The organism is Mucilaginibacter puniceus (genome assembly GCF_054783175.1).
Genome location: NZ_BAAGRB010000002.1, coordinates 1035743 through 1093413, shown reverse-complemented (window position 1 = coordinate 1093413; position 57671 = coordinate 1035743). Strand labels below are relative to the sequence as shown.

45 protein-coding genes (2 of these 45 running past the window's edge) are annotated in these 57671 nt (G+C 41.4%); 28 read left to right on the top strand and 17 right to left on the bottom strand.

The window, feature by feature from the left end:
* The 4 genes from hemN to ACYVJ6_RS11910 all read right to left on the bottom strand — a co-directional run.
* On the bottom strand, positions 1 to 892 hold the 5' portion of the coding sequence (hemN, locus tag ACYVJ6_RS11925; RefSeq protein WP_460694290.1) for an oxygen-independent coproporphyrinogen III oxidase. Its footprint begins 476 nt before the window's first position; the window shows 892 of its 1368 coding nt (coding positions 1-892); its start codon is at positions 890 to 892; the stop codon falls past the left edge of the window.
* Between the two features lie 5 nt (positions 893 to 897).
* Positions 898 to 1926, bottom strand: a complete 1029-nt coding sequence (locus ACYVJ6_RS11920) for a 2-hydroxyacid dehydrogenase (RefSeq protein WP_460694289.1) — start codon at positions 1924 to 1926, stop codon at positions 898 to 900.
* 80 nt (positions 1927 to 2006) lie between these two features.
* The gene (locus ACYVJ6_RS11915) at positions 2007 to 3059 is read right to left on the bottom strand and encodes a response regulator (protein WP_460694288.1); all 1053 of its coding nucleotides are present in this window, start codon (positions 3057 to 3059) and stop codon (positions 2007 to 2009) included.
* Entirely contained in the window at positions 3056 to 4243 is a 1188-nt protein-coding gene (locus tag ACYVJ6_RS11910) for a PAS domain-containing sensor histidine kinase (RefSeq protein WP_460694629.1), read from the bottom strand. Before ACYVJ6_RS11910 ends, ACYVJ6_RS11915 begins: the two co-directional genes overlap by 4 nt.
* Before the next feature lie 167 nt (positions 4244 to 4410).
* Between ACYVJ6_RS11910 and ACYVJ6_RS11905 the strand changes: the two genes are divergently transcribed.
* Together ACYVJ6_RS11905 and ACYVJ6_RS11900 are read left to right on the top strand one after the other, a co-directional pair.
* Positions 4411 to 5133 carry an LOG family protein gene (locus ACYVJ6_RS11905; RefSeq protein ID WP_460694287.1) on the top strand — a complete coding sequence of 241 codons (723 nt, stop codon included), beginning with the start codon at positions 4411 to 4413 and terminating at the stop codon, positions 5131 to 5133.
* 133 nt (positions 5134 to 5266) lie between these two features.
* Entirely contained in the window at positions 5267 to 5713 is a 447-nt protein-coding gene (locus ACYVJ6_RS11900; protein ID WP_460694286.1) for a response regulator, read from the top strand.
* A 74-nt stretch (positions 5714 to 5787) separates the two neighbouring features.
* Here ACYVJ6_RS11900 and ACYVJ6_RS11895 read toward each other — a convergent pair whose 3' ends face one another.
* Complete coding sequence (locus ACYVJ6_RS11895) at positions 5788 to 6921, bottom strand: alpha/beta hydrolase (RefSeq protein WP_460694285.1); 1134 nt, start codon at positions 6919 to 6921, stop codon at positions 5788 to 5790.
* A gap of 152 nt (positions 6922 to 7073) precedes the next feature.
* Between ACYVJ6_RS11895 and ACYVJ6_RS11890 the strand changes: the two genes are divergently transcribed.
* Positions 7074 to 8951, top strand: coding sequence for a glycoside hydrolase family 97 protein (locus ACYVJ6_RS11890; RefSeq protein WP_460694284.1), 1878 nt, complete (start codon positions 7074 to 7076; stop codon positions 8949 to 8951).
* 111 nt (positions 8952 to 9062) lie between these two features.
* On the top strand, positions 9063 to 9920 hold the full coding sequence (locus tag ACYVJ6_RS11885; RefSeq protein WP_460694283.1) for a sigma-70 family RNA polymerase sigma factor: 858 nt from the start codon (positions 9063 to 9065) through the stop codon (positions 9918 to 9920).
* 73 nt (positions 9921 to 9993) lie between these two features.
* On the opposite strand, the gene katG is transcribed toward ACYVJ6_RS11885, so the two are convergent.
* Positions 9994 to 12267: a catalase/peroxidase HPI gene (gene katG, locus ACYVJ6_RS11880; protein ID WP_460694282.1), complete on the bottom strand. Its 2274-nt coding sequence runs from the start codon at positions 12265 to 12267 to the stop codon at positions 9994 to 9996.
* Between the two features lie 219 nt (positions 12268 to 12486).
* Between katG and ACYVJ6_RS11875 the strand changes: the two genes are divergently transcribed.
* The 3 genes from ACYVJ6_RS11875 (at position 12487) to ACYVJ6_RS11865 (ending at position 16167) form a co-directional block, all read left to right on the top strand.
* Positions 12487 to 14871, top strand: a complete 2385-nt coding sequence (locus ACYVJ6_RS11875; protein ID WP_460694281.1) for an alpha-L-fucosidase — start codon at positions 12487 to 12489, stop codon at positions 14869 to 14871.
* 170 nt (positions 14872 to 15041) lie between these two features.
* Positions 15042 to 15524 (top strand): RNA polymerase sigma factor, encoded by a 483-nt coding sequence (locus ACYVJ6_RS11870; protein WP_460694280.1) that lies wholly within the window; start codon positions 15042 to 15044, stop codon positions 15522 to 15524.
* Between the two features lie 73 nt (positions 15525 to 15597).
* A complete protein-coding gene (locus ACYVJ6_RS11865; RefSeq protein WP_460694279.1) occupies positions 15598 to 16167 on the top strand; it encodes a hypothetical protein in 570 nt (189 codons plus the stop codon).
* A 54-nt stretch (positions 16168 to 16221) separates the two neighbouring features.
* Here the strand turns inward: ACYVJ6_RS11865 and ACYVJ6_RS11860 are convergent, their stop codons facing one another.
* Together ACYVJ6_RS11860 and ACYVJ6_RS11855 are read right to left on the bottom strand one after the other, a co-directional pair.
* Positions 16222 to 16704: a PA2169 family four-helix-bundle protein gene (locus ACYVJ6_RS11860; RefSeq protein ID WP_460694278.1), complete on the bottom strand. Its 483-nt coding sequence runs from the start codon at positions 16702 to 16704 to the stop codon at positions 16222 to 16224.
* Between the two features lie 83 nt (positions 16705 to 16787).
* Positions 16788 to 16952, bottom strand: a complete 165-nt coding sequence (locus ACYVJ6_RS11855) for a hypothetical protein (RefSeq protein ID WP_460694277.1) — start codon at positions 16950 to 16952, stop codon at positions 16788 to 16790.
* A gap of 127 nt (positions 16953 to 17079) precedes the next feature.
* On the opposite strand from ACYVJ6_RS11855, the gene ACYVJ6_RS11850 reads away from it, so the two are divergent.
* The 17 genes from ACYVJ6_RS11850 to ACYVJ6_RS11770 all read left to right on the top strand — a co-directional run bounded on the left by ACYVJ6_RS11850 (position 17080) and on the right by ACYVJ6_RS11770 (position 38140).
* Positions 17080 to 18549, top strand: coding sequence for an ATP-binding cassette domain-containing protein (locus tag ACYVJ6_RS11850; RefSeq protein WP_460694276.1), 1470 nt, complete (start codon positions 17080 to 17082; stop codon positions 18547 to 18549).
* Positions 18550 to 18841: 292 nt separating this feature from the next.
* Complete coding sequence (mqnC, locus tag ACYVJ6_RS11845; RefSeq protein ID WP_460694275.1) at positions 18842 to 19966, top strand: cyclic dehypoxanthinyl futalosine synthase; 1125 nt, start codon at positions 18842 to 18844, stop codon at positions 19964 to 19966.
* Between the two features lie 625 nt (positions 19967 to 20591).
* Positions 20592 to 21056 carry a division/cell wall cluster transcriptional repressor MraZ gene (gene mraZ / locus ACYVJ6_RS11840; RefSeq protein ID WP_460694274.1) on the top strand — a complete coding sequence of 155 codons (465 nt, stop codon included), beginning with the start codon at positions 20592 to 20594 and terminating at the stop codon, positions 21054 to 21056.
* Complete coding sequence (rsmH, locus tag ACYVJ6_RS11835; RefSeq protein ID WP_460694628.1) at positions 21046 to 21951, top strand: 16S rRNA (cytosine(1402)-N(4))-methyltransferase RsmH; 906 nt, start codon at positions 21046 to 21048, stop codon at positions 21949 to 21951. Before mraZ ends, rsmH begins: the two co-directional genes overlap by 11 nt.
* Positions 21948 to 22361: an FtsL-like putative cell division protein gene (locus tag ACYVJ6_RS11830; RefSeq protein ID WP_460694273.1), complete on the top strand. Its 414-nt coding sequence runs from the start codon at positions 21948 to 21950 to the stop codon at positions 22359 to 22361. Before rsmH ends, ACYVJ6_RS11830 begins: the two co-directional genes overlap by 4 nt.
* The gene (locus ACYVJ6_RS11825; protein WP_460694272.1) at positions 22351 to 24480 is read left to right on the top strand and encodes a penicillin-binding protein; all 2130 of its coding nucleotides are present in this window, start codon (positions 22351 to 22353) and stop codon (positions 24478 to 24480) included. Before ACYVJ6_RS11830 ends, ACYVJ6_RS11825 begins: the two co-directional genes overlap by 11 nt.
* Positions 24477 to 25937 (top strand): UDP-N-acetylmuramoyl-L-alanyl-D-glutamate--2,6-diaminopimelate ligase, encoded by a 1461-nt coding sequence (locus ACYVJ6_RS11820; RefSeq protein WP_460694271.1) that lies wholly within the window; start codon positions 24477 to 24479, stop codon positions 25935 to 25937. The genes ACYVJ6_RS11825 and ACYVJ6_RS11820 overlap by 4 nt, the downstream gene beginning before the upstream one ends.
* The gene (gene mraY / locus ACYVJ6_RS11815; protein ID WP_460694270.1) at positions 25938 to 27179 is read left to right on the top strand and encodes a phospho-N-acetylmuramoyl-pentapeptide-transferase; all 1242 of its coding nucleotides are present in this window, start codon (positions 25938 to 25940) and stop codon (positions 27177 to 27179) included. It abuts the gene before it with no gap.
* A 5-nt stretch (positions 27180 to 27184) separates the two neighbouring features.
* Complete coding sequence (murD, locus tag ACYVJ6_RS11810) at positions 27185 to 28528, top strand: UDP-N-acetylmuramoyl-L-alanine--D-glutamate ligase (protein ID WP_460694269.1); 1344 nt, start codon at positions 27185 to 27187, stop codon at positions 28526 to 28528.
* A 1-nt stretch (position 28529) separates the two neighbouring features.
* Entirely contained in the window at positions 28530 to 29687 is a 1158-nt protein-coding gene (locus ACYVJ6_RS11805) for an FtsW/RodA/SpoVE family cell cycle protein (protein ID WP_460694268.1), read from the top strand.
* A 71-nt stretch (positions 29688 to 29758) separates the two neighbouring features.
* Complete coding sequence (murG, locus tag ACYVJ6_RS11800; protein ID WP_460694267.1) at positions 29759 to 30865, top strand: undecaprenyldiphospho-muramoylpentapeptide beta-N-acetylglucosaminyltransferase; 1107 nt, start codon at positions 29759 to 29761, stop codon at positions 30863 to 30865.
* Between the two features lie 48 nt (positions 30866 to 30913).
* Entirely contained in the window at positions 30914 to 32269 is a 1356-nt protein-coding gene (gene murC, locus ACYVJ6_RS11795; RefSeq protein WP_460694266.1) for a UDP-N-acetylmuramate--L-alanine ligase, read from the top strand.
* A complete protein-coding gene (locus ACYVJ6_RS11790) occupies positions 32262 to 33116 on the top strand; it encodes a cell division protein FtsQ/DivIB (protein WP_460694265.1) in 855 nt (284 codons plus the stop codon). Before murC ends, ACYVJ6_RS11790 begins: the two co-directional genes overlap by 8 nt.
* Position 33117: 1 nt before the next feature.
* Entirely contained in the window at positions 33118 to 34467 is a 1350-nt protein-coding gene (gene ftsA, locus ACYVJ6_RS11785) for a cell division protein FtsA (protein WP_460694264.1), read from the top strand.
* A gap of 213 nt (positions 34468 to 34680) precedes the next feature.
* A complete protein-coding gene (gene ftsZ, locus ACYVJ6_RS11780) occupies positions 34681 to 36312 on the top strand; it encodes a cell division protein FtsZ (RefSeq protein ID WP_460694263.1) in 1632 nt (543 codons plus the stop codon).
* A 165-nt stretch (positions 36313 to 36477) separates the two neighbouring features.
* A complete protein-coding gene (locus ACYVJ6_RS11775; protein ID WP_460694262.1) occupies positions 36478 to 37725 on the top strand; it encodes an aminotransferase class I/II-fold pyridoxal phosphate-dependent enzyme in 1248 nt (415 codons plus the stop codon).
* A gap of 232 nt (positions 37726 to 37957) precedes the next feature.
* Entirely contained in the window at positions 37958 to 38140 is a 183-nt protein-coding gene (locus ACYVJ6_RS11770; protein ID WP_460694261.1) for a histone H1, read from the top strand.
* A 53-nt stretch (positions 38141 to 38193) separates the two neighbouring features.
* Here ACYVJ6_RS11770 and dapA read toward each other — a convergent pair whose 3' ends face one another.
* The 3 genes from dapA to ligA form a co-directional block, all read right to left on the bottom strand.
* Entirely contained in the window at positions 38194 to 39075 is an 882-nt protein-coding gene (gene dapA, locus ACYVJ6_RS11765; protein WP_460694260.1) for a 4-hydroxy-tetrahydrodipicolinate synthase, read from the bottom strand.
* Positions 39076 to 39185: 110 nt separating this feature from the next.
* Entirely contained in the window at positions 39186 to 41633 is a 2448-nt protein-coding gene (locus tag ACYVJ6_RS11760) for a DUF5686 and carboxypeptidase regulatory-like domain-containing protein (RefSeq protein WP_460694259.1), read from the bottom strand.
* Positions 41634 to 41841: 208 nt separating this feature from the next.
* The gene (gene ligA, locus ACYVJ6_RS11755; RefSeq protein WP_460694258.1) at positions 41842 to 43854 is read right to left on the bottom strand and encodes an NAD-dependent DNA ligase LigA; all 2013 of its coding nucleotides are present in this window, start codon (positions 43852 to 43854) and stop codon (positions 41842 to 41844) included.
* Positions 43855 to 43986: 132 nt separating this feature from the next.
* Between ligA and ACYVJ6_RS11750 the strand changes: the two genes are divergently transcribed.
* On the top strand, positions 43987 to 44298 hold the full coding sequence (locus tag ACYVJ6_RS11750) for a hypothetical protein (RefSeq protein ID WP_460694257.1): 312 nt from the start codon (positions 43987 to 43989) through the stop codon (positions 44296 to 44298).
* 20 nt (positions 44299 to 44318) lie between these two features.
* Here the strand turns inward: ACYVJ6_RS11750 and ACYVJ6_RS11745 are convergent, their stop codons facing one another.
* Entirely contained in the window at positions 44319 to 45353 is a 1035-nt protein-coding gene (locus ACYVJ6_RS11745) for a PorP/SprF family type IX secretion system membrane protein (protein ID WP_460694256.1), read from the bottom strand.
* A gap of 3 nt (positions 45354 to 45356) precedes the next feature.
* Positions 45357 to 50615, bottom strand: coding sequence for a PKD domain-containing protein (locus ACYVJ6_RS11740; RefSeq protein WP_460694255.1), 5259 nt, complete (start codon positions 50613 to 50615; stop codon positions 45357 to 45359).
* Positions 50616 to 50893: 278 nt separating this feature from the next.
* Here ACYVJ6_RS11740 and ACYVJ6_RS11735 point away from each other — a divergent pair, with 278 nt between their 5' ends.
* On the top strand, positions 50894 to 52705 hold the full coding sequence (locus tag ACYVJ6_RS11735) for a DNA polymerase III subunit gamma/tau (RefSeq protein WP_460694254.1): 1812 nt from the start codon (positions 50894 to 50896) through the stop codon (positions 52703 to 52705).
* Positions 52706 to 52794: 89 nt separating this feature from the next.
* On the opposite strand, the gene ACYVJ6_RS11730 is transcribed toward ACYVJ6_RS11735, so the two are convergent.
* The 3 genes from ACYVJ6_RS11730 to ACYVJ6_RS11720 all read right to left on the bottom strand — a co-directional run bounded on the left by ACYVJ6_RS11730 (position 52795) and on the right by ACYVJ6_RS11720 (position 54441).
* Positions 52795 to 53214, bottom strand: a complete 420-nt coding sequence (locus ACYVJ6_RS11730; RefSeq protein ID WP_460694253.1) for a hypothetical protein — start codon at positions 53212 to 53214, stop codon at positions 52795 to 52797.
* Positions 53215 to 53288: 74 nt separating this feature from the next.
* Positions 53289 to 53996 carry a hypothetical protein gene (locus ACYVJ6_RS11725; protein WP_460694252.1) on the bottom strand — a complete coding sequence of 236 codons (708 nt, stop codon included), beginning with the start codon at positions 53994 to 53996 and terminating at the stop codon, positions 53289 to 53291.
* 1 nt (position 53997) lies between these two features.
* Complete coding sequence (locus tag ACYVJ6_RS11720; protein ID WP_460694251.1) at positions 53998 to 54441, bottom strand: lipocalin-like domain-containing protein; 444 nt, start codon at positions 54439 to 54441, stop codon at positions 53998 to 54000.
* A 145-nt stretch (positions 54442 to 54586) separates the two neighbouring features.
* Here ACYVJ6_RS11720 and ACYVJ6_RS11715 point away from each other — a divergent pair, with 145 nt between their 5' ends.
* Together ACYVJ6_RS11715 and ACYVJ6_RS11710 are read left to right on the top strand one after the other, a co-directional pair.
* Positions 54587 to 55816: an NADP-dependent isocitrate dehydrogenase gene (locus tag ACYVJ6_RS11715; RefSeq protein WP_460694250.1), complete on the top strand. Its 1230-nt coding sequence runs from the start codon at positions 54587 to 54589 to the stop codon at positions 55814 to 55816.
* Between the two features lie 116 nt (positions 55817 to 55932).
* The gene (locus tag ACYVJ6_RS11710) at positions 55933 to 56916 is read left to right on the top strand and encodes a type I phosphomannose isomerase catalytic subunit (RefSeq protein WP_460694249.1); all 984 of its coding nucleotides are present in this window, start codon (positions 55933 to 55935) and stop codon (positions 56914 to 56916) included.
* A 128-nt stretch (positions 56917 to 57044) separates the two neighbouring features.
* Here the strand turns inward: ACYVJ6_RS11710 and ACYVJ6_RS11705 are convergent, their stop codons facing one another.
* Positions 57045 to 57671 carry the final stretch of a vWA domain-containing protein gene (locus ACYVJ6_RS11705; RefSeq protein WP_460694248.1) on the bottom strand. 1455 nt of this gene lie beyond the right edge of the window, so the window shows 627 of its 2082 coding nt (coding positions 1456-2082); its start codon lies beyond the right edge, outside the window — the gene reads right to left on this strand; its stop codon occupies positions 57045 to 57047.

Genomic DNA, 57671 nt, shown 5'->3' with positions numbered 1-57671 from the left:
CATCATCCGGCAGGGCAAAATGATCCATACCAACTTCCTTATAGCCGTAGCTTTTTAACAGATCGCGGCCAATATCATATAACTTGGTTTTAGCTTTTTCGTCCGGTAGGTCAAGTTCGGTAAAACGCCTTTGCCCGGGCTTTACCCAGGGTACGTGCGCATAACTGTAAAAAGCAATACGATCGGGCTTTAATAAACTTACCTTATTTAAAGTATCGGCAAGCCCCTCAAAAGTTTGCAACGGGAGGCCGTATATCAGGTCGTAGTTTATAGATGTATAACCAATTTGACGTGCTTGTTCGGTAACAGATCTCACCTGTTCAAAGCTTTGTTTACGGTTGATGATCAGTTGCACTTTAGGGTCAAAGTCCTGTATACCTAAACTTATCCGTCTAAAACCAAGGTCATATAAAGTTTGTAAATGTTCGGGTGTTGTATTTGCCGGGTGTCCTTCAAACCCAAACTCGGCTTTGGGATGAACTTTAACTCCATCCAATAAGCCGGTTATTAATGTTCGCAGATTTTGGGCACTAAAAAAAGTGGGTGTACCTCCGCCCAAATGAATTTCCCTGATAACAGGCTGGCCTACTATTAACTGCTTATACATTTGCCATTCTTTTAGCACAGCATTTATGTAGGGCACCTCAACACTATGGTTTTTGGTGATACGGGTATTGCACCCGCAATAGGTACAAAGGTCCTCGCAAAATGGTAAATGGACGTAAAGGCTAATGCCATCCTTTTCACTTTCGGTATAGGCCCATTTAACCAGGTGCTGCCATGATGTTGCATTAAACTTATCCGTATCCCAATAGGGCATCGTCGGATAGCTGGTATAGCGGGGCACAGGCACGTTGTATTTAGCGTGCAGTTGGTTATCTTGACTGTTCATGCAAACTATTTTGAACTTTCTACAGGAATGGCTTCCGCTTTGCAGTTTTTTGCGCAAACACAGGCATCACCTACACATTTATTCTGCTGCCATAAGTCGATATTTTTTATGGTTTGATTGGCAATTTCCTGCAAAGCCTCTTTAGTTAAATACGCCTGGTGCGGGGTTATTAATACATTGGGTTGCTGCATTAAAACCTGCAGTAAACGGTCTTTGTCGGCATCGTTTTCATGGTCCTCAAAAAACAGCCCTTTTTCAAACTCATATACATCTAAACCCAGGTAGCCTATTTTTCCTTTATTTAAAGCCTCTAATACTGCTTTTGTATCTATTATAGCTCCTCTTGAAGTATTGATCAGCATAACACCGGTTTTCATCTGAGTAAGTGTGTTTTTATTGATCAAATGCCTGGTAGATTCGTTTAATGGCAGATGTAATGATATCACATCCGCTGATGAAAGTAACTCGTCAAGCGATACAGATCGTATATGCTTTGCATCTTTAGGGAAGCAAATGTCATATCCTATCACATTACAACCTAAACCGTTATATATTTTAGCGGCAGCAAGGCCGGTATTACCTAAGCCTATAATGCCAACGGTTTTACCAAAAAAGTTAAAACCTATCAGCTCATCGTTTCTAAAATCAAAAACATGGCTATGCCTATCTGCTTTTACAATTTGCCGGTTTAGGGCAAGTGCCATAGCAACACTATGCTCGGCAATGGCTTGGGGCGAATAGGAAGGCACGTTGGCTATTTTTATACCGTATTTGGCTGCTGCTTCTTTGTCAATATGGTCAACCCCGGTTGAGCGGGTAGCGATGTATTTAATACCTAACGCGGCTAATTTTTCAATAACCTTTGCTGATACATCATCATTGGTAAAAACAATAACCGCGTCTTTGCCTTCAGCATAAATAACCGTGTGCTGGTTCAAAGCATTTGATATAAGCGTTATATCATGCTTTTTTTGATTAGCCTTCGCCAAAAACTCCTTTTCAAAAGGCTTTATACTATAAGCAACTACTTTCATTAGTCATAATTTATTTAACAAAACTATAGCTAATGATATACTCAGCAGATGAGCAGCGTCAGCAAGAATAATGACTTTCGTCAGTTTTTCATTTTAGATAGGCGTGGCAGGTCTAAAATAGTAATGATACTGCCTTTTTTTTCAATCAGGTTTTCGTCTTTAAAATCTGATAGCGTACGGCTAACCGTTTCGGTAGCCATTCCTGCCATAGCAGCCAGATCCTCGCGACTTATTTTAAAACTATCGTTATCATCGGTTTGCTGGCGTTGTAAGCGCAACAGCGCTTCGGCCATACGCTTCCTTACCGAGTTATAGGCCAGCTGTAATAATTGCTCTTCCTTTTCGCGTATATCATTGGCCAGTATTTTAATAAACTCGCGCGAAATTTCGGGATGCTGATTTAATAAAGTTTCTATTTGTTCTTTAGGGATAAGGCATAGCGAAGTGTCTTCTAAAGCGGTAGCCGTATCAGTATATACCTCGTTTGAAAGTATGGCATGCACGCCCAGGTAATTATCCGCGGTATACATCCCTGTCATTAACTCCCGCCCATCGTCCGCCAGTTTTATAGTTTTAACCGATCCGTTTACCAGCAGGTATAAGTTATTGCCTTTATCGCCCTCATAATATATTACCTGGTTCTTTTTAAACTGGCGGCTTTTACGTTCCTGTATAATTTTTTGCAGCTCGGCCAGGCCATCATTTTTTGATATTAAACCGGTTAACCTTTCTAATGATTTGCTGTAAAAGTTTTCCTGAAGCTCTTTTTTCTTTAACCTGCTTTCAATGGCATTTAAAAGTTCCATATCATCAAACGGTTTGGTCAGGTAATCGTCGGCACCCATTTCCATACCCTTACGTAAGTCAATACGCTCGGCCTTGGCTGTTAAAAATATAAAAGGTGTAGCAGCAGTTTTAGGGTTTTTATTTAACAGGTACAATACGCCATAACCATCCAACTCGGGCATCATAATATCACATAAAATAATATCGGGATTGTGTGTAGTGGCCAAATCAACACCAACCTTGCCATTGTTGGCTTCAAAAACCTGGTAGCCCGCCAATCCCAGTATTTCAACAACATTGTCCCTAATGTCATCGTTGTCTTCAATAATTAGTACTTTCTTGTTCATTTTATCGGAAATGTAATAGTAAATAATGTACCCTGGTTAACATTGCTTTTAAAATCTATTTTGCCGTTCATCAAATCGGTATAACGGGCAACTATATTTAAACCCAGGCCCGTTCCCGGAATTGTACCGGTATTATTTGCACGGAAAAACGCTTCAAATAAATGCTTTTGTTCTAATTCAGGAATGCCTATACCGTTATCTTTTACCATAACGGTGCAGGTATGCTCATTTATCTCGGTATTAAACTCAATAAAGGTATTTTCGCCCGAGTATTTGATGGCGTTGGCAATTAGGTTGATAACACAGTTTTTTAACAGGTTTTGGTCAAGCGTTATAATGTTATTAGTGCCGGTGTGCTGGTAAATGATATTTTGATTTTGTTTGGCTATCATCTGCATTTCTTCAGTGATCTCCTCTGATAGTTTTACAAGGTCAAATTGGTGAAAAACAGGCTCCACCTTACCCGCCTCCAATTTTTCAAGCGATAAGAAGTCGTTTAGTATAGTGGTTAAATTGCCTACCGCATTCTTAATTTTGGCTACATGTTTCCTGATGTTATCATTATCATAAGGTAAAGCATATTTATCAACCAATGATGCAGATAGTTGTATGGCGCTTAACGGCGTCCTAAACTCATGCGAGGCCATGGATACAAACCTGCTTTTTAACTGGCCCAGTTCTTTTTCTTTTTCAAGTGATTGGCTTACTTCCTCTTTAGCTAACTGTAAAGCGTCAACGGTGCTTTTTAATGATTGTGTACGTTCATCTACCAATTCTTCCAGGTGGGCTGCGTACTCTTTAAGTGCTTCTTCGGCCTCTTTTTCGCGGCTCAGGTCATGTATAAAACCGGTGTATATTTTACGGCCCGAATACTGTACTTCACTTACTCCTAATCGAAAAGGGAATCGGGAGCCGTCTTTTCGTAAACCGGTTACTTCACGGCCAATACCAATAATATGCGGTACCCCTGTGCGCTGGTACCTATGAATGTATTCATCGTGCTGTTCCCTGTCAGGCGGCGGCATTAACATGGATACGTTATTGCCTATAACCTCTTCGGGGGTATATTGAAATAGTTTACAAGCTGCAGGATTAATTGATTCTATTTTGCCCCTGTCGTCAATGGTAATGATACCATCAATGGCATTATCTATAATAGCTTTTAACAGGGCGGCAGTTTCCATCATTGGCGTAGGTGTTGTTGTCACAAATATCAACAATGTAGTTGATACAAAGCATAGTTTTTTTAAAAACTACTCCTGCTTTTGGTAATCAAATCATGTATGTTAATGACTATCGTCACTTTTGTATAAATTGGTTGCTATACCTTTACCTCATATATATGGCTAATATGACTACACCATCCGAGATACAATTTTTACACGGACCTCAATCACGACTAAAAGAATTTAAATTTGCCTGGCAAACTATAATGGATCTGTTTAACGGGTTAAGAGGCTTGCATTTTATTGGCCCCTGTATTACGGTATTTGGGTCCGCACGGTATAAAGAAGATCATCCATACTATTTGTTGACACGCAAAGCAGGAGCGGCCTTTGCCAAACTGGGTTTTACCATACTAACAGGCGGTGGCCCCGGCTTAATGGAAGCTGCCAACAGGGGCGCTAAAGATGTTGGAGGCCGGTCAGTAGGTTGTAATATTAAGTTGCCTGTAGAGCAGCAACCCAACCCATACCTGGATAAATGGGTGTATATGAAGTATTTTTTTATTCGGAAGGTGTTACTGGTAAAGTACTCATTTGCATTTGTGGTAATGCCCGGGGGCTTTGGCACCTTGGATGAATATTTTGAGGCGTTAACGCTGATACAAACCCGTAAGATCAACGATTTTCCCATCATCATATTTGGTAAAGAATATCACCGGGAACTAATTGAGCATATAGAGGTAATGCGAAAAAACAACACCATTGGAGAAACTGACGATAAACTTTTTTTAGTGACCGATGATATTGATGAAGCGGTACAACTTATTCTTGAAAAGAGCATTAAAAAGTATGGCTTAAGGCCGCAAAATAAATTTAAACCATTTAAATGGCTGTTTGAAAGGTGGTGAGTTTAGTGAATTTTTCAGTGCATGCGTAGGTAACACCTGTCGTGATTTTTCTATCTGCAAAGTGCATCGCAATTTGTGAAACTTATTAAATTAAAGTGTCGTATAACTCTTCAATACGATAAACAACTTTAATTTGAAAGCGCCTTTCCATACCTGCCTGTTAATTGATGATAATCCGCTGGATAATTATATTAACACCATTTTGATAAGGCATTATCACTTTGCAGATCAGGTTATAACATTGGAATCTTCTCTGGATGCTTTAAAATACATCGGAAATGGCGCCATTAAGCCCGATATCATTTTTATCGATATAAGAATGCCAAAGATGGATGGATTTGAGTTTATCAAGGAGTATATCAAATTGGATAATGTTAACCCGGCCACTGAGTTATTTATACTATCTGCTACCTGTAACCCAAGCGATATAGCACGGGCAGAAAACAATAAATATGTAACCAGGTTTATCGAAAAAACTTTGACCGGCGAGAAATTGGCTGACATAGTAAATAACCACCAGGTTGCGCCAATGTATCACACTATGAATAACCCTGACGGTGCAAATTCGCTATCTGCTTAGCGTTTTTACATATCATATAACAAAAAAACCTCTTAGTATTTACTAAGAGGTTTTTTTGTTTATTTACACTCAGCCTACTTAAACAACTTTTGTCCAATAGTGCTCAAATACAATTTACAGTTCATCCAGGTATGGGCACCTTCTGATTCCATGAACTCATATTTTATTTTTTTCTCGTCTAAAACTTTCATGTAGTCTTTTATAACTCCGTTTAGGCTATCCTCTTTACCTACGGCCATCCAAAACAGTTTTAAGTTTTTATTGGCTGCTGCGGGGTCTTTAAATATTACTTCGTTATTGGTTTCAAACTCATTTTTAAGCATTCCCGGTGCAAAGCCGCATACCCAGCTAAACAGGTTTGGATTGTTTAAGCCAAAATATAACGATGTACCCCCACCGCCCGAAAAGCCCGCAATAGCGCGGCCGGCAGGTTGATTTATGGTACGGTAGTTTTTCTCAACAAACGGCATCAGGTTACCCATAAAGTCTTTTTTAAACTCTGCCAGGTTTTCCTTATTGCGCAAGCTGCCTGATGATTTGCTGATAACCGGGTAAGCACGGCCATAAGGCATTACAATGATCATCGGGGTAGCTTTGCCATCGGCAATCAGGTTATCTAAAATAAAGTTGGCGCGGCCCACTTTGGTCCAGGTTTCCTCGGTATCGGTAGTGCCATGCAATAAATATAATACCGGGTACTTTTTGTTAGGATTTTGCTCATAACCCGGCGGCGTGTAAACTACAACCGGGCGTGTGCCCAATTCTTTAGAAGTATAGTATCGGTAAGAAACCGTGCCGTGCGGTACATTTTTTATAGCATGTACCAGCGGGGTAGGGCCCGGTACTTCCATAATGCTGTTTTGAAAACCCTCGTTAGGAAATATCATAGAGTTGGCAGGATCGGCCACTTGTACGCCATCTACAATAAAAGCATACGGATACATATCAGGCTTAACCGGCCCAAAAGTAACTGACCAAACACCATTGGCTCCTTTGGTAAGTGCCTGGTTGCCTTTTACCATTTGCGTAGTTACTTTAACATCCTTGGCGTTTGGCGCGCTTATGCGCAGGGTAACCATGTTGTTTTTATCTGCTTCGTGCGTTTCAAAGGGTGGTGGAGAACCGGGCTGGGCAACTGCTTTGATGCCCATGCTTAGCATAAACGCTAATGAAAATAGGGTTAAAATGCCCCTGTTAAATTGCTTCATAATGATTGATTCTGTTATTTGGTTTAATTGATTGGTTGTTACCAATATCGAAATATTTAGGAAATAAAGCGAACATTTTTTGTATCGATCAGCTATCGGCTAAGGTTTTTTACTACATTTAAAAAATATACCAAAAACAACCAATACATATAATGAAAGTATTTAACCAGCTTCTATTAGCAGCAGTTCTGCTTTTTAGTGTTAAAAATGTTTCCGCACAAAGCCAAACCATAGCCTTAAAAAGCCCGGATAGTCGTTTAATAATAACCATATCATCAACAGATAATAAATTGATGTACCTGGTTAAAGCTGGTGGTGCAGATATCATCAAGCAATCCGCATTAGGTTTAACTATTGATGGGGTAGATTTGGGTGCCAACGCTAAAATTACCGGTAAACCGGTATCGGGCAAAGTAAACGAAAGCTATACCGTTTTAGGTAACCATACCAAAGTAAGTAACCGTGCCAATGAGTTGGAAATTCCGGTTACGGCCTCAGGTAAACAATATAGCTTGTTTGTGAGGGCGTATAATGATGGCGTGGCTATTCGTTATTCACTTCCGGCTGATCCTAAACATATTGATAAAGAAAGTACCTCGTGGGTGCTGCCTGATAATATTACCAAAATTGCCTGGGCCGATTATAGCCAAAGTTATGAGGCGTATAATCATTTAACGGCTATAGACAAAATGCCGGAGGGTAAAACTATTATGGCCCCGGTTACTTATGAAACCAATGGCAACTACGTTTCAATTACCGAGGCCGATTGCGAAAGTTTTTCGGATATGGCATTGATGCGTACCGGCAATACTTTTAATGTGTATTACCCCTTTGCAAAAACAGGGTGGGATGTAAAACCATACACCGGCACGGATAAGCGCGTGCTTATTGGTAAGTATAAAGGAAAAGATGTTTCGCCCTGGCGTACTATGATCATAGCCAAAAACTTAAATGACCTGGTAAATTCAGATCTGGTGATGAATTTATGCCCGGCGCCTGCCGCGGGGTCTGACTTTTCATGGGTAAAACCGGGCAAAAGCTTATGGCAATGGTGGAGCGTAGGCTCGCCAAAATATGAGGACCAAAAAAACTGGTATGATGCAGCCGTTAAGTTAAAGTGGGAGTATTATTTGGTTGATGACGGATGGCGCAACTGGAAACAACCGGGTAAGGACCAATGGCAATTGTTAAAAGAGGTGGTAGATTATGGCAAAAGTGTAGGCGTAAAATCTATTATATGGGTCGATTCAAAAGAGTTCCGTAAAGCGCCTGAAAGAAAAGCATACCTTGATAAGGTGAAAGCATTAGGTGCAGATGGTATTAAAATTGATTTTATACCCGATGCCACTGCCGAGATCATGCAATGGTATATGGAAACCATGCAGGAATGTGCCGACCTTAAATTATTGGTAAATTTTCATGGCAGTGTTAAACCTACGGGTTTGCGTCGCACCTACCCAAATGACATTACCCGGGAAGCAGTACGTGGCAATGAATACCAAATGACCCGCTATCGCCGTGTAATGACGGCAGAGCATGAGGTGACCATACCATTTACCCGCTATTTGGCAGGAGCTGCTGATTATACACCGGTTATATTAAACCCTAAAGAATTGGCGACAGTTAAATTTACCTGGCCGCATGAATTTGCGCAGGCTATTGTGTACTTATCACCTGTTACTCACTTTACAGACCAATATAGCTTTTATGTAGAGAGCCCTATGCTTGACCTGTTTCAGCAGATACCTACCACATGGGACGAAACCAAGGTGCTATCATGTACCGAGATGGGCCAGGTTGTTGCATTTGCACGCCGTAAAGGCGATACCTGGTGGATAGGGGTAATGAATGGTGATACCGAAAGAGAAGTTAAGATACCGCTTGATTTCCTGAAGAAAAAGAAACAGGCTACCCTGATATATGATGCTGCCACTAATACCGCTATTGACCGAAAAGAGCAAACGGTATCAGGTAAAGATGTGTTGACCATAAAATTAAGATCGGGTGGTGGTTTTGTAGCTAAAATGTAGCTAAGCAACATTTTAGTGTAATAAATAATGATTATTACAGAGTTGTTACTCATTTAGGCGAATACTTTACCTTATAACTACATATAATTGAGTACCTTTGCAGCCACATAGATGAGACAACTTAAAATAACCCAGTCGATCACCAATCGCGAATCGCAATCGCTTGATAAGTATTTAAGTGAGATAGCCAAGGTAGATCTGATCACTGCACAGGAGGAAGTAATACTTGCTCAAAAGATCCGCGAAGGAGACCAGGCCGCCCTGGAGCGTTTAACCAAAACAAATTTACGTTTCGTAGTTTCGGTAGCTAAACAATATCAAAATCAAGGACTTACATTAGGAGACTTAATAAACGAAGGTAACTTAGGTTTAATTAAAGCCGCAAGGCGATTTGACGAAACTAAGGGATTTAAATTTATTTCGTATGCCGTTTGGTGGATACGCCAATCTATATTATCAGCCGTTGCCGAGCAATCGCGTATAGTAAGGTTGCCGCTTAACCAGGTAGGCTCATTAAGTAAAATACGTAAATCGGCATCAAAGTTGGAGCAGCAGTTTGAACGTGCACCTACGCCCGAAGAATTAGCTGAAGACCTGGAAACTACTTCCGAAAAAATTGCTGATGCACTATCAAACTCGGGCCGCCACGTATCTGTTGACGCGCCATTTGTAGCCGGTGAAGAAAACACTTTGCTGGATGTTTTAATGAGCGGAGACGCCGAAACTGACAGCGAATTGATGATAGATTCATTAACGCAGGAGATCAAACGCTCATTAGGTATTTTAGCCGAGCGCGAGAGACAGGTTATTGTTTTATTCTTCGGATTAAACAGCGTTGCTTCACATTCATTAGAGGAAATTGGCGAGAAATTTAGCCTGACCCGCGAACGTGTAAGACAGATAAAAGACAAAGCGCTGATGCGTTTACGTCAAAACTCAAAATCAAGGTTATTGCAATCGTATTTGTAATAGTTCTTAAACAGTATAAAAAAACCGCCTCATATTTTTATGAGGCGGTTTTTTGTTTTAAATGCAGTATAACTTAAACCAGGTCAAATCGGTCGGCATTCATCACTTTGGTCCATGCGGCAACAAAGTCGCGCACAAATTTATCACCGGCATCGGCACTGGCATACACTTCGGCTACGGCACGTAGTTCCGAGTTTGAGCCAAATACCAGGTCGGCACGGGTGCCTGTCCATTTAACCTGTCCGGTAGCACGGTTGCTGCCTTCATAAATTTCTTTATCCGGTGAAGTAGCTTTCCAGGCCGTATTCATATCTAACAGGTTTACAAAAAAATCGTTAGTAAGCATACCCGGCCGAAATGTAAACACACCATGTTTTGATCCGTCAAAATTGGTGCCCAGCACACGCATGCCGCCTACCAATACCGTTAGCTCAGGCGCGGTAAGGTTAAGCAAATGCGCTTTGTCTATCAGCAATTCCTCGGTTGATACAGAAAATTTGGTTTTGCGGTAGTTGCGGAAACCATCGGCAGCAGGCTCCAGGTAACCAAATGATTCTACATCGGTTTGTTCTTGCGAGGCATCCATTCGGCCCGGGGTAAACGGAACAACTGTAGAATGACCGGCAGCAGCAGCAGCTTTTTCAACCCCGGCACAACCCGCCAACACGATCATATCTGCCAGGGATATTTTTTTACCGTCTTGCCGGGCAGCGTTAAAATCGATTTGGATATCTTCAAGTATGCCCAATACTTTTTGTAATTGTACCGGGTTATTTACCTGCCAGTAACGTTGCGGGGCAAGGCGTATACGTGCACCATTGGCACCGCCACGTTTATCTGTTCCGCGGAAGGTAGAAGCAGAGGCCCAGGCGGTTGAAACCAATTCAGACACACTTAAACCGGAGCCTGATATTTTAGATTTTAAGGAAGCAATATCGTTGTCATCTATCAGCTTGTGATCTACCGCCGGGATAGGGTCTTGCCAAAGCAATTCTTCCTGCGGTACATCAGGGCCAAGATAGCGTGCCTTTGGCCCCATATCGCGGTGCGTTAATTTATACCATGCACGTGCAAACGCATCAGCAAAGGCATCAGGATTTTCTAAAAAGTGCCTGGATATTTTCTCATAAGCCGGGTCAAACCTTAACGCCAGATCGGTAGTAAGCATAGTTGGCAGGTGCTTTTTGTTACTGTCATAAGCATCCGGGATAATAGCCTCGGCATTTTTGGCTACCCATTGATGTGCACCCGCCGGGCTTTTAGATAACTGCCATTCAAACTCAAACAGGTTTTCAAAAAAGTTATTGCTCCATTGAGTTGGGGTTTTGGTCCAGGTTACCTCCAGTCCGCTGGTGATGGTATCCGGTCCTTTGCCTGATCCATAATTATTTTTCCATCCTAAGCCTTGCATTTCCAGGTCAACAGCTTCGGGTTCTTTTCCAACATTATCTGCCGGGGCGGCACCATGTGTTTTACCAAAAGTATGTCCGCCGGCTATTAGGGCAACAGTTTCTTCATCGTTCATGGCCATACGGCCAAAGGTGTCGCGTATATCTTTAGCTGCCATAATAGGGTCAGGGTTGCCATCTGGTCCCTCGGGGTTAACGTAAATCAGGCCCATTTGTACAGCCGCCAGTGGTTTCTCCAGGTTACGGGTATGTATATCGCCATCGGCATCATCGTCAGATACCAACACGCCATGGCCTTCAACACCCGGTGAGCCGTGCGCATAGCGCAGATCGCCGCCCAGCCAGGTAGTTTCTGAACCCCAGTATACAGATTCATCAGCCTCCCAAACATCTGCCCGCCCGCCGGCAAAGCCAAACGTTTTAAAGCCCATTGATTCCAGTGCTATGTTACCGGTAAGTATCATCAAATCGGCCCATGAAATTTTATTGCCATATTTTTGTTTGATGGGCCAAAGCAGCCTGCGTGCTTTATCCAGGCTAACATTGTCGGGCCAGCTGTTTAGTGGTGCAAAGCGTTGTAAGCCCGCACCGCCTCCGCCACGACCATCGCCTACGCGGTAAGTACCGGCACTATGCCAGGCCATACGTATAAATAAACCGCCATAATGCCCAAAATCTGCAGGCCACCAATCCTGCGAATCAGTCATCAAGGCATGAAGGTCTTTTTTTAATGCTTCCAGGTCAAGGCTTTTAAAAGCTTCGGCGTAGTTAAAGCCTTTATCCATGGGGTTTGAAGCCGGAGAATTTTGGCGTAAAATATTTAATTTGAGTTGGTTGGGCCACCAATTATGATTACGGGTGCCACCACCGCCAACATTATTTTTCATACTGCCATTATGAAATGGACATTTACTGATGTCGTTTGAATCATTTTCCATAGTTGTAAGTTTATTTGGTGCAGATATTGGCTGAATTGATTGCCATCTATACAAACTTATAGCATTAATAAGCTAATAGCAAATCATTTAATTCTATATCCAATAACTAAAATCTATTAGATGTATTTGAATATTATTCATAATAACAGGAATAAAATTTATAGTTAATTAAAAATATCTTTATATATAATTGACCAACCTTTTATAAATAAGATATATATGAAGTTTAAATTGCTTGTAGCCCTGGTTGTGGCCGCTATGCCTTGTAACTTTATAGTGCTTGCACAAACCGCACCTAAGCGCCTTGTTGCTAATCCCACTACCAAAGTATTAGAGGCAGAAGCCACCGGCCCTGTATCAGCTGCGGCTAAAACAGCGGTTAGTGCAGCTTCCGGTGGTTATGTAATGGGTTTAGCCAAAGCCGGGGATGGCATCACCTTTAAAAATGTGAAGGCAGCACAACAATTGGCCCTGCATTATTCGTCTGTAGGGGTAGGTGTGCTGGATGTTGCGGTTAACGGACAACTTAAACAAAAGATCAATACGCACTCATCAGGAAGCCTTACCAATTCGTTTTTAAACGCGGTTGTTAGCGTTAAAATCCCGGCAGGTGCAACGGTGGCTGTAACTTTGGCTGCTAATGATATGGCAATTAATATAGACCAGGTTGCAATCGGCACAGATTTAAAACTACCACCTGATATATGGAACTTACCTGAGTTACCTATTGCCACCGGCCCTTATAAACCGAGTTGGAAAGAAATAAGTGAAAACTATATGGCTCCCGACTGGTGGCGTGAAGCTAAGTTTGGCGCGTGGGCGCACTGGGACCCACAGTCAGAACCTGAACAGGGCGATTGGTATGCGCGCAAGATGTACCAGGAAAATTCGCCTGTTTATAAGTTCCATGTTAAAACTTACGGGCATCCGTCTGTATTTGGTTATAAAGACATCACCAATAAATGGGTAATTGATAAGTGGGACCCTGAGGCTTTAATGAATTTATATGTAGATATGGGCGCCCGATACTTTATGGCAATGGGTGTGCACCATGATAATTTTGATAATTGGGACTCTAAATACCAACCCTGGAATTCGGTAAACATTGGCCCTAAAAAAGATATAGTAGGGATTTGGGAAAAGGTTACCCGTAAACACGGGTTACGGTTTGGTATCGGTTTTCACAATACACCCCCGCGTACATGGGGCCAATTTATGCCGGTTAGATACCTAAGCGATAAAAACGGTGACCTAAAAGGGGTGCCTTATGACGGTTTGAATACTATTGCAGATGGCAAAGGCAAATGGTGGAACGGCTATGATCCGGTTGATCTGTACGGGCCAGCACATACGTCAAAAGATGACCCTTTACGTTCGCCTTTTGCTAACCAGTTTATGTGGCGCATTGATGATGCCATTACCAAATATCATCCGGATGTGATCTATTTTGATGAACATGGCGGCGACTCGCAGGTTGATTTGGGCGTACACATGGGTTTAGGATTTTTAGCACCACAATTAATAGCCAATTACTACAACAAATCTCTTAAATGGAACAATGGCAAAATGGAGGCTGTGGTAAATTTAAAGGGAATAGGGGGCAGATATAATAGCTTTCAGAACAGCAAGGAGCTATTGCCTTACGTAGAACATTCGCTGGTAAAAAGTTCTGAAAAGATCATCGAGCGCGAAATTATGGCCTATCCGTTCCAAACAGAAGAGTCCATTTCAGAGTGGCATTACCAAACCGGGCAAAAGTACCTAAGCGCGGCCGAAATTGTGAAGATACTTTTAGAAAACGTTTGCCGTAATGGTACGCTGTTACTTAATCTTACCCAACATAACCGCGGCGACCTGGATGCCAATGTGATACAATCCGCTAAGGATATAGGCGCATGGTTAAAAGTTAATGGTGAAGCTATATATGGCTCGCGCCCTTTTGAAGTACATGGTGATACCTCCGTATATTATACCCGCAACAAGGGTAAGTTGTATGCTGCATTCTCTAACTGGAAAGATGCCCCCATCAAATTAAAAGCTTTGGCTACCAATGGAGCAACTATTGGAAAAGTTACCAAAGTTGAATTGATAACTGCCGGTCAGCCCATTACCTTGCCATTTGTACAAAATGAGCAGGGGTTAACTATAACGCCATCAAACCCGGCTGGTTCGTTTGCGGGAATTGAAGACGCCACCCTGGCATCAAAATATAAAGTTATCAGAATTACCCACGATAAAACCTGGATAAATGATGACGACCCCGGCGTAAAGATGGCAAGCGGCTGGTTTAGGCAAAGTAATTTGAACAAGGGTGATTTTAACAACGATTTAACTACCAGCGACGTTGTTGGTGCAAAATGGAGCTTTTCATTTGCAGGAACAGGTGTTGCTGTAGTGTCCCCAAATCAAAGCGGTGCCGGAAAATTTGAAGTGCTGATAGATGGAAAGTCTGCCAAAATTGTTGACCTGTCAAAAATAACAGGAAAGGAAAATCAACAGGTAGTATATCAATCAGGTAAACTGGCTGCAGCAAATCATACCATTACCATAATCAATCGTGGAGGTGGTGTAGTGGGCATTGATGCTTTGATCGTTACAAAATAGTATATACAGTTCTTTTCAATAATTGATTGTTTGTTTAGCGCCGTTATTTCATAGAAATACGGCGTTTTTTTGTTTTAATCGCATTATTGCTACCGATGCAAAAGAAATATTTTGGTTAACCTTTGTAAGAAATTTAGCCCACCCGCTACTTATTGTTAAATTGTTAGTACTTGGAAAAAGAATTTTTAAAATCGGTTAATGAGCATCAGGGCATATTGTTTAAAATATGCCGTATGTATTGTACGGATAACGATGATGTAAATGATCTTTTCCAGGATATGCTGCTGCAATTATGGCAGGCATGGCCTACGTTTAAAGGCGCTTCTAAACTGACCACCTGGATGTACCGGATATGCCTAAACACGGCCATAGCCCGGTTAAGGAAAAGCAACCGCAGCCCGGTCCTTCAAACGTTAACATCGGCACAACATAGCATGCCCGATGTTGGGCCGCAACGCTTAGATATTTTATTTGATAACGAGCTGCAAGCCGCTATTGATGGTTTGGACAGGATAGATAAGGCTTTAATAATGCTGTACCTGGATGAGAAAAGCTATAAGGAGATAGCTGAAATTATGGACCTGACAGAAACTAATGTGGGTGTTAAACTAAACCGTATAAAAACTAAACTAAAAGAAAGGATGGGAGCCTGATATGGAACTGGATGATTTAAAAATTAACTGGCAAAAGGAGTCGACACAAAATTTAGAACATAATAAACAAACTATGGAACAGCTACAAATGATCCTGAAAGAGAAAACCAATCTTGCCCTGTCAGGTATGAAATTTAAGTATAAACGGATAGTTATCATGCTTTCGATAGGGTTATTAGCAAATGCCCTGTTACAGCCCTTTATGCACTTTTTATTGGGCGATGGCGGGCCTGTTTTCAGAATAACCAACGCAGGTTTATTGTCAATAATTACCTTAATAAGTTTGGGCCTGGTTGTTTTAATCTTTTATTGGATAAAGTACAGGTCAGTGCCGGTTAATACGGTTAATAGCAACCTGCAAGTAACCTTGTCTCAAAATATTAATGGCCTTAAAAAATCCTTAAAGCAGGAAGTAGTCTTTATAATAGCCTTATTTGTTATCCTGTTTATTGTTGCCCGTATTACATCCCAGTATTTGGGCAATGGTGCCTTTGGTGATATTTTCCATACCGATATTATGCTGGCTTTAGGTGCAGCGGTTTTAATGTTTGCTTTTTACGTGTATAAACGGGTAAAATTTTATAACCGTAACATCAGTGAATTGCAGCAATATTTAAACGAATATAAAGCCAACATCAGTTAACTTAAACAAGAAAGCCTCCCGGTATCGGGAGGCTTTCTTGTTTAAAAATCAATTTTAATTGGCTTCTGTGCTGTCGCGCAATGCTTTTATTTCATCATGCGCTTCGGTTAACTCGGCTAAATGGTCGTTTAACATATCCCTTATATAAGCCGGTATGTTTTCTTCCAAGGCAGCGTCATACGCCTTTAAAATGGCGTCCTCACCAAATTCGCATTCTTCTAAAATACTATGGGTGCTATGGCCGGTAAAAGTAGTTTTCAGGTCTATCCAGGCACGGTGAATTTTGCCACTTGTGCTGGTATCGGTTTCTATATCGCTGCCCAATACTTCAACCTCTTTAGCCAACTCCATTTTAAACCGGCGGCTTTGATCTATATAACTTAAAAATAAAGTTTTAAGGCCGGCCGCTGTGGCTTCTTCCTGCACACCTTCTTCCTGCAATTGCTTTAAAGCATTTTCAAATCCTTTGGTTCTGTCATTATTAATTTGAACCAGGTCGTTCAAAGTTTCAATTAAATCATTATTGTTATTTTCCATGGCTAAATAGTTTTTACCAGGTATACAGTAACAACTGTGCCAATTTTTTAATTGTTAATAATTTTAACATAAAATTAACAGTTTTACTTTCCTCTGAATTTGGATATCAGCCATACAATAAGAATCACAAAGAATACTACTGCAAATATCCCAAAATACGCGCCTGCTTTAAATATGTCGCCGATAACCGAGCATCCGCTTAGAGCCGTTATGGCCGCAACGAAAAATAATACGTTTAATTTTTTCATGGTTTTAGTTGTTTATATTTTTTATACAAAAACTAAGCCTTATTGCATTTCGCAAAAAATCACCTTTAAGTAATGGTTTTATTGTTTAACAGATTGCTATAATTGTACAGCAATACATACACAACCTATGGGGCAGCCTTTAATTAGTTTACACCACATTACCGTACGCTCAATAAACCACACCATTTTCACCAATTTGGATTTTGCGGTAAATAAAGGCGAGAATTGGGCATTGATAGGCGAGAGCGGATCGGGCAAAAGCGCGTTGTTGCATACTATTGCGGGTAACCTAAATGTAACTAATGGCGAGGTAGCTTATAATTTCCCTGAAATTAAGGGGGTATCCTACAAAAAGCAAATAGCCCTGGTTGAGCCGCGGCACCATTTCAGGAACTTATCCAATACTACCGATTTTTATTACCAGCAACGCTTTAACTCGTTCGATTCGGAAGATTCGCTGACGGTTGAGCAATATTTGTCAGGCGTTAACCACCCGGCTAACGTTTATTGGACGTATGATAAAACCGTTGCCCTTTTAAATTTAAAGCACCTGCTGAGTAAGCAACTCATCAAACTATCCAACGGCGAAACCAAACGCTTACTAATAGCTGCAGCATTACTTAAAAATCCACAGCTGTTATTGTTAGACAATCCGCTTACCGGGCTGGATGTGCAAACCCGGCAGGAGTTTAATGGTATTATCAAAGAGATCATAGCATCAGGCATTACCATCGTTATGGCTACATCGCCCTACGAAGTTCCGGAGGGAATAACCCATATTGCCCTATTAAAAAATGGTGGGATAGCGCAGACATTAACTAAAGATGAATACAAACCCAGTTTAGTTATTGGTAAGGATGATGATCAAATAGATAAAGATGAGTTAAAGTCATTGTTAGCCGACCAGGCTATTACCCCATACCACCAGATCATTACCATGCAAAAGGTACATGTACAATATGGCGATATCGTCATATTAGATAACATCAACTGGGATGTAAAGCCCGGCGACAGGTGGGCATTACTGGGCCATAACGGTGCAGGCAAATCAACCCTGTTGAGTTTAATTAATGGTGATAACCCGCAGGCCTATGCTAATGATATTATACTGTTTGACAAGAAGCGCGGCACGGGCGAAAGCATTTGGGATATTAAAAAAAAGATAGGCTTTGTATCGCCCGAGTTGCATCAATATTTCCCAACGGATAATAGTTGTTTGCAGGTCATTGAATCGGGTTATTATGATACGCTGGGTTTGTTCCGAAAAAGCAGCCCTGCAAAAGCAGAAACTGCCCTCCGCTGGATGAAAGCTTTAGAGATAGATAAATACGCCCGCACTTTATTAAAAAACGTCCCCGCCAGCGCGCAGCGGTTATGTCTGCTGGCCCGTGCCCTCATCAAAAACCCCGACCTGCTGATATTTGACGAACCCTGCCAGGGCATGGACACCCATCAGCAACAACACTTTAAAAACCTGGTTGATACCATTTGCAGCATGAGCAAAGTTACCCTGATATATGTAACCCATTACCAGCATGAGATACCGGATAGTGTAACCCAAGTTTTGAAGTTGGAGAAGGGAAGGGTGGTTGAGTAGTCAATGGTCATTGATCAATAGTCATTGGGCAATTACAAATCATGTAACCCCTGAATTATCAAAATCATAATTTTTACTCCAAAATCATGGTTAACACATTTTTATATCAAAAATATTTAAAATCCTGATTATCAATTAATTAAAAATTTAAAATTCAAAAAAGTGTTAAGTTGTGTAAACCCACTTTAAATTTTCATTTTATGATTTTCATAATCCATGTAATCTTTAAATCAAAATACTACCTTTCGCCTTTATCCTTTCACCTTTAACCTCCCACTACGTATATTTGTACATGAATACAGCCGATCTGTTACAGCGCGCTTCGCGGTTTGAGTTTTTGAGCATTGAAGAGGGAATGTTTTTGTATGAACATGCATCCACACCCGAGCTGATGTATGTAGCCAATGAGCTGCGCAAAAAGCAAGTGCCGCATGGCAAAGTAACCTGGCAGATAGACCGTAATGTAAACACCACCAACGTTTGTATAGCTAACTGTAAGTTTTGCAATTTCTTCCGTCGCCCCGGGCACGAGGATAGCTATATAACCGATATTGAAACCTATAAAACCAAGATAGAAGAAACCTTCCGCTTTGGCGGCGACCAGCTATTACTACAGGGCGGCCACCACCCTGACCTAGGTTTACAGTTTTATACCGACCTGTTTAAACAGCTTAAAGAATTATATCCAACCCTAAAACTTCACTCATTAGGTCCGCCGGAGATTGCGCACGTAGCCAAACTGGAAGGCATGAGCCATATTGAGGTACTAAGGGCCATGAAAGCCGCAGGGTTGGATTCATTACCCGGCGCAGGTGCCGAGATACTGAACGACCGTGTGCGCCGCCTGATATCAAAAGGTAAATGCGGTGGTAAAGAGTGGCTGGATGTAATGCGTGCGGCGCATCAATTGAACCTGCCAACATCAGCCACCATGATGTTTGGCCACGTAGAAACGTTGGAAGAACGCTTTGAACATTTGGTATGGATACGCGAGGTGCAATCCGAAAAACCTGAAGGCGCTTATGGTTTTGTAGCCTTTATCCCATGGCCGTTCCAAGATGATGGTACGTTGTTGCGTAAAGTGCGCGGCATCACCAACAACGTTACCGGCGACGAATATATCCGCATGATAGCATTAAGCCGAATTATGCTACCTAATATTAAAAACATACAAGCCTCATGGCTTACGGTAGGTAAACAGGTAGCTCAATTATGCCTACACGCAGGTGCTAATGATTTTGGCTCTATCATGATAGAAGAAAATGTGGTATCTGCCGCAGGTGCACCGCACCGTTTTACCGCTAAAGGCATACAAGAATCTATCAAAGAAGCAGGATTTGAGCCACAATTGCGCACCCAAAAGTATGAGTGGCGCGATGTGCCTGCACAGTTAGAGGAGCAGGTGATCAACTACTAATAAGCCTTCATTTGGATGTTATATAGAATAACTATATTTGTCATAAAATAAAAAAAGAGAAGGTATGCTTTTGGGAGGCATACCCTATAGGCTACTAAATTTTTACTTAAAAGTTTGGGCCTTTCAAGTTTTCCAAAATCATTCACCACTAGTTCTCTCTTTTTGACTCAACAGGTATCTCTGCTAAAATTTACTACTATCGAGTCATATTTTTTAAAGCCGGTAACGGCTTTTTTTATTGTTTCTTCAACCTCTAACTATATTCTAAGCAAAGTTATCCAATAAAACAAGTGAAAAAAGTGTTATTTTTTTACAGTGCAAAAGTCCTCGTTTTAACATATTTTATAGCTAAAAAATGTTAAGGATGAGTTTTTCTAAGAAATTATCACATAAATTATTTTGGTTTTATTTAGCCTAAAAACGCGCGCTTTCAAAACTCCAATATCTTACCCTTATTCTAGCGTCTAATCTTCCTTTGTAGGTTTATAAACCCTAACCCTATTTTTATCCAAAGTGGTAGTAAACTACACACTTTAAATATGTTGAAAACTTTTGGTGGTAAAAAGTGTTAAAAAGTGGTAAAACAAATTTACTTTTACGTTACAATAATTGCCGAAGTGTAACTATGTCCAATTTTTTAGGTGAATTTGATTGTAAACTGGATGCCAAAGGACGCATGATGATCCCTGTGGGCCTCAAAAAACAGCTTCCCGAAGCTGTTAATGAGGGCCTTGTGATCAATCGTGGTTTCGAGAAGCACCTGGTTATCTACACCCGAAAAGAGTGGAATAAAATAGTTGACGACCTAAGCAAACTCAACCAATACGAGAAAAAGACCCGCGAGTTTATCCGTTATTTCACCCGTGGCGCTTCTGAATTATCGCTCGATTCTGCCGGGCGTGTGCTATTGCCAAAGGCTTTGTTAGAATATGCGGGCATTAGCGCCGATGTGGTGTTGGCTTGCCAGTTTAACAAAATTGAAGTTTGGGCGCAGGATGCGTATGATGCGCAAATGGATAACGAGCCTGAGAATTTTGCTAACCTTGCCGAGGAGGTAATGGGTAATGCAGGAAGGAGGAATGATGAGTAATTATCATAACCCCGTTATGCTGCAGGAGTGTATTGAAGCCTTAAACATCCGCAAGGATGGTACTTATATAGATGTAACTTTTGGCGGTGGCGGCCACTCGCGCGAGATATTAAAGCACTTGGGCGATGGTGGTACTTTGGTGGCTTTTGACCAGGATGCCGACGCGCAGCAAAACATGATCAATGATGATCGTTTTATTTTTGTTGATCAAAACTTCCGCTACCTTAAAAATTTTAGCCGCCTGCATGGTGTTATCCCGGTAGATGGCATATTGGCCGATCTGGGTGTTTCGTCATACCAATTCGATCAGGCCGAGCGTGGCTTCTCTATTCGTTTTGATGCGGAACTGGATATGCGCATGAATCAGTCTTCTGACCTAACCGCCAAAACGGTGATCAATACTTATAGCGAGGCTGACTTGCATCGCATTTTTGGCATCTATGGCGAGATACAAAATGCCAAATCATTAGCTAATACTATAGCTACTTCAAGGCTTAACGCGCCAATTAATACCGTTGCCGATTTAAAGAATGCTATCGCCAACCGTATCCCTAAAGGGAAGGAAAATAAATATCTGGCGCAGGTTTTTCAGGCGTTGCGTATTGAGGTTAATCAGGAGTTAGAGGCACTGAAGGAGTTTTTAACTCAATCGGCAGAGGTGTTGGTATCGGGTGGTCGCCTGGTAGTGATGTCTTATCATTCGTTAGAGGATAGGCTGGTAAAAAACTTCATCGCCAAAGGCAAATTTAGTGGCGAGGTTGAGAAGGATTTTTTCGGGAACGATCAAAAACCATTTGATGCGGTAAGTCGCGGAGCGATAACGGCATCAGAGCAAGAGATAAAAGAAAATAACCGTGCACGTAGTGCCAAATTAAGGATAGCTGTAAAAAAATGACCAATCGTTTACGTACAGAAATTCAGGAAGAGGAAGCTGAGAAGGAATTAATTGTTGAGGAGAAACCCGTAAAAAAGGAAATCCCCGATAATTTTTTAACCCAGTTTTTAAGTAAAGGATTCATCACTACTGATGAAGCTACCCGTGCTTTGCCCTTTGTTTTATATGTAGCCTTTATTGGTATGATATATATTGGCAACAGGCACTTCGCCGAAAAAAATATACGTGATATTGATAAATTAACCAAAGAGGTAAAAGAGTTAAGCTGGGATTATAAAGTAACCAAGGCCGACCTTGCCTATAAAAGTACGTTAACCGAAGTTGCCAAGCGTGCCGATACTTTGGGCGTTCGCGAATCTATACAGCCCGCGCAAAAATTAATAGTAAAGGAGGTGACCAATGGGAATTAGAACCAATATACTATTAAGGGTTTATATAGCTTTTGGCTTAATACTGCTTTTTGCTGCTGCGGTTGTGATACAATTATACCGGGTGCAGCGTGTACAGGGCGAAAAATGGAAAGCAATGGCATTCGCGCGATCTACCAAATATGAAAATATAGAGGCATCGCGAGGCAATATTTATTCGGTTGATGGAAGTTTATTGGCTACATCGGTTCCTGAATATGAGTTGCGCATGGATATGTTGGCGGGTGGTATTGCTAAAGACAAGGTTTTTTATGAAAAGGTAGACTCGCTGGCTACTAAACTGGCACAACTTTACCCGGATAAAACTTTCACCCAATATTCAAGGATGCTGCGCGAGGCCCGTGCGGATAGTAATCGCTATCAATTGATACGACGCCACGTTACTCACCAGGAATTAAAGAAAATACGCAAGTTCCCGATTTTTAAAATGGGTAAGAATAGAGGCGGATTAATTGCATTACAGCAAAACAAACGCATCCTGCCTTTCCGCTCATTGGCTGCCCGTACCATAGGCTATAAAAACGAGAATGTTAAAAACTCGGTTGGTTTAGAGGGTGCTTATGCCGATTATATCAATGGCGAAACGGGCAAGCGTTTAATGCAACGTATTGCCGGTGGGGTGTACATGCCTGTAAATAATGGTGAAGAAGAAATTCCCGCTAAGGATGGTGCCGATATTATTTCGACCATTAATGTAAACTTTCAGGACATTGCCCAGAAAGCATTAAAAAAACAATTGGATAGTGTACAAGCCGATTTTGGTACGGTAGTATTAATGGAAGTAGCTACCGGGGAGATAAGGGCCATTGCCAATTACACCCGCACTAAAGATGGCGATTACCAGGAAAAGTTCAATTACGCCATTGCTTATGAGGCCGAGCCTGGTTCTACATTTAAACTGGCATCGTATATGGCTTTGTTGGATGATAAAAAAATTGATACCGGCACCTTGGTGGATGTAATGCATGGCGGTCCTTACGAGATACGTAACCCAAAAAACGGCCGCGTTGTGTTAAAAATTAAGGATGCTGATGATGAAGGAGGTATAATAAGTGCCCGTCGTGCTTTTGAAAAATCGTCAAATATTGGTGCAGCTAAACTAATTACGGCTGCATATGGTAATAATCCATCAGCGTTTACAGATAAGTTATACTCGTGGCATTTAAATGAGCCAAACGGCTTGCAAATTGAGGGCGAGGGTATCCCTTTAATTAAAACGCCAAAATCAAAATACTGGAACAATTTGCAAAGTTTAGCGCAAATAGCATACGGCTATGAATCTAAATTGTCGCCATTACAAATGTTAACCTTTTATAACTCGGTAGCTAATAATGGTAAAATGATCTCGCCAATTTTTGTACGCGAGATCAGGCAGATGGGTAACACGATAGAGCGCTTCCATGCAAAAGTGCTTAATCCACAGGTATGTTCGCCCGAAGCGTTAGCCAAGGTAAAAGGGTTATTGGAAGGCGTTATTGAAGAAGGTACAGGTAAAACGCATATTAAAAATAAACTATATAGCGTTGCCGGTAAAACAGGCACTGCGCAAATAGCCAATGGTTCATTAGGTTACGGCGAAAAAAACGCACACCAGGCATCATTTTGTGGTTATTTCCCGGCAAATAACCCTAAGTATTCTATGATTGTAGTGATCAGTAACCCGCGTAAAGGCTTGCACCTGGCAGCATGGGTAGCCGGGCCTGTTTTTAGGGCAATTGCCGACAGGGTTTACTCAAGTGATCTGCGTATCAATCAAAAACCGCAGGAGCATTTGGTGGGTAATACCAATCCACCTAAAGTGAAAGCCGGTAATACCAAAGCCTTAAAGCAAGTATATGCTATGCTGGGGGTTAAACCACTTTATGCAGATGCTGCCAATAACACGGTAGACACCAGTAACGGCATTAGCTATGCCGATGTGGAATACAAAAGCGGCACCGTGCCAACTGTAACCGGCATGGGATTAAGCGATGCTCTGTATCTATTGGGCAATGCGGGGTATAAAGTTACGGTGCGTGGTAGTGGAATGGTTAAAAATCAATCGGTAACCGGTGGAAGTAGGATACCAAAAGGATCAAGAATAGCGATAACATTAGAATGAGGAACTTAAGCGACATATTACAAGGGCTTCCTTTTACCGAACTGCAGGGCAGTGCTGATGTAGCCATCAGCGCCGTTGTGTTTGATTCGCGTAACGTAGTGCCGGGTTGCTTATTTGTTGCTGTGCGTGGTACCGTTGTTGATGGCCATGACTATATCGAGCAAGCCATTAAAGATGGTGCTGCTGCTGTTATATGCGAAGAATTACCAGGCCACACTGCAGGTGAGGTTAACTTTTTAATGGTAGCTAATTCGGCAGAGGCATTGGGTATTGTATCTGCTAATTTCTATGATAATCCATCAAAAAAATTAAAACTGGTTGGAGTTACCGGTACCAATGGCAAAACTACGGTAGCTACTTTATTATACCAACTTTTCCGCGATCTGGGTAATAAATGCGGATTGCTATCAACCGTCGAAAATCAGATCAACGGGAAAATTATCCCATCTACCCATACTACACCCGACCAGGTAGAACTGAACAGGCTACTAGATGAGATGGTTGCCCAGGGCTGCGATTATTGCTTTATGGAAGTAAGCTCGCACGCGGTAGCGCAACACCGTATAAGCGGGTTAAGCTTTGCAGGCGGCATATTTACCAACTTAACGCACGACCATTTAGACTATCATAAAACCTTTGATAATTACCTGAAAGCTAAACGGGCATTTTTTGATGGCTTGTCTAAAAACGCTTTCGCCCTAACTAATAATGATGACCGTAATGGCAACATCATGTTGCAAAACACCAAAGCGCACCGCAAAAGCTATGGCCTAAAGACCATGGCCGATTATAAAGCCAAAATTTTAGAAAATCAGTTCGGCGGCTTATTGCTGAATATTGATAATGAAGAAGTTTGGTTTAAAATGGTAGGCAGCTTTAATGCCTACAATCTGCTGGCTGTATTTGCTGCCGCGATGCTGTTGGACCAGGATAGGTCAAAGGTATTAACCTCATTAAGCAAATTATCAGGTGCCGAAGGAAGGTTTGATTATGTAGTTGGTCCGGATAAAGTAATCGGCATAGTTGATTATGCCCACACCCCCGACGCGGTACAGAATGTGTTAAGCACCATTCATGATATCCGTAAAGGCAACGAAAAAGTAATAACTGTAATAGGCTGCGGCGGCGACAGGGATAAAACCAAGCGCCCCGTGATGGCTAAAGTGGCCTGCGAGTGGAGCGACAAGGTAATACTAACTGCGGATAACCCACGCTCAGAAGATCCGGAAGCTATTATAAAAGATATGGAACAGGGCGTGGATATGGCTTTTAAAAGACGCACGGTGAGTATTGCCGACCGTCGTGAAGCTATAAAAACCGCTTGTATGCTGGCACAACCGGGTGATATCATATTATTAGCCGGTAAGGGACATGAAAAGTACCAGGAAATTAAAGGTGTGAAAAATCACTTTGATGATAAAGAAGAGTTACTGAACCAATTTAAATTGATGGGATAGATGTTATACTACCTGTTTACTTACTTGTACAAAGAATACCATATCCCTGGAACCGGGGTGTTTCAATACATCACGTTCCGCATGGCTATGGCGGTTATCACCTCATTGTTGGTAACAACAGTTTATGGTCGCCGGCTGATAGATTATTTACGCTTTAAGCAGGTAGGCGAAACCGTGCGGAATTTGGGTTTAGAGGGCCAGATGCAAAAAGCAGGTACACCAACCATGGGGGGTATTATCATCATTCTGGGGGTATTGGTGCCAACACTATTGTTTGCTAAACTGGATAACATATACATCATTTTAATGCTGGTAACAACAGTTTGGTTAGGTACTATAGGGTTTTTGGATGATTACATTAAAGTATTTAAAAAGAATAAGGAAGGCTTAGCAGGCAGGTTTAAAATTACCGGGCAAGTTGGTTTGGCTTTGATAATTGGATTTACCATGTATAGCAATCAGAGTATTGTCATACGCCAGGAGGTGACATTGCCGGTGGAGTATGATGCACCAATTAGCAAACATATTAAAAACAACAAGACCATTTTTACACAGGATGTGCAATCAACCAAAACAACGGTACCGTTTTATAAAAATCACGAATTTGATTATGGTAAGGTGGTTAAGTTTTTAGGAGAGGGTTATGAGCGTTATACGCTGATGGTATTCATGCTGTTCACTATTTTCATCATTACGGCAGTGTCCAATGGTGCTAATCTGACGGATGGTATTGATGGATTGGCTACAGGTACGTCCGCCATAATCGGATTCACATTGGCTATACTGGCCTACGTATCAGGTAGCGTAGTATTTTCTGATTACCTGAATATCATGTACATCCCTAACTCGGGCGAGCTGGTAATTTTTGCCGGAGCGTTTGTGGGTGCTTGCGTAGGCTTTTTATGGTACAACGCTTTTCCGGCGCAGGTATTTATGGGCGATACCGGAAGCCTTACCATAGGTGGTATCATAGCTGTATTTGCCATTTTGATACGCAAAGAATTATTGCTGCCGGTATTGTGCGGCGTATTCCTGATAGAGACTTTGTCGGTTATGATACAGGTATCATGGTTTAAGGTCACTAAGAAGCGTTTTGGCGATGGCCGCAGGGTGTTTTTAATGGCACCATTGCATCACCATTACCAGAAGAAGGGATTTCACGAAGCTAAAATAGTAACACGTTTCTGGATCATCGGTATAATACTGGCCATTATAACTGTAATAACATTAAAACTGAGATAAGTAAAATGAGTAACAAAAACAAAATCGTGATCCTTGGTGCCGGCGAAAGCGGCGTGGGTGCGGCATACCTTGCCCAACAGCAGGGGTATGATGTTTTTGTATCTGATTTTGGAGCTATTTCTGATAATTATAAACAACAACTGCAAGGTTGGAATATCCGCTTTGAAGAAAGCCGGCATACCGAAGCCGAAATATTAAAAGCTGCGGAAGTAATTAAAAGTCCCGGCATTCCTGATAAGGCACCTATCATCAAAAAAATTAAAGAAAACGGCATATCTATTCTTTCTGAGATTGAATTTGCGGGCAGATATACTGACGCGAAGATTATAGGCATAACCGGATCAAACGGCAAAACTACTACCACCAGTTTAACCTACCATATATTAAAAAATGCTGGTTTAAATGTGGGCCTGGCAGGTAACATTGGCAAAAGCTTTGCCTACCAGGTAGCTACCGAAAAGTTTGACTGCTATGTACTGGAGCTAAGCAGTTTTATGCTGGATGATATGTACAAATTTAAAGTAGATATTGCCGTGCTATTAAATATTACGCCTGACCATTTGGACAGGTACGACTATAAACTGGAAAACTACGCGGCATCAAAATTCAGGGTTACGCAAAATCAAACCGGGCAGGATGTATTTATTTACTGTGCAGACGACCCGGAAACTATAAAGGGAATGGCAGGGCAACTCATTAACGCTATACAGTTGCCATTTTCTATTGAAAAAAAGATTGAACCGGGGGCTTATCTCCAAAACGACAATATTGTCATCAACGTACACCAACAACATTTCACAATGTCAATTACAGAATTGGCCCTGCAAGGCAAGCACAACATTTACAACTCGATGGCATCGGGTATTGTAGCAAAAGTGCTCGAATTACGCAATGATACCATCCGCGAAAGCATGGGCTCTTTTAAAAACATCGAGCACAGGCTGGAGTTTGTTGGCAAAATATCGGGCATAACGTTTATTAACGACTCGAAGGCTACCAACGTTAATTCAACCTGGTATGCACTGGAAAGCATGACCAATGATGTAGTGTTGATTTTGGGTGGTGTAGACAAGGGAAATGACTACACCATGTTGAAAGATCTGGTTAAACAAAAGGTAAAAGCTATAGTTTGTTTGGGCAAGGATAACAAGCGCATCCACGAAGCATTTGAAGATGATGTTGATGTAATTGTCAACACATTTTCGGCACAGGAAGCGGCACAGGTTGCTTACCACTTGTCTGAAAAAGGCGATACGGTATTGCTATCGCCCGCCTGTGCAAGTTTTGATCTGTTCAAAAACTATGAAGACAGGGGCGATCAATTTAAGGCAGCAGTAAAAGAATTATAAAATGAACCAGATACTAAGTAATTTAAAAGGAGATCGCTGGATATGGCTAATAGTCATATTGCTGTCGCTTATTTCATTGCTGGCCGTTTATAGCGCTATTGGTACCCTGGCTTATAAACGAGGTGTGGGTGCCGAGTCTATTTTAATGAAACATTTGGCCATGATCATTGCCGGTATTGTGCTGATGTATATTTCGCATAAACTGGATTATAGGTATTATTCAGGTATCTCCAAATTATTAATGATCATTACTATACCACTGCTGCTATATACTTTATTTTTTGGTTCACATATTAATGGAGCCAGCAGGTGGATAGCTATACCGGGTACAGGCCTTAGTTTCCAAACATCAGATATGGCCAAGCTGGCATTAATTACTTACCTGGCCAGGACGTTATCGCGTAAGCAGGAAAATATAAAAGATGTAAAAAACTCATTCATTCCCATAATTAGTTCAGTGTGTTTGGTATTTGTGCTTATTGCTCCGGCCAACTTATCAACCGCGTTGATGTTATTTGGTGTAAGTATTTTGTTGCTGATCATGGGCCGTATAAGTATTAAGCAAATAGCAGTCACTTGTCTTGCCGGCCTGGTATTGTTAGTGTTAATGGTTGTTACCGGAGTTGGTGACAGGAACGATACCCGATTATCGCGTATAAAAACGTTCATGGATCCTGAGCAGGCAGATCCCGCTAAAACTTTCCAGTCTGATCATGCTAAAATAGCTATTGCAAGTGGGGGGTGGTTTGGCAAAGGTCCGGGTAAAAGCAGCGAGGTAAATTCATTACCCGAGGCATACTCTGATGAGATATACGCTATTATAGTTGAAGAGTACGGCATGTTAGGAGGTGTAATATTAATAGGCATTTACCTGTTCCTGTTATACCGATGTATAAAAATTGTAACCAAAGCGCCAAAAGCGTTTGGTGCGCTGCTGGCCGCGGGGTTAAGTTTCAGCTTAACCATACAGGCGTTTGCCAATATGGCGGTAGCAGTAGGTCTAGGCCCGGTAACCGGGGTGCCGCTACCATTTATAAGTATGGGCGGTACATCCATATTGTTTACCAGTATAGCGTTTGGTATCATACTATCAGTAAGCAGGGATATTGATGAACCCAAGAAAGTGGTAGTTGGCGAGATAAGAGAAGTAGCGGCGTAGCCGCAGTAATTAGAGATTAGAAAATAGAGATTAGTTTAAAATAGTAATCAGTGTAATCAAATAATAGATCAGTGAAATCAGGTAAAAGGATCATAATTAGCGGTGGCGGTACAGGAGGACATATCTTCCCGGCTATTGCTATTGCCAATGCTTTAAAAAAGCTTGATCCTGCTACCGAGATATTATTTGTTGGCGCACTTGGCCGTATGGAAATGGAAAAGGTTCCGGCTGCGGGTTATAAAATTATTGGTTTAGATATACAGGGCATACAACGTAAATCTATCTGGAAAAATTTAATGTTCCCTGTAAAACTGTTTAACAGTGTATACAAGTCTAAAAAGATATTAAAAGATTTTAAGCCTGATGCTGCTGTTGGCGTAGGGGGATATGCGTCGGGACCGTTATTGTACGCTGCACAATTACGCGGCATACCATATTTGATACAGGAGCAAAACTCGTACGCGGGTATTACCAATAAATGGTTGGGTGGCAAGGCAAAAAAAATATGTGTGGCTTTTGATGGTATGGAACAGTTTTTTCCTGCGGACAAGATCATTAAAACCGGTAATCCTATCCGTAAGGAATCGGTAGATATTGCAGGTAAACATATCCAGGCTTTGGAGCTGTTTAACCTCGACCCTAAAAAGAAAACTATACTGGTTACCGGCGGCAGCCTGGGCGCGCGTACTTTAAATAATAGCGTAATGGGCGGCTTAGATAAACTGATAGAGGCCGATGTGCAAATTATATGGCAAACAGGCAAGTTTTATTACCAGGGTATAAAGGAGCAGTTGGGCGATCATCATTTAGATATTAAAGTGATGGAGTTTGTAAACCGTATGGACCTGGCATATGCAGCCGCGGATATTATTATATCACGAGCCGGCGCGGGTACTATTGCCGAGCTATGTGTAATTAAAAAACCGGTTATACTGGTGCCATCGCCAAATGTGGCCGAGGATCATCAAACCAAAAACGCGCTGGCATTAGTGCAGGAGCAGGCTGCCATATTTGTAGCAGATAGAGATGCGGAGGCTAAACTGATTGATAAAGCAATTGAATTATTAAAAGATAAAGTAACACAAAAAAAATTAAGCGATAATATCAGCAAACTGGCTTTGCCAAATGCCGATGAAGTTATTGCGCAAGAGGTTATCCAAATAACAAATAACAATTAAATCCCGGGCCCTCTTTTCCAAAAAGAGAGGGCCTTTTTTAAAAAGAAAATGGAATTAAACAACATACAACGGGTTTACCTGATAGGGATAGGGGGGATTGGCATGAGCGGCCTTGCCCGCTATTTTGCTCATTTAGGCTGCATTGTATGTGGATATGATAAAACCCCAACAGATTTAACCGACGAGTTAAGGAATGAGGGTATACAATTGGTTTTTGAAGATAGCAGCGAATTGGTACCTAAAAGCTTTAGGGATAATGAGCCGGATACGTTAATCATTTATACACCCGCTATCCCAAAGGATTCCGAAATATTAAATTTCTTCCAGCAAAAAGGATTTACGCTGTACAAACGCTCGCAGGTATTAGGCATCATCAGCAAAAGTAAGTTTACGGTTGCTGTGGCGGGTACACATGGTAAAACTACTACCAGCTGCATGGTAGCGCATATATTAAAAGACTCCGGTAAGGATTGCTCGGCATTTTTAGGTGGTATTGCCTCTAATTACAATACCAATGTGCTGTTTGGCGATAATGATATTGTAGTAGTAGAAGCGGATGAATATGACCGTTCGTTTTTAACCTTATATCCGGATACGGCTATTGTGACCTCAATGGATGCCGACCATCTGGATATTTATGGCGATCACGCGCAGTTGACCGAATCGTTCCAATTATTTGCCGGGCAGATAAAAGCGGGCGGTACTTTAATAAACCATAAAGGCTTGCCTTTAGATGGTGGTACAACCTATGCCATTGATGGTGGCGCTGACGTTAACGCATCAAACATCCGTGTAGAAAATGGTGACTTTTATTTTGATTTTGCCAACAACCAAACTACCATATCCAATATTAAAATGGGTATAGCGGGTATACATAATATTGATAACGCGGTTGCTGCAATTGAAGCTACCCTACGTTTAGGTGTAAATGCTGACGCTATAAAAAGTGCCTTGGGGTCATTTAAAGGCGTAAAGCGTCGTTTTGAATATATCGTAAAAAATGATGAGCATATTTATATTGATGATTATGCGCATCACCCCGAAGAGTTGCGGGCGTGCATATCGTCCGTAAAGAAGCTATATCCAAATAAAAAACTGACTACCATATTTCAGCCGCATTTATTTACCCGCACGCGCGATTTTGCCGATGGCTTTGCCGAGGTTTTGGATATGAGCGATGAGCTGTTGATGCTGGATATTTACCCGGCAAGGGAGATGCCTATTGAAGGCGTAAACTCTGAAATGGTATTGGCCAAAATGAAACTGGCTAACAAAAGAATGATAGGAAAACAGGAAGCTATTGAATTGGTGAAAAATGAACAACCAGAACTGCTTTTAACCGTAGGCGCGGGCGATATTGATACATTGGTTCAACCTTTAAAAACAGTATTAAGCAATGTTTAAGAAACCTATTTGGCGGCATATATTAATTGGATTTGCCTGGCTGATAAGCCTGGGTGGATTGGTTACGCTAATGAGTTTTATCGAAATTAAAAAAGCCGAAGTAGTTTGCAAGGATGTAAAAGTATATATACCCGGTAACCAGTATTTTATAGATAAGCAGGAGGTGGAAAATATTTTAAAACTAAGCAGTAATATGCTGGTGGGCCGTAAGCTGGATAAAATAAACATACATGAATTGGAGGGTAGGTTAAAAGCAAATCCGTTTGTAGCATACGCTAAGGTATATGCCGATATGGATGGTATTATATGGATAGAGGTAATACAGCGCCAGCCAATAATGCGTATAATGAACCAATTTGACCAGGATTTTTATGTAGATGAAAACGGCTTTAAATTGCCATTGTCGGGCAATTTTACGGCAAATGTGCTGGCTGCAAATGGATATATAGACGAGCCTTTTGGCGGTACGGTAGATACATTAAGAACGTCATTAGCCAAGGATGTTTTTAAGACGATCAATTTTATACGCCGGGATGCTTTATGGAACGCGCAGATAGCACAGGTTTATGTAACTGCCGACCATGAAATTGAATTGATACCAAGGGTGGGTAACCAACGAATATTGTTAGGCAATGCCGATTCATTGGAAACCAAGTTTTATAACCTGTTGGTATTTTATAAACAGGCATTGCCACAGGTTGGGTGGGATGCCTACAAGCAGATAAATATCAAATACTCCAACCAAATTATAGGAGTAAAAAATGGAAAAGCGGATTCAACAAAGGTAAATATACCTGTTGCAGATTCGGTACAATTAAGTAAAGACACATCTCTAATTAAACACTAATATGGACAAGAGTTCAACACAAGAAAAAAGTTCGCCAATTGTAGTGGGATTGGACATAGGCACCACTAAAATATGCGCAATTGTTGGCCGTCGTAGCAAAAACGGTAAAATTGAGGTATTAGGAATTGGCAAGGCCGAGTCTGCGGGAGTAACCCGTGGTATGGTATCAAACATCGACAAAACCGTACAGGGTATTACCGCTGCGGTTGAAATTGCGGGCGCGCAATCCAATGTCGAGATCAGGGTAGTAAATGTAGGTATTGCTGGGCAGCACATTAAAAGCTTGCAGCACCGTGGCCTGATAACCCGCCGCGACCTGCAATCAGAAATATCCCGCAAGGATATTGATAAACTGGTTGAGGATATGTACAACCTGGTAATGCCTCCGGGCGAGGAGATCATCCACGTATTGCCGCAGGAATTTACTATCGATAGCGAGCCGGGCATCAAAGATCCTATCGGTATGGCAGGTGTACGTTTGGAAGCCAATTTCCATATCATATCGGGCCAGGTAACTGCTATTAAAAACATAGTAAAATGTGTTAACAAAGCAAATTTAGAGAGCCAGGAGTTGATATTGGAGCCATTGGCATCGTCCGAGTCGGTATTAAGCGACGAAGAAAAAGAAGCAGGTGTTGTATTGGTTGATATTGGTGGCGGTACTACCGATGTGGCCATATTCCACGAAGGAATTATACGCCATACCGCGGTTATTCCTTTTGGTGGTAATAGCGTTACAGAAGATATCCGTGAGGGTTGCTCAGTAATGCGCAACATTGCCGAGCAGTTAAAGGTGCGTTTCGGATCGGCGTTAGCTGAAGAAAACAAAGAGAATGAGATTGTATGTGTTCCCGGTTTACGCGGCCGCGAACCTAAAGAGATATCCGTAAAAAACCTGGCATTTGTTATCCAGGCCCGTATGGAAGAGATCGTAGAGCATGTGTATTATGAGATCAAATCATCGGGCTATGAGAAAAAGCTAATTGCCGGTATAGTAATAACCGGTGGTGGTGCGCAGTTAAAGCATTTGCCACAATTGGTAGAGTTTGTTACCGGGTTAGATTGCCGCGTAGGTTATCCTAACGAGCATTTGGCAAAAAACGAGGTGTTGCCTAAAAATGTGTACGAAGAAATGCAAAGCCCAACTTTTGCTACAGGTATTGGCTTGTTGATAAAAGGTATACAAAAAATGGAGTACGAAGGCATGACCGAGATACCGGTAACCGCAGCCGTAAAAGCCGAAAAAACCAAATATGCCGATGATAAAAAGTTTGGCCTTTTTGGTAAAATACTGGAGAGCGGTAAGAAATTTATTAAAGACGATATTAAAGACGAAGACTTTTTAAAATAGGCGGCGGCCCCACCCAAACCCTCCCCGGAAGGGAGGGCTTTAAAAAAGTCTCCCCTACCGGGGGAGATTTAGAGGGGGCCGGTAATTATTCACAACGTTTCAATTTTTCCACAATACAGCCAAATGTGGAAAAATCTTGTTGAAAAAGTCATAATATTACAATGGTGAAATATAAGTATTCGTCAAATCTACATATAACTGAAAAATAGGATTATGCAATTTGAGATGTTAAAAGAAAAGTCGTCTATCATCAAAGTTATTGGTGTTGGCGGCGGCGGTGGTAACGCGGTAAACCACATGTACAAGCAAGGTATTACAGGGGTAGACTTTATAATTTGTAATACTGATGCCCAGGCATTGGAACTAAGTCCTATCCCCAATAAGGTACAATTAGGTGCCAGCCTTACCGAAGGTATGGGTGCCGGATCGATACCCGAAGTTGGAAAAAATTCAGCTATAGAAAATATTGACGACATTAAGCAAATGCTTGGTGCCAATACCAAAATGTTGTTTATTACAGCAGGTATGGGTGGTGGTACCGGTACAGGCGCAAGCCCTATCATTGCCAAAGCAGCCCGAGAGATGGATATATTAACCGTAGGTATCATAACCACCCCTTTCAGTTTTGAAGGCAAGCGCCGTAAAATGCAGGCCGAAGAAGGAATGGAAGAGTTAAAGAAATATGTAGACTCTTTCCTAGTGATATCAAATGACAGGCTGCGCCAGATATTTGGTAACTTGACATTAGGATCGGCATTTGCACAGGCAGATGATATTTTAACTACTGCCGCCAAAGGTATTGCCGAGATCATTACCTTACCCGGTTATATCAACGTTGACTTTAAAGATGTGCGCACCGTAATGAAAGACAGTGGCGTATCCATCATGGGTAGCTCGGCCGCCGAAGGCGAGAATCGCGCTTTAAAAGCGGTTGAAGGTGCTTTGTCATCGCCATTATTAAAAGATAACGAGATTGAAGGTGCACGTTACATCCTGTTAAACATCAGCTCTGGCGAAAAAGAGGTGACCATGGATGAAGTGAGCATTATTACTGATTATATACAGGAAGAAGCCGGTTTAGCTGCTGATTTGATCTGGGGTAACTGTAAAGACGAAAGCCTTGGCGAAAAACTATCGGTAACTATCATCGCAACAGGTTTCCAAACTAAGGATGAGCGCGAGCAGGAGCAAAACACCAAAAAAATTGTATCTATGCTGGTGCCTGATGAACCGTTGGTACGCCCGGTAAATGAATTTATTACCCCGGTAGCTGCTGATGCACCTGCCGAGCCTTACATGAAACAAACCAAAGAGGAGCAAAAGCAAACCCAGGTTGATCTTTTTGATCTGTTTGGTAATACGCCGGAAGCTAACGCGGTAATATTTAACATGGATGACGACCATGATGATGAGGAAGAGCAGGTTGAACAAAAAGTTCAGATGCCTGAAATGACCTTCAAACTGGCCGACCCGGAAGTGTTTATGGAGCAGGGTGAAACAATTGTAACCTTTGAAGCACCAACTCCCGAAGAAACCATAATGGCAGAAGCAGAGCCGGAAGTTGCTCCTAATGCCGACGAAAATAAAACTGACGAATCAATTGAGGAGCAGTTACGCAAATCGCGCGAGCGTATTATGCGCCTGAAAGACCTGAGCATGAAATTGCGTACAGGTAATATACAGGAATTAGAAAACGTACCGGCCTACAAACGCAAGGAAATAGCTTTACAGCAAACTCCTGCAAGCGACGAGAGCCAGGTATCAAGATTTTCATTATTACCTGATGATGAAGGTAAAATTGAGATACGTAACAACAACTCGTTTCTGCATGATAATGTAGATTAATATTAGAGTCAAGAATTAAGAATCAGGAGCCAAGACAGTTTGTTAAGGCTATCTATAAAATACACCGCAAGAGTCAAAAATCAGGACCAGGATGCTAATCTTGTTTCTTGATTCTTGGCTCTTGCGTCTTTATAGCTATATTTGTAATTTAAAGCAAACAGTACATTGGATTTATTTGATAAGATAACAAAAAGCATGGGCGGGCCGCTGGGCCAGCACCAAAAATGGTCGCACGGATATTTTTCATTCCCACGTTTAGAGGGCGAAATAGGCGCGCACATGATGTTTAACGGCAAAGAGCATTTGGTTTGGAGCCTGAATAATTACCTGGGTTTAGCTAATCATCCCGAAGTTAGGGAGGCCGATGCAAAAGGCGCTGCCGATTACGGTATGGCTTACCCTATGGGTGCAAGGATGATGTCGGGTAACTCGGTTCACCATGAAAGTTTAGAGCAGGACCTGGCCGCATTTACAGGCAAGCAGGACGCGTTTTTATTAAATTATGGTTACCAGGGCATGGTGTCGATTATCGACTCGCTGGTGAGCCGTAATGACGTTATAGTGTATGATGCCGAGTCGCATGCCTGCATAATTGATGGGTTGCGTATGCACATGGGTAAGCGTTTTGTTTACCAGCATAACGATATGGAAAGCTGCGAGAAGCAATTGGAACGTGCCACCAAATTGGCGGAGCAAACCGGTGGTGGTATATTATTGATAACCGAAGGTGTTTTTGGTATGTCGGGCGTGCAGGGTAATTTGAAAGATATCATTGCGCTAAAAGGCAAATATGATTTCCGCTTATTGGTTGATGATGCACATGGTTTTGGTACCATGGGTAAAACAGGGGCCGGTACGCACGAGGAGCAGGATTGTATTGATGGTGTTGATGTATACTTTGCTACTTTTGCCAAATCAATGGCAGGTATAGGCGCTTTTGTATCTGGCGATAAACAGGTTATTGATTACCTGCGCTATAATATGCGCTCGCAGATATTTGCCAAATCATTACCTATGCCAATGGTAATGGGTTTAAAAAAGCGTTTTGAACTATTAAAATCGCAACCACAATTACGCGAGAAACTATGGACGGTAGTTAATGCCTTGCAAAAAGGTTTAAAAGAGCGTGGTTTTGATATAGGCAATACCAATACCATGGTAACACCTGTATTTTTAAAAGGCGACCTATACGAAGCCACCACACTTACCCGCGATCTGCGCGAAAACTATGGCATTTTCTGTTCAATTGTAATTTACCCGGTTATCCCTAAGGGATTAATATTACTGCGTTTAATACCAACCGCTGCGCATTCGTTAGCCGACGTACAACGTACGTTAGATGCATATACCGAAATGGGCGAGAAGCTAAAGGCAGGATATTATAAAGAGAAAGCAGCAGCTATTACCCAATAGCAGGCCTTACATATTTACTAAAGCCTTTCGTAAAAAGCGAAAGGCTTTTTTGTTGGCTCATATTTTAATAAGCTAATAATAAATGCTTTATTAAAAGATAAACAGCGTTTTATGTGGAAAAAAATAAGTCGCTAATCTTATTTTAATAGGTCGATGGCTTTTTTTAATAAAAAACATTTTTTAGATTAGCTTAAGTAAACTATAAACCTCAAAACACTAAAGGAGTAATTAAATGAAAAAATTTACTGAAGTAAAAAAATTGATCGACTCGCTCGAAGCTGATGCCGATAAATTTTACAACAAGGGTAACAGTGCAGCCGGTACCCGCGTGCGTAAAGGTATGCAAGACCTTAAAAACTTAGCTCAAGCTATCCGTTTAGAAGTACAGGAAGCTAAAAACAAAGCAGCTAAGTAAGCAAAGAAATTAAAACTTTTAGTTTAAACCCGGCTGCACGCAGCAGGGTTTTTTTACGCGGTAATTTTTTGAGTCTCGCTGATGATCTTTTGCGCAGTGTGATCACTTACCTGTACTAACGGCAAACGTAAAGTATCGCCACATACACCTAATTGTTTAAGCGCGGTTTTAACACCCGCCGGGTTGCCTTCAACAAACATTAAGCGGGTAAATTCAACCAGGGCATAATGGCCTTTTTGAGCAGCTTTAAAATCACCTTTAAGCGCAAGGCGTATCATATTTGATAACTGGCGTGGCAAAGCATTACCAATTACTGATATTACACCTACACCACCAATGGCCATCATAGGCAAAGCTACCGCATCATCTCCTGATATGAGCAGAAAGTCCTCCGGTTTATCGCGGGCTATCTGGTTAAACTGGTCAAAGTTGCCTGATGCTTCTTTAATGCCAATAATATTTTTAAAATCATTAGCCAGCCTGATAGTAGTATCGGCACTAACATTGCTACCTGTACGGCCCGGTACATTATATAACATCACCGGCAAGGGCGAGTTTTGCACAATAGCTTTATAATGCTGGTAAATACCTTCTTGCGTAGGTTTATTATAATTAGGGCTTGCCGATAGGATGGCGCTATACCCTGTTGTATTAAATTGTTTTAACTCCTCAATTACTTCGGCTGTGTTGTTGCCGCCAATACCGGCCATAAGCGGTACGCGGCCATTGTTAGCTTCCGCAGCGAATGCCCAAACTTTCTTTTTTTCGTCGCTGGTTAACGTAACGCTTTCGCCGGTGGTGCCTAATATTACCAGGTACTCTACGCCACCATCAATTACATAGTTGATCAGGTTTTTTAACCCGTCATAATCCACTTGTCCATCTGCCTGAAAAGGGGTCACCAAAGCTATCCCTGTTCCGTAAAATTTGTTCATGTTCGCAATTAAGGTTGCAAATATAGTAAATAGGTATTATAGTTCATGGTTCATAGTTGATGGTTTGTTCGCCTTCACTATGAACCATGATCTATGAACTATCAACCTAATTAAAGCCCCAACCGTAACCGCAATGCCGAGTTATTATTGCTGCCGCTGTTAAATGATTGCCCGTAAACTATCCTGAAATTAAGATATTGAACGCCTATACCCAGTTCGGTGTAGTTTTTCAGGTCGGGGGTGGTCAGGTAATTTACATTTACAATTTCCTGCAGTTTTAATTGACGTATAAGCGGTACCTTGTTTAAAATAAAGCCCGAAAAATTTTGCTCTACATGCGCCTCCAGGTATTGCTTATTGGTACTGTACAGGTAATAATCTAATAATAAAAAGCGCGATACACCTGCCTGGTAAAACAAGGTTTGGTTACCTGCAAATTGTTTATAATCAGGGAATGACAGGTTGTTTGCATTAACAAATTTACCTGCCGCTATATAAAACGACGTACGCCCATACATACCTAATTTGATGTTGTTTTTTGAAACATCAACACTCACCAGGTCATAATCAACGGTTGATCCTAAGGCGTTTTTAATGCCCTTGGTATAAGTAAAACCTATTGTTGGGTATTTGGATGCCAGGTAGCGTTTACCTGCCGGATAAGTCTCGTATTTATTACTAAAATCATAGCTGGTACGCAGGGTAAGTGTAAGTGCTTTATTCTCATTAAACAACGGAACATCAGCTGTTGGAATAAACGGGTTGTTTGATGTAAATTCCTTACCTGCCGGATGGAAGATACTGTTAAATGCTGTATTGGGCAGCCATTTACGGTTGGCCCACTCTAATGTTGCGCTTGCGCGCCAACCACCACTTATACGGCCATTTAAATGAATATTAGCAAATTGCTTTTGATATAGTTTTTGAAAATTCTGTCGTCTCAACAAACTATAAACCGAATTTATAAACGGTGTAATAGGTTCGGTACGATTCAGATCTACCACATCCGAACCAACATTGGTACTTAAGGTGAAGCCTTTAACGGGGACGGTTGCATTAATACTACCATTCAATAAATGATTAGAAAAGCCGTAGCGCACTTTTGCGCCTAAACGAAAATAGCGGTTATTTACAGTATCAAATTGTTTAGTGTATGAGGCGCCGTAATTAATAGCCACGCCCTCAACCGTATTGTATAACAATGAACCTAACAAAGCATCAAAACGATAGGTTTGCTTGGTATAACGGTTACGGATGCTTATTCCATTCAATAAAAAACCTCCTGCACTTACTTTATTCCGCACCCTGTCAACCGAGTCCATATATTCCTTTGACTCGCGCCGTTGGGCTATTTTATCTTTTTTGATATAATCGTTCTCCTCTTCTTCAGTAAGTGGAATAGGGCGTTCTTTTTCCCAGTAGAGCGAATCCTTTTTATTTACCCCCGCGGTAATGCGCAATACCTCGGCAAAATCTTTCTTTTTAAACGATGGGTTAAGGTCATAGTTTTTGTATATAGATATATAATAACCGCCAAATTTAAAGCCCAATAAACCACCGGTAAATTCAAAATTTACTGCAGATGGCATCCACGTTTTTTCAACCGGGAAAAATTGCTGGCTTATTTTCACCGTGTCAACAAAATTGATATTTGCTTTTTTGGTGATCAGTAAATTTAATTCATATAGCCGCCAGCTATCCTCCAAAATATAAATAATACCTTCAAAGCAGGGGTCGTAACCGCGTTTAGGGATTATTTGTATCTTGTTGATAGTTTGGCCATTTTCTTCGGTGGCACCAAGTAATTTATAGTTATAGTAAAACAGTGCATTCTCAGCCACCGGCGATATCAGCGGGCGGTTGCTCAAACCTTCCCAATTTTGGAAGTTTTCATAAAAGTCAACCTTTAGGTCTGATGCCCGGTTATAGCTAAAGGCACGATTTTGCCCTGATACTTTTGATGATATCATCTCTTCGTGCACCTGTCCCGGGTGTAAATAGCTGTATTTAAATTCAGACTCTGATAAGTAAATAATACCCTTACGGTTCGAGTCTAATCCGATTTCTCTTCCTATTTGATTGATATCGCGCCCTAAAAAACTTTTTGGGGCGCCCAGTAATTTTTGTAGTCCTTTTATATATACCTCGCAGGTATAGGCTTTAACTTCGTTTAAATAGCCCTTTCTTTTTTTTATCGCTTTGCGGATGATAGCATACGCCGGGTCTTCGCCGCTACCGGTAATATTAACATCTTGTAACTCATAAATTTCGGTAGTTAAATTGATGTTTATGGTTTGGCTGGCTCTAAAATCCACCTCGCGTGTAACTGGCTTATAACCTACAGCTTTATAAACAATAGTATACTGTCCGGCTTTTAGTTGCAAATTGTATTCGCCCTCACTATTGGCAGATGTGCCAATGGTGGTGTTTTGTATATGTACAGTTGCAAAAGGAATGGGGTTTGATTGCTCATCGGTTACTTTGCCACTTACAAATAATTGCGCGGACGCGGTAATTCCTGTTAGCAAAAATAGTAATAAGGTTAGGGTTAGTTTCATTTACCTGGTTTAGTATATTACTAATATGCGGTAATTTGTTTAATGATGCTAAACTAATTTGTTAATTATTGTTAAACATTATCTAACTGTCATTTCGAACATAGTGAGAAATCGATACACTTACAACATGAACGGGTGTATAGATTTTATCGCTACGCTCAAGAGGTAGTTCTCCTCGTACCTCGTTCGAAATGACATATCGGTGAACTTATTCTATCATCCCCATTAACTCCTCATCGCTGATAATAGGGATATTTAGCTTGGTTGCTTTTTCCAGTTTTGACGGACCCATATTATCACCGGCTACCAAATAATTCAACTTAGCCGATATGCTGCTTAATATTTTACCGCCGTTTTGTTCAATAATATCCTTTAACTCATCCCTCGACCGTTCAAAAGTGCCCGATATAATAAAAGTTTTGCCGCTTAGTTTTTCACTGGCCAGGGTAACCACTTTTTCTTCGGCAACAAATTGTAATCCATGAGCTTTTAGCTTTTCAATTTCGTCAAGGTGTTGGGTGTCGCTAAAATATTCAATTAAGCTTTGAGCAATGCGTTCGCCAATTTCTTCAGCAGCCACCAATTCTTCTAACGAAGCAGCGATCAAACTATCTATATTTTTAAAATGATTAACCAGTTTTTTCGCCACGGTTTCGCCAATATAGCGTATGCCTAAACCAAACAATACTTTTTCAAAAGGCATTTGTTTGGATTTTTCAATACCCTCCAGCATGTTGTTAATTGATTTTTCGCCAAAACGGCCCATCTGCTTTAACTCTTCGCTATGGTTGTGCAATTCATATATATCGCTTATGCGTGTTATAAATCCACGCTGATAGAGTGTATCAATAGTTTCATCGCCAAGGCCATCAATATTCATGGCTTTACGGCTGATGAAATGCTGCATTTTACCCACTATTTGCGGCGGACAACCTTCATCATTAGGGCAGTAATAAGCTGCTTCTCCTTCCTGGCGAACCAATAAGGTATTACATGCCGGGCAATGGGTTATGTATTTTATGGCTTTAGCCCCGGGCTGGCGCTTATCCATATTTACACTTATAATTTTAGGGATGATCTCGCCGCCCTTTTCAACAAAAACCCAGTCTCCCTCGTGTAGTTGTAGTCGTTTTTCAATCTCGTCGGCATTGTGCAGGGTAGCGCGTTTTACCGTAGTGCCGGCCAATAATACCGGTTTTAAATTAGCAACCGGGGTAACCGCGCCGGTTCGGCCTACCTGGTAGGTTACAGCAAGTAATTCCGTTTGTACCTGGGCGGCTTTAAATTTATACGATATGGCCCAACGTGGCGATTTAGCCGTATAACCCAGTTCCTGCTGTTGATTATAGTTGTTTACTTTAATAACAATCCCATCAATATCATAACTTAGGTCAAAGCGTTTTTTATCCCACTCGTTTATAAAATCCAGTATGTCATTAATGTTATGGCATAGCCTGCTTTCATCATTTACATGAAAGCCCCATTGTTTAACAGCCTGAAGGCTTTCCCAATGGGTTTTAAATAATTGCTTATCGGTATATAACCCGTACAAAAAACAATCTAATGGTCGCCTAGCTACCTCGGCCGAGTCCTGCATTTTTACCGTGCCTGATGCAAAGTTGCGGGGATTGGCATAAGGCTGTTCCCCATTTTCAATGCGCTCGTTATTTAGCCTTTCAAAAGCTTTTAGGTGCATAAAAACCTCGCCGCGTATCTCAAAGTGGTCGGGGTAATTGCCTTCGGCTAATCGCTTAGGAATGGTGTTTATAGTACGTATATTGGTAGTTACCTCATCGCCCTGTACCCCATCGCCACGGGTAACGGCACGAAGCAGTTTGCCGTTTTCATAAGTTAAACTCATGGATAGGCCATCAAACTTCAACTCGCACACATACTCAAAATTATCACCAATGGCTTTGCGCACGCGTTGGTCAAAATCAATTAATTCCTGCTCATTGTAGGTGTTACCTAATGATAGCATGGGCCACTTATGCTTAACCGTAACAAACTCCTTGGTAATGTCACCCCCTACAACCTGCGTTGGCGAATCAGGGTCAGCAAACTCAGGGAATTGCTTTTCCAGTTGGTTTAGTTGTTCCAATTTTTGGTCAAACTCAAAGTCAGATATGGTAGGCATGGCCAGCACATAGTAATTATAACTATGCTGTTTTAACTCGGCGGTTAAGTTTTGTATTTGTTTTTTAGCTTCAGCGGATGACATAGAGCGAAGATAGTAATTGATAATAGTTGATGATAATTATAGGCTCTTTAACTGTTAATTTTTGTTAAATTTTTTGAATTTTTTTTCACGGGTATTAAATTTGTTCCCCGAATTTATAAACCAACAACTTCAATGAAAAAGGGCAGCAAATTTTTAATTTTATTATTTGCAGTATCGCTATTTGTTATTGCAGATTGCAAAGCACAAGTTTATGTCAGCAAAATACCGGTAGTGCCAAAATATAAGCTACCAAAAAAGCTTTCAAAACATTATGTATGGGTTACGGACGAATGGATGGCTGGTAAAAAAAAGTATATATATGTACAGGGGCATTGGGCTTATCCTCCTACAGAAACTTCTACATGGGTAGATGGCTTTTGGCGTAAAACAGCTAAAGGATACATACGTGTAAATGGCCATTGGGATTACGGCGCCATAAATTAGCAACTGTAATACCTCATTAATTAATAAAAATCATAACATCTGCGCAAACCTTCAAACCTGTAATAAGCGTCGCGAGACGGTAATGGAGTTTGATAGCCGATGTTTGCTTCGGTAATACCGCTTGTGTTGCTATAATTAAGGCCCGATACAGGCATATCATGGCTTATACCTAAGCGCATTCTTTCGGTACTGCTGCCATTGATACCCAGATCAAATATTAATGAAAAGCCAACCGAACTAGGACCTATCTGCCCGCCGCTATGGTACCATACCCCGGCGTTAAGCATGCCGCGTTTAAACTGTACTCCGGCGTTTAGTGTTTGGGCAGAGGACTGCCGGTTATATACTACCGATGGGATGACATACATTTTTTCGTCATCATATAGGTTTTGGCCCTCGGTTAAATCCCAGCGATAACTGACATGGGCCACACCACGCATATCCAGCTTTGCCGGTGCTCCGGTAAACGATTGGTTAGGCCTGTTAATATGTTGTACGGCTCCGCCAATATTAAATTCGCCAATAACCAGGTTAAGGCCCGCACCCGAGTCAAAGTAAAATTTATTGTCAAATAACAAAGGTTCGGCTGCCGACGGAGTGCCGGGTATGTAGCCAATGCGGGGGTCTATCTGGTCATAAAAAACCAACTTGTCGCGGTTAATACTGCGGTTGGTAATGCCAACCTGTAACCCAAATGATAATATAAATTCTTCGGAGCCAACACTATAGGCATAAGTAGCCGCAATGGCATTTTTATTTAAAAACGCGGTACCCTCGCTGCTGCGGTTAAACATTAAGCCCACGCCGCCGCCAAACTGCGGCATATTATAATCAATAGCCGCGGTGGTATAATTTAAGTTTCCGGGTAATGATGTCCATTGACTGCGGTGTATTAAATTCATCCGCAGGTCGCCTTCAAATTGGCCTGTAAGTGCCGGGTTAAGGTATAAAGGAGATTCAAAAAACTTGGTATAAATATGGTCCTGGCCTAATACATTTAAGCACGGGAGCAATATAGCGGGGATAAGTAATAACAGGTTTTTGACTATCTTCATTACTTATTTAATTAAATGCACTGATCCCACGCGTTTAGGTAACTCGTCTTTATAGGAATTTCCCTTCCATTCGGTCCCGTTAATAAATGTAGCACTCGCCTGCCATTGGTATACTCCCTGTGGTAATGGCACTCCCTTAAATGTTCCATCCCAGCCCTCTTCGGGTTCGCCTTTGGGGCTAAGTTTAGTGGTTTGCCAAACTAACTGGCCATAATTGTTAAATATTTGTAAATGCCATGTTTTTATACCCGATCCTTTTGCCATAAACGTCCTCAACTCGGTGGTGGCACTTTCGGGCATAAAGGCGTTTGGTAAAAACAGTTGCCCCGGTACACCGCCTATTCGTACTGTCCTGGTTATGGTACTATCGCAGCCGTTTGCAGTAGCGGTGGTAAGTGTTACCCGGTACACCCCGGTATCAGGATAAGTAACTGTTGGGTTTCGCCTGGTTGATGTTTGCCCATCGCCAAACGTCCATTGCCATGAAACTGCATCGGCAGGCGTTCGGTCAATAAATGAAAACGTATAATTGGGTATGGTAGTAACGCTATCGGGACTTATATCAAAGGCTGTTTTTGGCGGGCCGTATAGGTTGATGTAAGCTGTACGTACAAATATTTCAGTACAGCCCGATGTGGTGTTAGTGGCCCTTAATGTTACGGTATAGGGTGTGCCGGTAAAATGATAACCATGGGTAGGTGCAAATAAAGCCGAGTGTGGTGAGCCATCACCAAAATCCCAATCATAAAGCAATGATGTAACCGGGGTATTGGGGGCATTACTTACCGTATTGTTGGTAAATGTGATCAATGCATCTTTACAACCTGTGGTAATATCAGCTACAAAATTTGGAGTCGGGGTGGCGTATACGTCAATCCTGGTACGCGGGCTTTCATTCATACCACAAATGCTTATAGCGGTAATGGTAATATAGTATGTACCCGGTGTAGTAAATCTGTACGGCAGCGCTGTCGATCCTGCCACAGGCCTGTCAACTAAATTATTGTTAGCATCATAAATGCTATAGTAAAAATTATCTCCCCCAAATGAATTATTAACAAGTGTGGTATTTAATGGCGCGCAGCCCGCATTTATACCACCCTGAATTACCATTTGTGCTACCACATTTGATGGCGAAATACTAACAGGTATATGTGTAGTTTCGCCGGTATTATTACAATAGCCTGTAGCCACCATATATACGGTAAAAACTTTACGCGCCGTTGTTGATATCGGGTCAAACACCGCATTTATTTTATCGGTTTTGGTTATTTTTTGTACCAGCGTAGTGCCATCGTATAGGTAAAACTCATACAAGGTATTGTTGCCCGGTGTGGTGTTACGTATATCAATGGCATAGTTGCCGCAACCTGCTGTTGATTCGGGTAATATACGTGCCAATGGTACGGCCGGGCGCACTAATATTGAATCAACAATTGCAGGGCGTTGTACGCAGTTACCCTGTACAGCCAATGATATGTAATACGTAGTATCCTTACCGTCGGTACGCTGGGCAAAGGTGTGCTGCGGACTGGCATTAATTGAGGTTTGCCCATCGCCAAAGTTCCATATAAAGTTGGCTCCGGTTTGGTTGTTTGAGGTATTGGTAAAGCTTACTTTCAAATCGCCACAACCAACTTTAGTATCAGCTGTAAAGCTGGCAACAACGTCTGGTCTGTTGGTAATAGTTACCTCATCATAGGTATCCACACAGGGGGCGTTTGCCTTTATTGTCCACCTGAAAACATACTCATTGGCACCGGTTAAGCCGGTTACAGTTGTTTGATAATTATTAGGGCTTGTGATGTTAGCGGTAGGTCCAGAAACTTGTGTCCACGTACCTGCAAACGTACCCGGGTTATTGGCCACCAGATTGACTGTTGGCTGATTACATAAAATTTGATTGGGGCCCGCGTCAGCCTGTGGTGGCGGTATGGTTACATTAACTACAGTTAATGGTGATATCAAAACACCACAATTTCCGTTTTTTACATAAGCCCTAAACTGCGTAGTAACCTGTATATTGGTATAAGGTAAAGTTGGATTGGTATTATTTACTATTACCCAGTTAGCACCGCTATTTTCTGATCGTTCCCAGTATAATATGCTACCACGATAGCCCGTAAGCGTTACCGTCCCGTTTTCGCCGCGGCAAACGGTAGTATTAGGGCTTGTATTACCTGCTACAGTAGGTGCTAAAACACGAATAGTTACCGTTTTTTCAGATGTACAGCCATTAGCGGTAGTAATGGTCCATTTTAAAACATAAGTAGAGCCTTCTGTTAATCCGTTAATAGTTGTATGTGGATCAGTGTCATTAGCAAAAGTAATTCCACTACCCGATACAATGGTCCATCTTCCGGTTTCTGTAGGGGCTGGTGCATTGCCCTGTAATACATAACTTGTGGCTCCACATAGTTCCTGATCTGTCCCCGCATTGGCAGGAGTTGGCCTTGGACTTACATCAACAGAAACCGTTACCGGTGTGCCCGCGCAACCAGCGGTATTATAGGGCGTAATAGTGTAGGTAACTGTTATAACAGCAGTTGTACTATTAATAAGTGTATTTGTAATAGCTGCTGTAGTGGTTAATGCAGTTTGATTAAGATTTGTAGGGCTGCTTATACCTGCCGGAGCATTCGCAGTCCATCTATATTGTGTGCCTGTTTGATTGGATGCCATAGTTATACCCGCCGGGTTATCGCTGCAAATTGCAGCGTTTGCTGCTGTAGCAGTAACAACTGGTACAGCCGGTATAGTAACAGTAAAAGTAAAGGGTGTACCTGCACAGCCATTGGTAGTAGGAGTAATAGTATAAGTTACTTCAGCTGCCACATTCGGATTGTCATTTACTAGTCTGTCGTTAATTCTACTGGCAGTACTGTTTGGAGTAATAGTAACCGATCCAACTGTGACGTTAGATGTCCATATGTAGGTTGTGCCGATATTATTTGACATTATATCATAGGCAACATTATCGTTTGAGCAAATACTTTTGCTATTAGGGCTGGTTACTACAGTAGTTTGTACCAATGTAATAATAACCTCATCGGTTACATTATTACATGGTGGGGGTAATGCGTTTGTGGTAGCTGTTAATCTAAAGGTTACAAAGCCGCGCGTGTAATCGGCAGCGTTGGGCGTGTAACTTGCCGTTAACGAGTTGTTAGGGGTTGTAAGTGAAGCGCCATTACTACCTGCCACAACCGTCCAAACCGATGTATCATAAGTGCCAGTTATAGTACCGCTTAGATTTACTACAACGCCGGGTGCCTGGCAAATGGTTTGATCATTACCTGCATTAACACTGGGTGCGGGTTGGAACGTGATATCTTGCGAATCGGTTGCAGTGCCACAACTATTGGTGTGTGTTACCGTTATGGTGTATGTGGCATAATCATTAAATATGATCTGCGGATATTGGCTATGAAGATCACTACCCGGTGCAAAACTATAACTTGGGTTGCCTGGTCCGGTTACAGTCCACGTATAGGTTGTAGTAGGATTTGCAGCGTATGACTGTGCGGTTGTACCAGTAAATGTTACTCTGGTACTATTAAAATTTATGGTTTGTGCAGCGCAAAGGCTTAAATCTCCTTGTAGAGTAGCGGTGGGAGTTGCATCAACAATTATGGTTTTGGTTACTGTATTTGATGTACAACCCCCAGGTGCCTGAGTGGTAATATTTAAACTTAGCGTGTAAAATCCAGCCTGCGTAAATTCAAATTGTGGTTGTGGGCTATTTAATGTAGTTCCTCCCCTTAATACATAATTTGGCGAATTGACAGTCCAATTATAGGTGCTTGGAGCGCAGTTGACAGCATCTAATACAGAAGTATTAGTGGGCGTAACAATAGTTGATCTGCAAATAGGTCCTGCGGGTATAGTAAAGTCGGCCACTGCAGGTTTTTGCACACAGATATTGTAAGTATAATCAATAGCCTGGCAAGCACCACCGTTACCTACTTGTTCGCGCAAAGTAACCGTATGTGCGCCACTGGTTGTAAAAGCCCATTGAAAATCTTGGCCTACGGTATAGTTAGTAGCTTTTATTTGGCCATCAACCAACCAAATGTATCTTGCATTAGGATTAGGCGCACATGTAGGTGTTGATGTATTAAGCGGATCGGCACTTGCTACTGAACCATTAAGGAAGGTTATCAGGCCTGTGGTATTTGTTACGGGGTTTAAACACACCACATTTGACGCGCTGGTTATTAAATTAACAGGTGTTTGTAAAATTACGGCATAACTGGTTACTGTTCCACCTATTGCAGTACCAATAGTACTTCTGATAGTAATATCTACCTGGAAACTATTGTTATGGCCTGCAATTGGATTATTACACGAAGCGCGTGTGAACTGATGTGTTACATCGCCGTTAGCCGCTAATATCTGACAAAGTGTAAGTTCATCAGTACCATTATCTCCCCACGAAAAGCGATAAAGGTTTCCGGGGTAATTTAATTGAATACGATTGTTGCCGGCAATAGATACGCTATAAGTGAGGGGGGCTACACCATTATTTAAACATATCGTGCCGTTACCTTGTACAGCGATAGATGAATTTACAACATTATTAATTAATTCATAGGCTCTTGTGCTAACAACTACCCCGTTAGTGGCTTTAGCAATAACTGTAAAGTTGGTTGATGTAGCGTTAAAAGTATAGTCCGTCTTTATACTTTGATCCTGTACGTTAAAAGTTTGCGTGGTTTCATTAAAGATACTAATTGTTGATGTTGTTGCAGTTGGTGTACTTGCATCAAAAAATGTATAAGTGGACCGGGGACCACTACTCTGGCCAAATTTTTCTGCATTTATTGAAGCATCTGCATTTGCTCCTGCCGCTACAGGTGTGCCTGCGGCAACAATTACAGCATTTGAAGCCGGACTGCTTACAGCGGGACTGGTTGCTTTTACCATAAATTTATACGAACCAGGCGTAGTGCTGACAGGAAGGGTATAATTTATATAAGTTGAATAAAATGTATTGGCAGCGGTGGTTGCCACCGGAGTTGTTGAGCCTGCAAATGATCCCAATGCATCAGACATGTAAAGTTCGTATCTGTTATTTTGATTAATACAAACCCCTGCTTGATCAACATAAAAAGGTATTGCTATGTTTGAGCCCGGTGCATATGGACCGGGATCTAAAGCACCATTAAAACCAACAGTTATAGTTTGCGCAAACAACCGTGTAGCAGCAAACACGGTGAATATAGTAAATATAAATAAATGCCTTATAGTTATTTTAAGCATTTGTATCCGGGTATTTGTCACACTTGGCAGCTGCTATCTAAGTCACTATAGTTAGTATACTACAGTGATAACCAAATATAATTAATTTAAAAGGTTGAGGATGGGTGTTTGTGCCTGCCTCATAAAAAAGCGGATAAAAATATCTATAAAATAAAGAATTAAGAAATTTATTATCGCTTAGTTTAATTTGCATTTATACGTTGCATTTTGTTAAAAAGTTTAATTTTTAAATTACCTGCATATTTTAACATCGCCATTTTCTTACTACCTTAGTAGCTGTGGATAATTTTATTGTTTCGGCACGCAAATACCGTCCGGCTACTTTTGATACCGTTGTTGGTCAGCAACATATAACCAATACGCTAAAAAACGCTATTAAAAACAACCAGCTGGCACAAGCATTTTTGTTCTGTGGTCCGCGGGGAGTGGGTAAAACTACCTGCGCGCGTATATTGGCCAAAACCATAAACTGTACCGATCTGCAACCTAACGGCGAGGCTTGCGGTGTTTGTAATTCGTGTCAATCTTTTCAAAACGGTAACTCCTTTAATATTCATGAGCTGGATGCCGCATCCAACAACTCGGTTGATGATATCCGCAGCCTGATTGAACAGGTGCGCATACCACCACAGGGTGCACGCTACAAAGTTTATATTATTGATGAGGTGCACATGCTGTCGCAAGCGGCTTTTAACGCGTTTTTAAAAACGCTGGAAGAACCACCGCACTATGCCATTTTTATATTGGCCACTACCGAGAAGCATAAAATACTACCTACCATACTTTCGCGCTGCCAGATATTTGATTTTAACCGCATTAAGGTTGAAGATATGGCGCAGCACCTGGCGGATATAGCCGGAAAGGAAAGCATCAGCTACGAGCCTGACGGCCTGCACATCATTGCCCAAAAAGCAGACGGCGGTTTGCGTGATGCGTTATCCATGTTTGACCAAATCGTCAGTTTTTCTGACGGTGCGGTTACTTACCGCTCGGTTATTGATAACCTGAACATACTGGATTATGATTACTATTTTAACATAACCGATAGTTTACTTCAGGAAGATACCGCCAAAACACTATTGCTTTTTGACGAGATATTAAACAAGGGTTTTGATGGTGCCCATTTCATTTCAGGACTTTCAGAACATTTCAGGAACTTGTTGGTGGGTAAGGATGCGGCTACCTTAAAATTACTGGAGGTAAGCGAAGGTATAAGGGCCAAATATTTACAGCAATCGCAGGCGGCAAATGTGTCGTTTTTACTTTCGGCCATGAATATTGCCAATCAATGCGACCTGAATTACAAGCTAAGTAAAAATCAGCGTTTACAGGTGGAGCTTGCACTGCTCAAAATGTGCCATTTACTATCTGCATTTAATTTAGCAACCACACCGCTAACCACAATGCCTGCTACAGACGGGCAATTAAAAAAAAAACCTGATACCCCAGTAGTAACGCCGGTTAAGGAAGCAGCAACTGCCGATAATTTATCGGTTGTAAGCGAAACACCTGCAACCTATACTACTACTAAAAAGGAAGAGCCGGTTGAGGCGATCAAAGAACCTTTGCCGGTTGAGAAACCTTTTGAAACAGAAAAACCTAAAGTATTTATTCCTAATGCCAGCGCGTCTGCATCGGTAAAAATACCTTCGTTAAGAGATGTGGGTAAAACGCCTGAGGAAGTATTAGAAGAAGATGATCCTTACCTTAAAGGGGATGCCAAAGAAGATTTTACTTATGATGATTTCCTGAAATTATGGAACACACACGCGACAAACGTTAAGGCCCAGGGAAAAATGAGCTTGTTTACCATTTTTATTTCTGAGGCGCCTAAAATGGTGGGCCCTAACCTGTTTGAAATTGTTGTAGAGAACAAGGTGCAGGAAAACGATTTCAAGAACGAAAAGCCGGTATTGCTAAACTATCTGCGCAGCACCCTAAAAAACTTTGATATTGATGTGATCACTCGTATTGAAGAAAGTACGGTAGTAAAACGCCCCTATACCAGCCAGGAAAAATTTAACCACATGGCCGCCAAAAACCCGCAGCTATTAGAACTTAAAAAACGCTTTAACCTGGATTTTGATTAGGCGGCCCCACCCAACCCTCCCCGGTAGGGAGGGCTTGATGTGCGAATTATATAAGTCTCCCCAACCGGGGGAGATTAGAGGGGGCTTACCTACTGATCATTCTTAGGATACCCTTCTTCATCCAGATCATCGCGGTTGTCTTCGGGGGTGCGTCCTAAAACCTCATCTATAGGGTCAACCTCAACGCTTTCGCCATTGTCAACATGCATACCTAACAGGTCAACATCGTCTTCTAAACTTTCATTGGGGATATATTCATCAACAGCATCATAAGGATTAGCCTCATCGTAAGTAGAGTTCATATCTTCGCCGTTTTTTACAGATGTTTTATAAGGGTCGGGGTGGTCATAATCCGGATCGTCGCTTTTTACATCATATTCAAAGCTATTCTCGTCGGCATTAAATTTCAATTGCTCTTTGTCTATGGTTTCGCCTAAATTGTCTTTAAGCGTCCTGTCCCTATCAGAACTATCGTTATTGAAAGGTGAGTTTAAATTATCTTTATTCATGGCAATAGGTTTTTTATTATTTATACTGTAAAAATCCTGCCAAAGATTCAATTTGGGCCGTTAAATAAAAAATATTAATAATGTATTTGTTTTTTGTACGAGTTGATGCTGCCGATAGAAAATTTAACACCTAAAGTTATCTGCGAGAATTTATCTTTTTGCACCCCTGCAGTAAACCCGTCCAGGTTATCATCCATAGAAAAATTCATTTGATAACCCAAATCAATTTTAACCAGCGGTTGGTTGTAGCTATTAAATATTTTAAACTCATAGCCAATACGTGCAGGTATAATAATGCTATTGCTGTTGTCCAACCCAGCGGTGGTATAACCCGGTATTAGTACAGATTCGCGGTTAATATAGGTCATTTTATTCACCATATAACCTACACCGGTTGATACATATAAGTTTTTTAAAGCGTTTTTAATGCGGCTTTTGGAATAATCCATAAACTCGCCAGCCTGTACTTGTCCTCTTAAAAAAACAGCTACATAATTATTGGTAAACTGTCTGCCGGTGTTAGTTGTCATGGCATCCCCGCCTTTTAAATCGCCGGTTTGGGCTTCTAAAACATAATTTATAAACGGGCTTGGGTTATAAGTAAAATTTATATGCCCTGTTTTAGTGTAGGTTTTAGTTTCAGCATCGCCAAATACGGTATTTAAGCCGCCTGCAAACCCCAGGTCATACTCACCATATTCATAGCCCAATTGTGCTTTTGCTGCAGTAGTGCCTAAACATATCAGGCACATTAAAAAGAATTTTTTTATATGGTTTTTCATATTATTTGCGTGCATATCTATCAGTTACAGTAAATGTGGTAACAGGTCCCCCGGCATCTGCAGTTCCATTACTCACCAATACTAAGCTATCTGTTGTAAGTTTGGTAATAGTTTGTGTTTCTATTTCAGGTGGGTTATCATTAGAGGTTAAAGTTAATGTAGACCCTAATACCAAATATTTAAAAGTGGTAACACTGTTAGTAAAACTTTCAGACATTGTTGCATTGTTGCTTGTAAAACTTATGTAGTCATTCGCAGTAAAATCTGCATAAGTATATGTATTTGCGGGGGCGCCATTTTGGGCAGGGGTAAAGGTAGTTGTGCTCTTGTTGTACCATTTACCTAAAATCAAACTTTCACCTTTTTTTGGAAAACCGGCCTCATCCAATTTGCATCCGGCAAACATTATTACGGTAACTACTAAGGACAGTAAATATTTTTTCATTAACTAAAATTAAAAGTATTGTTTGATAAAACAATGTGATGGCGAATTTATTGAAAATTAACCACATTTTACATTTACATATAATTATTGGTAAAGGGTAATTTCATATCTTTGAGGCCATTAAAAATAAAAGTAAGCATCCACTATGTCAAAAATTAAAGTATTAAATCCGGTAGTTGAACTGGATGGTGATGAAATGACCCGGATCATCTGGAAATTCATTAAAGATAAATTAATAACCCCTTACCTTGACCTGGACATTAAATATTACGACCTGGGTTTAGAGTACCGCGACGAAACTAACGACCAGGTAACTGTTGATGCTGCCAATGCTATTAAACAATATGGTGTAGGTATTAAATGTGCCACTATCACACCTGATGAGCAACGTGTAGAGGAGTTTGGGTTAAAGCAAATGTGGAAATCGCCAAACGGAACTATCCGTAATATATTGGATGGTACGGTGTTTCGCGAGCCTATTGTGATGGCAAACGTACCGCGTTTAGTACCCAACTGGACAGCCCCTATATGCATAGGCCGCCATGCATTTGGCGACCAGTACCGTGCTACTGATTTTGTAACCAAAGGTAAGGGTAAACTAACCATAAAATTCACACCCGAAGATGGCAGCCCCGAGCAATCATTTGAAGTATTTAATTTTAAAGGCGATGGCGTAGCATTGGCTATGTATAATACCGACGAATCTATCCGGGGTTTTGCACACTCCTGCTTTAACCAGGCCTTAATGAAAGGCTGGCCTTTATATTTATCCACTAAAAACACCATCCTTAAAAAATATGATGGCCGTTTTAAAGATATTTTTGAAGAGATATACCAAAACGAATACAAAGCCAAATTCGCCGCCGCCGGTATCACTTATGAGCACCGTTTAATTGACGACATGGTCGCCTCGGCCCTTAAATGGAACGGTAACTTTGTTTGGGCCTGTAAAAACTATGATGGCGACGTACAATCAGACACCGTAGCACAAGGCTTTGGCTCATTAGGGTTAATGACCTCAACCTTAGTTACGCCTGATGGTACTGTGATGGAAGCCGAAGCCGCGCATGGTACGGTTACGCGCCATTACCGCGAGCACCAGGCAGGCCGTCCAACTTCTACTAACCCTATCGCGTCTATTTTTGCATGGACCAGGGGATTAGAGTTCCGCGGCTTGTTAGATAACAACCAGGAGTTGATAGACTTTTGTAAAGCTTTAGAAGCCGTTTGTATTGAAACTGTGGAAAGCGGTAAAATGACCAAGGATCTGGCCATTACCATTAAACCAAAAGTGGAGCACGGTACAGATTATTTATATACCGAAGAATTTTTGGAAGCGATAAACGAAAACCTGAAAAAGAAATTAGGTAAGTAATTAGATCTATGTATATAAGCCCGTTCTATTAAAGAGCGGGCTTTTTTATTAAAATAGAAACCAAATCTTGAAGTTTAGGTTTATTCATTACTTTTAATTCAATAATAAGTTACACCATGTCTACACCATTATACCCGTTAAAATTCAAAACCATTTATAAAGACAAAATTTGGGGTGGCCAAAAAATAAAAAGCTACCTGCATAAAGATTTTGGCGACCTGCCTAACTGCGGCGAAACCTGGGAAATATCAGGCGTGAAATCTGATGTATCTATAGTTGCTAACGGTGCTTTGCAAGGTGAATCATTGGCCGATCTGTTAGAGCAATATGGTGCGGATCTGGTAGGAGATAAAGTGTATAAACATTTTGGCAATACCTTCCCCTTATTGGTAAAGTTTATTGATGCTAACGATGACTTATCCATACAAGTACACCCTAATGATGAACTGGCCAAAAAGCGCCATAACTCCTTTGGTAAAACCGAGATGTGGTATATTATTGAAGCCGACCCGGGATCGACCCTCATAGCCGGTTTTAACCGCGAATTGGACGAGAAAACTTATTTAGAATACTTTAACAGCGGCCACCTGATGGAGATATTAAACAAGGAAGATGCTAAAGCAGGTGATGTTTTCTTTTTACCTGCCGGACGCGTACATACCATAGGCAAGGGTTTATTATTGGCCGAAATACAACAAACATCTGACATCACCTACCGTATTTATGATTTTGATAGGGTAGATGATAAAGGAAATAAGCGCGAGTTACATGTTGAGGAAGCCTTAGCCGCTATCGACTATAAGCACTATCCTGAATACAAAACTCGTTACCAGCCACAGAAAAATGAAACCGTTAAGCTGGTAAAATGCCCGTATTTTACTACCAATGTTTTGGATTTTACGGAGAGCACTACCAAAGATTATTCAAACCTCGATTCGTTTGTGATACATGTTTGTTTGGCGGGTGCTTATACGGTTAAGTACAATGACGAAAGCTACCCGGTAAAAATGGGCGAGAGCATCCTGCTGCCAAAAACCGTAGATCAAATAGAATTGGAAACCACTTCGGGATTTAAGATATTGGAGAGTTACATAGAATAACCCACATGTCATTTCGACGTTAGGAGAAATCTATACATATTCATTACCTGCGCGTGTATAGATTTCTCGCTCCGCTCGAAATGACAACAACAAAAAAATCCGAATCGAAAATCCGACTTCCGAAATCTTTATATCTCCCCTTCGCGCTTGCGCATAAACCACTCGCCACTTAATAGCAACAGCAGCAGGAAGAATATCCATTTTACATCAATAATGTCGTTGTAATGCTTATTCTCGTAAACCAGGGTTTTAATATTTTCGTTTTTCAGGATCAGGTCGGCCAGTTCATCAACTTGCGATGGGTACAACATTTTACCTCCGCTTTGTTTGGCCATATCCCGCAGCAACTGGTGGTTAGCCGCGCTTTGGCGAAGTTCCAGGTTTAGCGGTTTAATGGTTAACTGTCCGGCGGCATTGTATAAGCGGTCACCCAGTTTGGTGCTGGCCGCGTAAGTATATTCACCCACAGGTAATGCACCTGCATTCAACTGGTAACCCGTTCCGTTTTTGGTGAACAGGAAGTTGAAGTTTTTGCCCTGGGTGTTTTTAAGGTCGATGCGTACATCAGGTGTGTTTACAGGTTCCAAAGCGTCATTGTATAACTCGCCGTTTAATAATACATTCTCGCCCTCGTCAAACACATTTTTAGAAGGATAAACTCTGAATTTTTGCTGATTGGCATTAGCCGTAAGGTATTGTACACTTTGGCTAAACAATTCCTCCAAAGCGTGGTGATTGCCATAGGTTTTAAATTC

Coding starts and splice junctions, on each gene's coding strand:
- ACYVJ6_RS11920 (WP_460694289.1), bottom strand. CDS start 1,926: ATGAAAGTAGTTGCTTATAGTATAAAGCCTTTTGAAAAGGAGTTTTTG.
- ACYVJ6_RS11915 (WP_460694288.1), bottom strand. CDS start 3,059: ATGAACAAGAAAGTACTAATTATTGAAGACAACGATGACATTAGGGAC.
- ACYVJ6_RS11910 (WP_460694629.1), bottom strand. CDS start 4,243: ATGGAAACTGCCGCCCTGTTAAAAGCTATTATAGATAATGCCATTGAT.
- ACYVJ6_RS11905 (WP_460694287.1), top strand. CDS start 4,411: ATGACTACACCATCCGAGATACAATTTTTACACGGACCTCAATCACGA.
- ACYVJ6_RS11895 (WP_460694285.1), bottom strand. CDS start 6,921: ATGAAGCAATTTAACAGGGGCATTTTAACCCTATTTTCATTAGCGTTT.
- ACYVJ6_RS11890 (WP_460694284.1), top strand. CDS start 7,074: ATGAAAGTATTTAACCAGCTTCTATTAGCAGCAGTTCTGCTTTTTAGT.
- ACYVJ6_RS11885 (WP_460694283.1), top strand. CDS start 9,063: ATGAGACAACTTAAAATAACCCAGTCGATCACCAATCGCGAATCGCAA.
- katG (WP_460694282.1), bottom strand. CDS start 12,267: ATGGAAAATGATTCAAACGACATCAGTAAATGTCCATTTCATAATGGC.
- ACYVJ6_RS11875 (WP_460694281.1), top strand. CDS start 12,487: ATGAAGTTTAAATTGCTTGTAGCCCTGGTTGTGGCCGCTATGCCTTGT.
- ACYVJ6_RS11865 (WP_460694279.1), top strand. CDS start 15,598: ATGGAACAGCTACAAATGATCCTGAAAGAGAAAACCAATCTTGCCCTG.
- ACYVJ6_RS11860 (WP_460694278.1), bottom strand. CDS start 16,704: ATGGAAAATAACAATAATGATTTAATTGAAACTTTGAACGACCTGGTT.
- ACYVJ6_RS11855 (WP_460694277.1), bottom strand. CDS start 16,952: ATGAAAAAATTAAACGTATTATTTTTCGTTGCGGCCATAACGGCTCTA.
- ACYVJ6_RS11850 (WP_460694276.1), top strand. CDS start 17,080: ATGGGGCAGCCTTTAATTAGTTTACACCACATTACCGTACGCTCAATA.
- mqnC (WP_460694275.1), top strand. CDS start 18,842: ATGAATACAGCCGATCTGTTACAGCGCGCTTCGCGGTTTGAGTTTTTG.
- mraZ (WP_460694274.1), top strand. CDS start 20,592: ATGTCCAATTTTTTAGGTGAATTTGATTGTAAACTGGATGCCAAAGGA.
- rsmH (WP_460694628.1), top strand. CDS start 21,046: ATGATGAGTAATTATCATAACCCCGTTATGCTGCAGGAGTGTATTGAA.
- ACYVJ6_RS11830 (WP_460694273.1), top strand. CDS start 21,948: ATGACCAATCGTTTACGTACAGAAATTCAGGAAGAGGAAGCTGAGAAG.
- ACYVJ6_RS11825 (WP_460694272.1), top strand. CDS start 22,351: ATGGGAATTAGAACCAATATACTATTAAGGGTTTATATAGCTTTTGGC.
- ACYVJ6_RS11820 (WP_460694271.1), top strand. CDS start 24,477: ATGAGGAACTTAAGCGACATATTACAAGGGCTTCCTTTTACCGAACTG.
- mraY (WP_460694270.1), top strand. CDS start 25,938: ATGTTATACTACCTGTTTACTTACTTGTACAAAGAATACCATATCCCT.
- murD (WP_460694269.1), top strand. CDS start 27,185: ATGAGTAACAAAAACAAAATCGTGATCCTTGGTGCCGGCGAAAGCGGC.
- ACYVJ6_RS11805 (WP_460694268.1), top strand. CDS start 28,530: ATGAACCAGATACTAAGTAATTTAAAAGGAGATCGCTGGATATGGCTA.
- murC (WP_460694266.1), top strand. CDS start 30,914: ATGGAATTAAACAACATACAACGGGTTTACCTGATAGGGATAGGGGGG.
- ACYVJ6_RS11790 (WP_460694265.1), top strand. CDS start 32,262: ATGTTTAAGAAACCTATTTGGCGGCATATATTAATTGGATTTGCCTGG.
- ftsA (WP_460694264.1), top strand. CDS start 33,118: ATGGACAAGAGTTCAACACAAGAAAAAAGTTCGCCAATTGTAGTGGGA.
- ftsZ (WP_460694263.1), top strand. CDS start 34,681: ATGCAATTTGAGATGTTAAAAGAAAAGTCGTCTATCATCAAAGTTATT.
- ACYVJ6_RS11770 (WP_460694261.1), top strand. CDS start 37,958: ATGAAAAAATTTACTGAAGTAAAAAAATTGATCGACTCGCTCGAAGCT.
- dapA (WP_460694260.1), bottom strand. CDS start 39,075: ATGAACAAATTTTACGGAACAGGGATAGCTTTGGTGACCCCTTTTCAG.
- ACYVJ6_RS11760 (WP_460694259.1), bottom strand. CDS start 41,633: ATGAAACTAACCCTAACCTTATTACTATTTTTGCTAACAGGAATTACC.
- ligA (WP_460694258.1), bottom strand. CDS start 43,854: ATGTCATCCGCTGAAGCTAAAAAACAAATACAAAACTTAACCGCCGAG.
- ACYVJ6_RS11750 (WP_460694257.1), top strand. CDS start 43,987: ATGAAAAAGGGCAGCAAATTTTTAATTTTATTATTTGCAGTATCGCTA.
- ACYVJ6_RS11745 (WP_460694256.1), bottom strand. CDS start 45,353: ATGAAGATAGTCAAAAACCTGTTATTACTTATCCCCGCTATATTGCTC.
- ACYVJ6_RS11740 (WP_460694255.1), bottom strand. CDS start 50,615: ATGCTTAAAATAACTATAAGGCATTTATTTATATTTACTATATTCACC.
- ACYVJ6_RS11730 (WP_460694253.1), bottom strand. CDS start 53,214: ATGAATAAAGATAATTTAAACTCACCTTTCAATAACGATAGTTCTGAT.
- ACYVJ6_RS11725 (WP_460694252.1), bottom strand. CDS start 53,996: ATGAAAAACCATATAAAAAAATTCTTTTTAATGTGCCTGATATGTTTA.
- ACYVJ6_RS11720 (WP_460694251.1), bottom strand. CDS start 54,441: ATGAAAAAATATTTACTGTCCTTAGTAGTTACCGTAATAATGTTTGCC.
- ACYVJ6_RS11715 (WP_460694250.1), top strand. CDS start 54,587: ATGTCAAAAATTAAAGTATTAAATCCGGTAGTTGAACTGGATGGTGAT.
- ACYVJ6_RS11710 (WP_460694249.1), top strand. CDS start 55,933: ATGTCTACACCATTATACCCGTTAAAATTCAAAACCATTTATAAAGAC.